Origin of the sequence: Microcoleus sp. LAD1_D5, from assembly GCF_036702115.1 — a bacterium.
Lineage (GTDB): Bacteria > Cyanobacteriota > Cyanobacteriia > Cyanobacteriales > Microcoleaceae > Microcoleus.
Genome location: NZ_JAUBSA010000046.1, coordinates 1 through 48,702, shown reverse-complemented (window position 1 = coordinate 48,702; position 48,702 = coordinate 1). Strand labels below are relative to the sequence as shown.

Annotated in this window: 47 protein-coding genes; 24 read left to right on the top strand and 23 right to left on the bottom strand. The window is 45.9% G+C overall.

The window, feature by feature from the left end:
- Positions 1 to 69: 69 nt before the first annotated feature.
- The 4 genes from QUA70_RS18815 to QUA70_RS18800 form a co-directional block, all read right to left on the bottom strand.
- Positions 70 to 693, bottom strand: a complete 624-nt coding sequence (locus QUA70_RS18815) for a hypothetical protein (RefSeq protein WP_333349203.1) — start codon at positions 691 to 693, stop codon at positions 70 to 72.
- Positions 694 to 707: 14 nt separating this feature from the next.
- Complete coding sequence (locus QUA70_RS18810; RefSeq protein ID WP_333332247.1) at positions 708 to 851, bottom strand: FAD/NAD(P)-binding protein; 144 nt, start codon at positions 849 to 851, stop codon at positions 708 to 710.
- 211 nt (positions 852 to 1,062) lie between these two features.
- Entirely contained in the window at positions 1,063 to 1,614 is a 552-nt protein-coding gene (locus QUA70_RS18805; RefSeq protein ID WP_333332250.1) for a DUF2854 domain-containing protein, read from the bottom strand.
- A 164-nt stretch (positions 1,615 to 1,778) separates the two neighbouring features.
- Positions 1,779 to 1,925, bottom strand: coding sequence for a hypothetical protein (locus tag QUA70_RS18800; protein ID WP_190657804.1), 147 nt, complete (start codon positions 1,923 to 1,925; stop codon positions 1,779 to 1,781).
- 9 nt (positions 1,926 to 1,934) lie between these two features.
- On the opposite strand from QUA70_RS18800, the gene QUA70_RS18795 reads away from it, so the two are divergent.
- Together QUA70_RS18795 and QUA70_RS18790 are read left to right on the top strand one after the other, a co-directional pair.
- Entirely contained in the window at positions 1,935 to 2,195 is a 261-nt protein-coding gene (locus QUA70_RS18795) for a hypothetical protein (RefSeq protein WP_006632500.1), read from the top strand.
- Positions 2,196 to 2,397: 202 nt separating this feature from the next.
- Entirely contained in the window at positions 2,398 to 2,568 is a 171-nt protein-coding gene (locus QUA70_RS18790; RefSeq protein WP_333332255.1) for a hypothetical protein, read from the top strand.
- 209 nt (positions 2,569 to 2,777) lie between these two features.
- On the opposite strand, the gene ppk1 is transcribed toward QUA70_RS18790, so the two are convergent.
- Entirely contained in the window at positions 2,778 to 4,961 is a 2,184-nt protein-coding gene (gene ppk1, locus QUA70_RS18785; RefSeq protein WP_333332258.1) for a polyphosphate kinase 1, read from the bottom strand.
- A gap of 125 nt (positions 4,962 to 5,086) precedes the next feature.
- Positions 5,087 to 5,305, bottom strand: a complete 219-nt coding sequence (locus tag QUA70_RS18780; protein WP_006632503.1) for a helix-turn-helix domain-containing protein — start codon at positions 5,303 to 5,305, stop codon at positions 5,087 to 5,089.
- A gap of 164 nt (positions 5,306 to 5,469) precedes the next feature.
- Between QUA70_RS18780 and QUA70_RS18775 the strand changes: the two genes are divergently transcribed.
- Positions 5,470 to 5,940 carry a hypothetical protein gene (locus QUA70_RS18775; protein ID WP_333349202.1) on the top strand — a complete coding sequence of 157 codons (471 nt, stop codon included), beginning with the start codon at positions 5,470 to 5,472 and terminating at the stop codon, positions 5,938 to 5,940.
- A gap of 105 nt (positions 5,941 to 6,045) precedes the next feature.
- Here QUA70_RS18775 and QUA70_RS18770 read toward each other — a convergent pair whose 3' ends face one another.
- The 4 genes from QUA70_RS18770 to QUA70_RS18755 all read right to left on the bottom strand — a co-directional run bounded on the left by QUA70_RS18770 (position 6,046) and on the right by QUA70_RS18755 (position 13,485).
- Positions 6,046 to 7,434, bottom strand: a complete 1,389-nt coding sequence (locus QUA70_RS18770; RefSeq protein WP_333349200.1) for a UDP-glucose/GDP-mannose dehydrogenase family protein — start codon at positions 7,432 to 7,434, stop codon at positions 6,046 to 6,048.
- A gap of 132 nt (positions 7,435 to 7,566) precedes the next feature.
- On the bottom strand, positions 7,567 to 8,505 hold the full coding sequence (locus QUA70_RS18765; protein ID WP_333349198.1) for a UDP-glucuronic acid decarboxylase family protein: 939 nt from the start codon (positions 8,503 to 8,505) through the stop codon (positions 7,567 to 7,569).
- Between the two features lie 885 nt (positions 8,506 to 9,390).
- A complete protein-coding gene (locus QUA70_RS18760) occupies positions 9,391 to 12,312 on the bottom strand; it encodes an ATP-binding protein (RefSeq protein WP_333349195.1) in 2,922 nt (973 codons plus the stop codon).
- A gap of 129 nt (positions 12,313 to 12,441) precedes the next feature.
- Positions 12,442 to 13,485, bottom strand: a complete 1,044-nt coding sequence (locus tag QUA70_RS18755; protein WP_333349193.1) for an ATP-binding protein — start codon at positions 13,483 to 13,485, stop codon at positions 12,442 to 12,444.
- Between the two features lie 159 nt (positions 13,486 to 13,644).
- Here QUA70_RS18755 and QUA70_RS18750 point away from each other — a divergent pair, with 159 nt between their 5' ends.
- The 3 genes from QUA70_RS18750 to QUA70_RS18745 all read left to right on the top strand — a co-directional run bounded on the left by QUA70_RS18750 (position 13,645) and on the right by QUA70_RS18745 (position 14,774).
- Entirely contained in the window at positions 13,645 to 13,917 is a 273-nt protein-coding gene (locus QUA70_RS18750; protein ID WP_333349191.1) for a hypothetical protein, read from the top strand.
- Positions 13,918 to 14,095: 178 nt separating this feature from the next.
- Positions 14,096 to 14,344, top strand: coding sequence for a hypothetical protein (locus QUA70_RS28620; protein ID WP_445251653.1), 249 nt, complete (start codon positions 14,096 to 14,098; stop codon positions 14,342 to 14,344).
- Complete coding sequence (locus QUA70_RS18745; protein WP_333349189.1) at positions 14,328 to 14,774, top strand: DUF5958 family protein; 447 nt, start codon at positions 14,328 to 14,330, stop codon at positions 14,772 to 14,774. Before QUA70_RS28620 ends, QUA70_RS18745 begins: the two co-directional genes overlap by 17 nt.
- A 100-nt stretch (positions 14,775 to 14,874) precedes the next feature.
- Here the strand turns inward: QUA70_RS18745 and QUA70_RS18740 are convergent, their stop codons facing one another.
- The 3 genes from QUA70_RS18740 to lepA all read right to left on the bottom strand — a co-directional run bounded on the left by QUA70_RS18740 (position 14,875) and on the right by lepA (position 17,597).
- The gene (locus QUA70_RS18740) at positions 14,875 to 15,279 is read right to left on the bottom strand and encodes a transcriptional regulator (RefSeq protein WP_333349185.1); all 405 of its coding nucleotides are present in this window, start codon (positions 15,277 to 15,279) and stop codon (positions 14,875 to 14,877) included.
- A complete protein-coding gene (locus QUA70_RS18735) occupies positions 15,263 to 15,562 on the bottom strand; it encodes a type II toxin-antitoxin system HigB family toxin (RefSeq protein ID WP_333349180.1) in 300 nt (99 codons plus the stop codon). Before QUA70_RS18735 ends, QUA70_RS18740 begins: the two co-directional genes overlap by 17 nt.
- Before the next feature lie 220 nt (positions 15,563 to 15,782).
- Positions 15,783 to 17,597 carry a translation elongation factor 4 gene (gene lepA, locus QUA70_RS18730; RefSeq protein WP_006632512.1) on the bottom strand — a complete coding sequence of 605 codons (1,815 nt, stop codon included), beginning with the start codon at positions 17,595 to 17,597 and terminating at the stop codon, positions 15,783 to 15,785.
- Positions 17,598 to 17,925: 328 nt separating this feature from the next.
- On the opposite strand from lepA, the gene QUA70_RS18725 reads away from it, so the two are divergent.
- The 3 genes from QUA70_RS18725 to QUA70_RS18715 all read left to right on the top strand — a co-directional run bounded on the left by QUA70_RS18725 (position 17,926) and on the right by QUA70_RS18715 (position 22,191).
- A complete protein-coding gene (locus QUA70_RS18725; protein WP_333332291.1) occupies positions 17,926 to 18,153 on the top strand; it encodes a hypothetical protein in 228 nt (75 codons plus the stop codon).
- A gap of 562 nt (positions 18,154 to 18,715) precedes the next feature.
- The gene (locus QUA70_RS18720) at positions 18,716 to 20,614 is read left to right on the top strand and encodes an ATP-binding protein (protein WP_333349178.1); all 1,899 of its coding nucleotides are present in this window, start codon (positions 18,716 to 18,718) and stop codon (positions 20,612 to 20,614) included.
- A 767-nt stretch (positions 20,615 to 21,381) separates the two neighbouring features.
- Positions 21,382 to 22,191, top strand: coding sequence for a GAF domain-containing protein (locus QUA70_RS18715; RefSeq protein WP_333332296.1), 810 nt, complete (start codon positions 21,382 to 21,384; stop codon positions 22,189 to 22,191).
- A gap of 307 nt (positions 22,192 to 22,498) precedes the next feature.
- Here QUA70_RS18715 and QUA70_RS18710 read toward each other — a convergent pair whose 3' ends face one another.
- The gene (locus QUA70_RS18710) at positions 22,499 to 24,037 is read right to left on the bottom strand and encodes a PAS domain S-box protein (protein ID WP_333349174.1); all 1,539 of its coding nucleotides are present in this window, start codon (positions 24,035 to 24,037) and stop codon (positions 22,499 to 22,501) included.
- A gap of 320 nt (positions 24,038 to 24,357) precedes the next feature.
- Between QUA70_RS18710 and QUA70_RS18705 the strand changes: the two genes are divergently transcribed.
- The 7 genes from QUA70_RS18705 (at position 24,358) to QUA70_RS18675 (ending at position 32,662) form a co-directional block, all read left to right on the top strand.
- The gene (locus QUA70_RS18705) at positions 24,358 to 25,008 is read left to right on the top strand and encodes a DUF3386 domain-containing protein (protein ID WP_333259261.1); all 651 of its coding nucleotides are present in this window, start codon (positions 24,358 to 24,360) and stop codon (positions 25,006 to 25,008) included.
- A gap of 280 nt (positions 25,009 to 25,288) precedes the next feature.
- The gene (locus QUA70_RS18700; protein ID WP_006632519.1) at positions 25,289 to 25,525 is read left to right on the top strand and encodes a NifU family protein; all 237 of its coding nucleotides are present in this window, start codon (positions 25,289 to 25,291) and stop codon (positions 25,523 to 25,525) included.
- A 178-nt stretch (positions 25,526 to 25,703) separates the two neighbouring features.
- Positions 25,704 to 27,950, top strand: coding sequence for a glycoside hydrolase (locus tag QUA70_RS18695; protein ID WP_333349172.1), 2,247 nt, complete (start codon positions 25,704 to 25,706; stop codon positions 27,948 to 27,950).
- A 363-nt stretch (positions 27,951 to 28,313) separates the two neighbouring features.
- Positions 28,314 to 30,878 (top strand): PAS domain S-box protein, encoded by a 2,565-nt coding sequence (locus QUA70_RS18690; RefSeq protein WP_333349170.1) that lies wholly within the window; start codon positions 28,314 to 28,316, stop codon positions 30,876 to 30,878.
- A 389-nt stretch (positions 30,879 to 31,267) separates the two neighbouring features.
- Positions 31,268 to 31,660 carry a response regulator gene (locus tag QUA70_RS18685; protein WP_333046072.1) on the top strand — a complete coding sequence of 131 codons (393 nt, stop codon included), beginning with the start codon at positions 31,268 to 31,270 and terminating at the stop codon, positions 31,658 to 31,660.
- A gap of 465 nt (positions 31,661 to 32,125) precedes the next feature.
- On the top strand, positions 32,126 to 32,344 hold the full coding sequence (locus QUA70_RS18680; protein ID WP_333332307.1) for a hypothetical protein: 219 nt from the start codon (positions 32,126 to 32,128) through the stop codon (positions 32,342 to 32,344).
- 105 nt (positions 32,345 to 32,449) lie between these two features.
- Positions 32,450 to 32,662 (top strand): hypothetical protein, encoded by a 213-nt coding sequence (locus tag QUA70_RS18675; RefSeq protein ID WP_333349168.1) that lies wholly within the window; start codon positions 32,450 to 32,452, stop codon positions 32,660 to 32,662.
- Positions 32,663 to 32,868: 206 nt separating this feature from the next.
- On the opposite strand, the gene QUA70_RS18670 is transcribed toward QUA70_RS18675, so the two are convergent.
- Complete coding sequence (locus tag QUA70_RS18670) at positions 32,869 to 33,012, bottom strand: chlorophyll a/b-binding protein (protein ID WP_015176459.1); 144 nt, start codon at positions 33,010 to 33,012, stop codon at positions 32,869 to 32,871.
- 695 nt (positions 33,013 to 33,707) lie between these two features.
- On the opposite strand from QUA70_RS18670, the gene QUA70_RS18665 reads away from it, so the two are divergent.
- The 3 genes from QUA70_RS18665 (at position 33,708) to QUA70_RS18655 (ending at position 35,968) form a co-directional block, all read left to right on the top strand.
- On the top strand, positions 33,708 to 34,211 hold the full coding sequence (locus QUA70_RS18665) for an NYN domain-containing protein (protein WP_333349166.1): 504 nt from the start codon (positions 33,708 to 33,710) through the stop codon (positions 34,209 to 34,211).
- 374 nt (positions 34,212 to 34,585) lie between these two features.
- Positions 34,586 to 35,299, top strand: a complete 714-nt coding sequence (gene rnc, locus QUA70_RS18660; RefSeq protein WP_190739146.1) for a ribonuclease III — start codon at positions 34,586 to 34,588, stop codon at positions 35,297 to 35,299.
- A gap of 240 nt (positions 35,300 to 35,539) precedes the next feature.
- Complete coding sequence (locus tag QUA70_RS18655) at positions 35,540 to 35,968, top strand: DUF1824 family protein (RefSeq protein WP_333349164.1); 429 nt, start codon at positions 35,540 to 35,542, stop codon at positions 35,966 to 35,968.
- Positions 35,969 to 36,102: 134 nt separating this feature from the next.
- Here the strand turns inward: QUA70_RS18655 and glgA are convergent, their stop codons facing one another.
- The 4 genes from glgA to QUA70_RS18635 all read right to left on the bottom strand — a co-directional run bounded on the left by glgA (position 36,103) and on the right by QUA70_RS18635 (position 40,376).
- Positions 36,103 to 37,530, bottom strand: a complete 1,428-nt coding sequence (glgA, locus tag QUA70_RS18650; protein ID WP_333349160.1) for a glycogen synthase GlgA — start codon at positions 37,528 to 37,530, stop codon at positions 36,103 to 36,105.
- A 452-nt stretch (positions 37,531 to 37,982) separates the two neighbouring features.
- On the bottom strand, positions 37,983 to 38,810 hold the full coding sequence (locus QUA70_RS18645; protein ID WP_333332326.1) for a S1C family serine protease: 828 nt from the start codon (positions 38,808 to 38,810) through the stop codon (positions 37,983 to 37,985).
- A gap of 361 nt (positions 38,811 to 39,171) precedes the next feature.
- A complete protein-coding gene (gene hemC, locus QUA70_RS18640) occupies positions 39,172 to 40,143 on the bottom strand; it encodes a hydroxymethylbilane synthase (RefSeq protein ID WP_333332329.1) in 972 nt (323 codons plus the stop codon).
- 71 nt (positions 40,144 to 40,214) lie between these two features.
- Positions 40,215 to 40,376: a hypothetical protein gene (locus QUA70_RS18635; RefSeq protein ID WP_333349158.1), complete on the bottom strand. Its 162-nt coding sequence runs from the start codon at positions 40,374 to 40,376 to the stop codon at positions 40,215 to 40,217.
- 205 nt (positions 40,377 to 40,581) lie between these two features.
- Here QUA70_RS18635 and QUA70_RS18630 point away from each other — a divergent pair, with 205 nt between their 5' ends.
- Together QUA70_RS18630 and QUA70_RS18625 are read left to right on the top strand one after the other, a co-directional pair.
- Positions 40,582 to 41,037 (top strand): type II toxin-antitoxin system antitoxin SocA domain-containing protein, encoded by a 456-nt coding sequence (locus tag QUA70_RS18630; RefSeq protein ID WP_333349156.1) that lies wholly within the window; start codon positions 40,582 to 40,584, stop codon positions 41,035 to 41,037.
- Positions 41,038 to 41,478 (top strand): MAG6450 family protein, encoded by a 441-nt coding sequence (locus QUA70_RS18625; protein WP_333332338.1) that lies wholly within the window; start codon positions 41,038 to 41,040, stop codon positions 41,476 to 41,478. It abuts the gene before it with no gap.
- A gap of 102 nt (positions 41,479 to 41,580) precedes the next feature.
- Here the strand turns inward: QUA70_RS18625 and QUA70_RS18620 are convergent, their stop codons facing one another.
- Both QUA70_RS18620 and QUA70_RS18615 read right to left on the bottom strand, forming a co-directional pair.
- Positions 41,581 to 42,609 carry a hypothetical protein gene (locus QUA70_RS18620; RefSeq protein WP_333332341.1) on the bottom strand — a complete coding sequence of 343 codons (1,029 nt, stop codon included), beginning with the start codon at positions 42,607 to 42,609 and terminating at the stop codon, positions 41,581 to 41,583.
- A 120-nt stretch (positions 42,610 to 42,729) separates the two neighbouring features.
- Positions 42,730 to 43,293 (bottom strand): hypothetical protein, encoded by a 564-nt coding sequence (locus QUA70_RS18615; protein WP_333332344.1) that lies wholly within the window; start codon positions 43,291 to 43,293, stop codon positions 42,730 to 42,732.
- Between the two features lie 191 nt (positions 43,294 to 43,484).
- On the opposite strand from QUA70_RS18615, the gene QUA70_RS18610 reads away from it, so the two are divergent.
- The 3 genes from QUA70_RS18610 to QUA70_RS18600 all read left to right on the top strand — a co-directional run bounded on the left by QUA70_RS18610 (position 43,485) and on the right by QUA70_RS18600 (position 46,226).
- On the top strand, positions 43,485 to 44,570 hold the full coding sequence (locus tag QUA70_RS18610) for a T4 RnlA family RNA ligase (protein WP_333332346.1): 1,086 nt from the start codon (positions 43,485 to 43,487) through the stop codon (positions 44,568 to 44,570).
- 131 nt (positions 44,571 to 44,701) lie between these two features.
- Entirely contained in the window at positions 44,702 to 45,550 is an 849-nt protein-coding gene (locus tag QUA70_RS18605; RefSeq protein ID WP_333332349.1) for a phosphatase domain-containing protein, read from the top strand.
- Positions 45,551 to 45,641: 91 nt separating this feature from the next.
- A complete protein-coding gene (locus QUA70_RS18600; protein WP_333332351.1) occupies positions 45,642 to 46,226 on the top strand; it encodes a Uma2 family endonuclease in 585 nt (194 codons plus the stop codon).
- A gap of 69 nt (positions 46,227 to 46,295) precedes the next feature.
- Here the strand turns inward: QUA70_RS18600 and QUA70_RS18595 are convergent, their stop codons facing one another.
- Both QUA70_RS18595 and QUA70_RS18590 read right to left on the bottom strand, forming a co-directional pair.
- Complete coding sequence (locus tag QUA70_RS18595; protein WP_333332354.1) at positions 46,296 to 47,831, bottom strand: mercuric reductase; 1,536 nt, start codon at positions 47,829 to 47,831, stop codon at positions 46,296 to 46,298.
- 16 nt (positions 47,832 to 47,847) lie between these two features.
- Positions 47,848 to 48,579: a TVP38/TMEM64 family protein gene (locus tag QUA70_RS18590; protein WP_333332357.1), complete on the bottom strand. Its 732-nt coding sequence runs from the start codon at positions 48,577 to 48,579 to the stop codon at positions 47,848 to 47,850.
- Positions 48,580 to 48,702 lie beyond the last annotated feature (123 nt).

Sequence of the window (48,702 nt, the reverse complement as noted above, 5' to 3'; positions counted from 1 at the left end):
CTATTGACAGGATGTTCCTTTATATCTTGCCCTTTTTGTCAAGTACAATTTATACCAAATTAGATGAGCTTACCCTGTCACATTTCGCGCATCCTCTGGGAGTTTTGCCAATTCTTGGGGAGGAATAATGATATTAGTTGGTTGTAGTGTGCCTACTTCAAAATCGGCCAGATCCTTTTCCAGAAAGAAACCCCAATGAGTACGATTTGCACCAAGATTAACGAAATTGGCATAAATTCCTCGTTCGCGTACATAAAGCAAATAGTTTCCTTCTGGACAGAAGTTATTATCTGTTACAATTGCTCGCCATACTTGATCACCTAAATAACACAATTCTACACCCGGAACCACAAATTGACGAACCTTAGAAATTATTCCATTGGCACCAATTAACAGATCTCCTTCCCAGTGACTGCCATCTTTAAAGTGGGCGATCGCGCTATGATCGGTTTGGGAGATCGACAATAATTCAGCATTAAAACGAATAGTGTCAGGGGGTAACTCCTCCAGGAGTGCTTCTAAAATAGCTTTGCGGTGTACTAGCATTCCTGGGAGTTCATTTTCCTCATACGTGACGGGTTCAGAATTGATGACATCGCCGAGGAGGTTGCGAAACTCGAATAATTTAACCGGAGCGCCTGAGTTAATAATTTTCTGGCTAATTTGAGGGTTGCCTTGATGAAGTGCTTGCATACCTGCTTGTACGATCAGGATACCCAGCCATCGGTGCGCGGATGGGGTGCTTTTTCAAACAAGTCAACTTGAAATCCTTGTTCAATCAGCAAAATTGCTAGATAAACTCCTGATGAGCCGGCGCCGATAATACCTATCCTGCTTTGGGACGAAACCATTTGTGCTTCTCCGGATTTAATATTGCCGATCGCTTTTCAAACACTATTGTAATAAAGGAAAATCCAATTGGGGCGATCGCTCAATTGCGGATTGAGCTTTTGTTGATAGCGACAGGTTTCACGCTGTCGCTAAAATCAGTATCTGAGCCGATGCACGATTAATTATTAATTGGCGAGTTCAAAATTTACGCACTCAAAACTTAAGACTACTTTAAGCTTGAGTATTTTTAATTAAAGCCAATTCAATTTTGTCACCAGCCTTTTGAGTCACTTGTGCGCGCAAACCAGGCCCAAAAAAAGTAGCTATTTTGTCTTGCTTTTCTTCCCATAAGTCGATCGGGATTAGTGGCGAATAAAACTCTAGAATTAACCCATAAGCACCATCAACATTAACTTCCCGCAACCCTTGGAGGAGGGGCCGTTCCTCGTCTGTTGGGGCCAGGCCCAAGCGCTCCAAAGCATCATCTAAGTGCGCGGGTTGGCCGTAGCGAAATCGGGTAATATCTTTGCGGACTTGGTTTTGAGTATCGGTGGCTTGACTTTCTCGCAGGAGAAGAACTTCGGGAGAAGTCGGTTCCGTGAACTCCACTGGTTCGAGTTCAGCCGCTTTCAGAGCCAAACCTCCGAGCAACAGCGGAATTCCATAAAAAAAACCGGCTAGGTTCAGGGTAGGTCTATCTGTGAAGTAAGCTCCGAACCCGACTGCTGCTATAATACCGCCCACAACTAAGGCTAGGTTTGCTAAAGAAATTTTACGTAACATATTAGTGAGGTAAGTAGTCGGACAGAAATAATATACTTTAATTATTATCTGTCAAAAAGTCTTGAATAAATTTAGTTTTTTTGCCAAAAGACCTGCAAAAACTGCTAGCATCTATGAGCGCGGGAGCGGTGTGCATCCACAGTCTTGTCTATAGCTTCAGAAGCTTATCCCGCCGGACTCGCCCGGGCGCGCCATCGGTAAATATCCGTGTTAATTGCGCGGCGTTGGTTCCAGAAGGCAATCGAGATCGGCAGTATCATCAAAGTATACAGAGTGGCGATCGCGATCGACACTCTTGCCCTTTCAACCATTTTTCGGACATGATTAAAGACGAAGACAAACAAACTGCTGGAGCAAACAAGGCGGTTCTGGAGCAGATTAACTCGCTCAAACGCGAAGATGAAAGGCTTTATAATATCTTAGCGATCGATGTCTGGGCCCTAGCCAAGACGATGGATGAATATCAACCGGGATTTTGGGCTGCTTTTATGAAAAACCGGGAGAAGGCCCTGAAGCGATTTTTAGCTGGAATGATGAAAAATAAACCCGCAGATACCAAACGTCCGCCTTTTTTGCGCTAACATTTGGTTGAAGTTTGGCTGAAGTTTTGATGTACAATCAAACTATAACACAGACCCAAAAACCCTGAGCAGGTTCATCACTTTCCCTATAAAAACAGTGAAGGATGTGCCCATAAAGGTAGGTCGGTGAATTAAGAATCTCCGTCTGTTCGCAGAGGGGAATGTCAAATATTTTTGTTAATAGTAGCAAAGGCAAAAAACCATGGATGCACAAACACTCAAAGAGCGCGTAGCAGAGATCGAAGTCAAGCGGGAATCCCTCGTGCGGCTGTTAGATCGATCGGACTTGGGAGCACTGAGAATAGATGTGAGTCAGGCGATCGAAGAAATTGACGATCTCTTAGAAGAATTCAAGCGTACTTTTAACAGTTAAGTAGTCATTAGTCAGTAGTCATTAGTCATTAGTTGTCAGTGGTCAGTAGTTGTCGCGCATTTAATTGGGATAGTTATGTTAGTAAAAATCTTGTGGGGTGGGCCCCAGAACCCGCCCAAAAAGTGAAAATTAAATGCAGTACAGCTTAATAGCTAACAAGAACGGACAACTGCTCACTGCAAATTTGACAACTGACAACTGACAACTGACTAATTCATCACCATATCCATCAAAATTTGCTGAGAGCTCACTTCCGGGCAATTAGCAGGCGGCCGCCGCTGAGAGTAGTGTCCGGACGGCTGCAAATCCCAAGCTTGGCGGTTGTCAGCCAGCATTACTCCCAAAATTTCTTGCAATTCCTTAGCAATTGTTGGGTCTTCCACCTGAACGATCGCCTCAACCCGTCTTGTGAGATTGCGCTGCATCCAGTCAGCAGAACCAATATACACCTCTTCGTCGCCACCGTTGAAAAAATAAAACATCCGAGAATGCTCTAAAAAGCGGCCGATAATACTGATAACTCTGATATTTTCGCTAACACCTTCAACGCCGGGACGCAAACAGCAAATCCCCCGAATAATCAAATCAATTTTGACTCCCGCTTGCGAAGCTTCGTACAAAGCAACAATGATTTGAGGGTCAACTAAAGCGTTCATTTTAGCGACAATGCGACCACAGCTACCGATTCCGCCTTCGGCCTGCAAGCGGCAGAATTCGGCCTCGCGGCGGATTAAAGCTAAAAATCGATCGCGCATATTGACCGGCGCTACCAATAATTTGCGATAAGATACCTGCCGCGAATAACCCGTCAAATAATTAAACAAATCCGTCAAATCTGATCCCAAATCCTCGCGACAACTCAACAAACCCACATCGGTATACAGTCCGGCTGTTTTGGGATTGTAATTGCCGGTGCCGATGTGGACGTAGCGCCGGATGTAATCGTCCTCCCGACGCACTACCATCACAATCTTTGTGTGGGTTTTGAGTCCCACCAAACCGTAAACGACGTGGACTCCCGCTTGTTCTAACTTGCGAGCCCAATTAATATTATTTTCTTCGTCAAACCTAGCTTTGAGCTCTACTAAAACGGCTACCTGCTTGCCGTTTTCTGCTGCTTCAATTAACGCGCTGACGATCGGCGAATCTCCCGAAGTGCGGTATAAAGTCATCTTAATCGCTAACACAGAGCGATCATGCGCCGCCTCAGTAATAAACCGCTGTACCGTCGCCGCAAACGAGTGATAAGGATGGTGCAGCATCAAATCCCCCTGCCGGATGGTCGTGAAAATATCCTCGCCATCTTCAGCATCCAACCTCGATTTGTCTAAAATCCTTGCTGGTTCCGAGTTCCGCAAGCGCGGTGGCACAACCGGAGTCCAAGGCGGGTCTTTCAGTTCCGGCACCGGTAGCCCCACAAAAGACATCAAATCCTTGAGGCCTAGCAGCCCCTCTACGACGTAAACATCTTGCTCACCGAGATCCAGCTCCTCCATGAGCATATCTCGCAGCGCAGGCGGCATAATCGCTTGAATTTCCATCCGCACCGCAGAACCTCCAAACCGGCGCTTGCGGAGCTCCTGTTCTATTGCCAGCAGCAAATCCTCTGCCTCATCTTCCTCCACCGTCAAATCGGAATTGCGAGTAATGCGGAACGGGTGATATTCCTCAACGTCCATCCCCGGAAACAAAGCTTCTAAATTGTGGGCAATTACCTGTTCTAGGGGCACGCCAGTCCAAACTGGAGATTTGCCCCTCTGCTGCCACTGCAAATCCCCCGGCAGCGGCAAAAACCTAGGCAGCACCTGCGGTACTTTGACGCGGGCAAATAATTCTTCGCGCGTGTCGGGGTCTCTGACTACTACTGCTAAATTGAGGCTGAGATTGGAAAGGTAGGGGAATGGATGGCTGGGGTCAACTGCTAGGGGAGTGAGTACGGGAAATACTTGTTCTTTGAAGTAGCGGTGCAAGTAATTGCGCTGTTCTTGATTGAGGTCAATGTAGTCGAGAATGTAGATTTCGCTTGCTGCTAGTTTCGGCCGCAGGGTTTGCTCAAAATAGGCGTGTTGCTGAGTAACCATCGGCAAAAGCCGCTTGTTGAGGGCATCTAGCTGTTGTTGGGGCGTGCGGCCGTCGGAGGTTGATTTGCTGACTTTTGCGTGTACTTGTTGTTTGAGGGCGCCCACGCGCACCATGAAATATTCGTCTAGGTTGGAGCTAAAAATAGCTAGAAATTTGAGTCTTTCTAGGAGGGGCGTGCGGGGGTCGAGGGCTTCGTGGAGCACGCGGTTGTTGAATTCTAGCCAGCTTTGTTCTCGGTTAAAGTAATATTGGGGATCGCTGAGGTTGATTTCGGTGTAGGTTTTGGGGGGGGTCTTTTTTGGCTTGGGCATGGTTTGAGGGAGTCTTGGGGAGGCTCGGTTGATCGCATCTGTGAATTAGTATCGCAGGTTAAACTCTTTGTTCGCATCTGCTTTTGGTCGATCGCTCAAACATTGAATTTAGGCAAAACGTGCAACTATTTTTCTAGGATTACCACGAAATCCTCAATCATCACATCAAAAGTACGAGCCAGCTTGTGTACTGCGGCAAAGTCAACCATTGCCATCCCCTGAGAACGGGCATAATTGCTAATCGTACTGTAGCCCACGCCTGATCGCTCCGCAACTTCCTTGAGCGTCCATCCCTTCTCGGCTGCCAACTCTCGAACCCGCAATCTGACTAAGCCTTTGCTCATATTCACTATTTACAAAATTTTGGATTTAGTATAATATATCAAAAAGCGATCGCCCTCGGTCGGCCAACTAAAGACGATCGCCAGTTAAAATTAATCCCGACAGATAATTTCTGTCGATCGCACCTAGCAGATAGATTTACCTACCACCACCAGATGCAACTACAATGGTATCAGAAAATCAGTTAAGATCGTCAGCGATCGGCGCATCAAAAATTATTCACAAATCGTCGATCGTCAATCCGCGATCGAGATTTGTCACCGAAGAAACAGTAGCACTCCTGTTCAACATCTCACCCCACCAAATTTACCGGATCGAATGCTGCCATAACGTGGTGTACGTTCATGCCAAAGGCCTGAGTCGATTTGTCAGCTACGCCGATTTTCCGCCAATCCTAGAAGTAAAACCGCCCTGTGCTCAAGATTTTGTCGCATGGTACAAACGCTGGAAACGAACACAAGCACCAGAATTTTGGACTAAATTCTATACGTACAACTTCAAAACGGCTGTTTCAGTTGACAGCTTACTTGAGTGGGGTAAATTAGTCGCTACAGTTAAATCGGTAATTTCGGCCTCAGCGCTGCAACAGCTACGAGATGTTTACGCTCAAGAAAAAGCCTTGATGGAGAATTTTTAAAGCAGGCGGGGCGGGTAAACCCGCGATTGTTGGCCACCAGCAAGATAAATGTAAGGTGCGCTTCGGCGCACCCTACGCGATAGAGGTTCTGATCAAAACTCTTCTTTACCTTCCAATTCCCACATATTGGAAACCAGACGCTTCTAAAGCCTTCTTGTCTAAGAAATTGCGGCCATCAATCATCACCGGATGATTCATCAACTTCGCCATTTTGTCGTAATCTAAATTGCGAAACTGTTCCCAGTCAGTCACCAACACCAAAGCATCGCAACCATCAGCCAGTCTTTCCGGATCGGTCTCTACCAAAACTCCCGACAAACCGTGACGCATCCCCGTTTGAGAAACAATCGGATCGTAAGCTTTAACTTTCGCTCCCAACCGATTCAAATTCTCGATTAAAATCAGCGCTGGAGCATCCCGCAAATCGTCAGTATCCGGCTTGAAAGTCAAACCCAAAAGTCCGACAGTTTTACCTTTGAGAATCTTCAAAACGTGCTGCAACTTTTCAATAGCAATGAACCGCTGGCGTTGGTTAACTTCCACTGCCGCTTTCAGCAAATGCGCCTCGTAGCCGTAATCGTCAGCAGTGTGAACTAAAGCCGAGACATCTTTGGGGAAACAAGAACCGCCCCAACCAATGCCAGCTTGAAGAAACTTGTTGCCAATCCGTGAATCTAAACCGATACCTCGGGCAACTTGACTAACATCTGCACCGACACGATCGCAAATATTAGCAACTTCATTAATAAAGCTAATCTTCGTAGCCAAAAAAGCATTAGCTGCGTACTTAATCATCTCCGCTGAACTGATATCAGTCATCACCACAGGAACCTCCGGCAAAGACTGATTTTCTGCAAACTTGCGATCGACAATCGGCCGGTATAACTGTAGCATCATATCCATAGCCCGCCGAGAGTTGCTGCCGAGAACAATGCGATCGGGATTAAAAGTATCGAAAACAGCACAGCCTTCCCGCAAAAACTCCGGGTTGCTAACCACATCAAATTGAACACCCGTTTTGGCTGCGACTTCCTCACCAGTAGCGCCATCACCGCTTTGAGGTTTTTGACGTTCTGCTAAACCGTCTAGTACAATTCTTCGCACCCAATCCCCCGAACCGATGGGCACCGTTGACTTGTTTACGATTACTTTGTAATCGCCGTCGAGGTGAGCTCCAATTCCGCGAGCAACCGCTTCCACGTAGCGAGTATCGCTTTCCCCAGTAGGCAAAGGAGGCGTCCCCACGGCAATGAATAAAATGTCCCCGTGAGCCACTCCGGCTGCTAAATCCGAAGTAAATTCTAAATTGCCAGATTCAGATGCAGAAGACATTAATTCAGACAGTCCGGGTTCAAAAATGGGCGAATGTCCAGACTTCATTAATTTAACTTTTTCTTCGTTGTTGTCTACGCAAATGACGTGGTGGCCGATGTGGGCCAAGCAAGTGCCGGTGACTAAGCCAACGTATCCTGTACCGATGACGCAAACGTGCATAGAAATCTCCTCAAAGCTAGTAAATAAATCAGATGAAAGAAAGAAGGAAAAACAGTTTGTAGGGGTACTGCCCCTGTGCCTACCCTTAGTGAGGCCAACTACGGGGAGTTTGCCCCTACAACTCGGCAGTCTCTACTGTTTGTTTCCCTCAATGCGATCGCGAAAATCCTTTATAGTCAACTCTAAACCTTGATCCAGCGGCACAGTCGGCTCCCAGCCCAACCAATTTTTAGCACGAGTAATATCCGGCTGTCGCTGTTTCGGGTCATCTTCTGGCAGCGGTTTAAAGATAATTTCTGCCCCTGGATTAATTGTGTTTTGAATTTTTTGTGCCAGTTCCAATATAGTGTATTCGCCTGGATTCCCCAAATTCATCGGCCCAATTTGGTCGCTATTCATCAAGCGAATAAATCCTTCCACCAAATCAGAAACGTAGCAGAAACTCCGGGTTTGGGAACCGTCGCCGTATACTGTCAGCGGTTGATTCCGCAAAGCTTGAGCAATAAAATTGCTCACTACTCTGCCGTCATTTTCCAACATCCGGGGGCCGTAGGTATTGAAGATTCGTACAACTCGAATGTCTACCCCATTTTGACGGTGGTAATCAAAAGATAAGGTTTCAGCTACTCGTTTGCCTTCGTCATAACAACTGCGAATTCCTATACAATTAACGTTGCCGCGATAATCTTCTGTTTGCGGATGGACATCAGGATCTCCGTACACTTCGGAAGTGGAGGCAAGAAAGAATCTGGCTTTTACCCGTTTTGCCAATCCCAACATATTCATCGTGCCGATGACATTTGTTTTAATGGTCTTGACAGGGTTGTACTGATAGTGTATGGGGGAAGCGGGACAGGCCAGATGGTAAATCTGATCTATCTCTAACCGAATCGGTTCCGTGATGTCGTGGCGGATCAGCTCAAAAAACGGGTTGTCCAGCCATTTGAGGATATTGCGTTTAGTCCCCGTATAAAAATTATCCAGGCAGACTACCTCATGTCCTTGGGCCATTAAGCGATCGATTAGGTGGGAACCGAGGAAACCCGCACCGCCTGTGACTAAAATTCTCATTGTGGAAACTGCCGTTCTGTTTAGGGGTAGGACTGGAGTACAAAAATTCAGTCGCTCGGATGAAACTTACTAATAGAATAACAAAATTGCGATCGACAATGTAAAGACTTATGCCTCACTTTTATAGAATCTTTAATTAACTTAGCACTTTGTTCAAAGTATTTGAACAAAGTGCTAAAATTCGCAAATGTCGGTAGCAATTTTTATTTAAGCTTTAATATTTCCGAAAAAACACTGTTGACATCAGTTCTGTTATTTGTTAGTGATTATTGGTTATTTGATGACTTCGGTTGGAGGTTGGGCGATGCCCTAGGGGATAGCTGCGCTTCACAGGCTTATTTGAAAAAACGAGGGTCGATTTATCTCAAAAGCAATATGAGAGAAGTTATGTCGATTTCGCGAATAGAATGTCCGCCACTTTCAACTCAGGGTTGCACCCGTTCAATTGGGATTTCTGGAGATTGCAGCCAGAAATAAATCAGGTTGATTGTGTAGCCTTTAGTTTTACAGTTTCTCAAGAATCGAGCAAAGTTACGAGGCGCTAAAGTTGTCTCGAAGGCGAAATCAGTACCAGAGTCTGATCAAGTTCGCAGTCTTTGTATCATTAAGCGTCCTGCGAGGATATGCAACTGACTCAGCAGTGAATTAGGACATTCCGGCGGCGATCACATCTGCATTGACATATTCAAAACGTTCTCAACAGAAAATTAGGGTAATAATCTCAGGAAAACTTTTGTTTTACCTGAACCATTAGAACCGCCAGTAATGTAAATATTTGGCATAAGAGTAATATTAATTTTATAGCTTTTCTCTTAGTCCCCCTCTGCTCGGACTTCGTTTGTGTAGGATTGGTTTCAACCGCCGAATACTCACAGGGATAACTAACTATGCCTTCCCTCCCAATGACATCTGAACCCAGCGGCGGAATAGTTCGACAGTAATACAGTAGCAACCATCACTTTCTCTAACCACATCGTGGCGTTCGAGAGTTTTTAGTGGTTCCTGTAAACTTGTCTCATCCATCCCTGTTTCTTGACTCAGCGTGTCGAGATTCATTCCTTCTAAGTGAGGTGCTAAGGCTTTTAAAATCTCCTGTTGTCCCGATGCGCCTTGGGCTGCTTGACCCCAAACTCCTGTAAAATAGTAGCGACCTCGGCTGAAGAATTCCGGGTCATTGATGACTGTTGCTACGTCTTCTAGTGTAAACATTGGATCGCGGGGGCGTCCGATTTCAAATACTTGGTCGTTGTAGAGGCGGACTAACAGAAATCCTACCAATTGCGTGAGGTAGGGTTGACCATGAGTTAGTTCATAAATGCGATCGAGTGCTTCTGGTTTGTAGTCGAGGAGAAAATCATCATCGGGATTGGCTAAAACTTCGCGAGTTGCACCTAGACTCAGGAAACCTACTCGGATGGGGATAATGCTAGCAAAAAAAGGATTGAAATAATCCTGGGTCATTTCATCCAAGGTGTGCAATCCGGCAAAAGCAAAGGCTACTTTAGAACTCATTTGCACCATCCCTCGCAAAAAACCGATAAAATCTTGATTGATGTTCCCAGCGTCAATCAATTCTTCAATTTTTTCAAACTCGTCTAAAGCAATGATTAATCCACTTTCTACATTTGCTATTACTTGTTCGATGTAGCGTCCAAAAGTGAGATAGGGTAAATCGAGTAAATCGCGATCGGCAGGAGGTGCAATCTTGACTGTTTTGGCAATGGCATCGGTGATGAATATTAGCAATTCCCCGGCTCCTTGAGAGCAATTTCCTACCCGCAGCAAATTGACATAAGCCACCTGTACTTTTGAGCCTAAGCAGTTGCTAGCATTCAATAAAATCGAAGTTTTTCCCATCCGCCGATGACCGTAGAGAGCCACAGATTGAAGCGGATTGCCTTTTACCCACAACTCCTCTAGCTGTCTGATGATGTCTTCGCGGCCGACAAATAGATTGCCTTGGACTGGATCGCCAATTATATAGGGGATACTGACAGGTTGAGTAATCGAAATATCTCCGATTTTCCCGGTGACTTGCAGTAATATTTGTTGCCATTTTTTGGCAGTTTTAATAATTAAAATTCGTTCACATTGTGGGATAATATCTGGACGATCGAGGATAGTTTCAAGCTCACCTAATGCTCGGTTGAGGGCAAGGGAACGGGCAGAACGAGATAGGCTATTCTGGACGACTTGAACATCGGCAGTTACCCGCCGTAGAGAAGCAATTGCTTCCCAAGTAGTCTCACGCAGCAGAGGTGGATTTGGGGAAGCAGGCAGCTTCAGGGAAGCAATCTCGGCTAGTTCTGCTGCTGTTTGGTGAAAATCTGTGAGAATCTGCGCTAAGGTAAACATCTCGTCTCCATAAAGCAGATCTCGCACTACAGCGAAAGCTTCTGTGGCTTTGTCTGGTTTTTGCTCGTGGAGATACCAGAAACCAGCGGCAGAGGCACTGGCATGAGTATTTAAACGAATTTCTGTTTGAAAACGAGCTTGAATTTGTTGTCGCCAAGGTAGGATTAACAAACCTTCTACTGCTTTTGACTTCATTACTTCACTTAGAGAAGCTGAGGCAAAACGCACCAACTTCCAATCATAAATATCTTCTGATAATTGAGCGACGCGATAGATAAGTTGTTCTTTTGGTGTCTCTGCCAGTACACGATTTACAGCTTTAACAACAGGGATAAACTGAAGGGTAAATCCTAGTAATTGGTTAATGTTGTGCAATCCTGTTTCCCAATCCCGGCTCAGCCAATTAGCTATTTGAGAAGATAGGTAGGGAAGGGGAAGTGGGGTAATGTGAGGAAATTGTCTATTTTGCTGTTGACGCTGGAGTAGGGTGAACGGTAAAGCGAAAAGCCAATTTTCAGGACGTGCGATCGCCACGCCGAACGCCACGCCGAACGCCACGCCGAACGCCACGCCGAACGCCACGCCCAACCCCACGCCCAACCCCACGCCGAACCCCACGCCGAACCCCACGCCGAACCCCACGCCCAACCCCACGCCGAACGCCACCTCGAACCCCACGCCCAACGCCACGCCGGACGCCACGCCGGAGTCCACGCCGGACGCCACGCCCCACGCCACGCCCAAGGCCACGCCGGACGCCACGCCGGACGCCACGCCCAACCCCACGCCGAACCCCACGCCGGACGCCACACCCAACCCCATGCCCAACCCCACGCCCGACGCCAGGCCCGACGCCACGCCCGACGCCACGCCCGACGCCACGCCCGACGCCACGCCCGACGCCACGCCCGACGCCACCGCCAGGCTCAACACCACGCCGAACACCACGCCGAACACCACGCTCAACGCCACGCCCAACGCCACGCCCAACGCCACGCCCCACGCCACGCCCCACGCCACGCCGGACGCCACGCCCAACGCCACGCCGGACGCCACGCCCCGCGCCACGCCCCGCGCCACGCCCAAGGTCACGCCCAAGGTCACGCCCAACGCCACGCCCGACGCCACGCCGGACCAATCGATAGAAATGCCTATTTCCTCGAAAAATCTACTCAAGCCTACGGGGATAACAATGATTAACATCAAGGCTTGTAGAATTAACTGACGCTGGACGGAATTTTGACGCAACCACTCCCGCTTTTCTCGCCAGGTTTTCGCGTCTTTTAAATTAGATTCCCCCCCAAAAGTAGACTCATACCACCCCACAGCTTGAGGAAAGAAAAACACCCAATAAAACAATCGCAGGTAATCTAAAGGATTCCACAAAGAAAGAGGACGCTTCAGTTTGGGAGCTAAATCTAACCGAGGAACAGGGCGATCTTTTTGACTCATAAATAGGTGGGGATGAATAAACAGGACTTACGCACGGGTGGTGAGAAACCGGGTTTTTTACCGAATCTGCGGTGCTCTAACGAAATATTTTCCTAAAAAACCCGGTTTCTGGGCCCCGATGTGTAAGTCTTAGTTGATATAACCAGCATAAGTTTGATAGCACAACTGCATCAATTTCTGAGGATAGCCGCCACTTTCAGCAATTAACTCGGCCATTTCTTCCTCAGTAAAATTCACGGGCTGAGCAACAGGTGTTAACCAGGAAGCCTGGAGGCGACTAGCAATAAATTCACGGCTGATTTCTTCATCCCATTGCTTCAGAGTTTCCTCAATACAAATCCCTTTAAAAGGAGATGTCATATTTTTGTCTTGACTGTCAGGAAACAGCGTATCGAGAGAGGTGCAGGCGGCGACAACTAGACGCAAAGGTGCGTTATTTCCCTCCGCCAAACCCCGCAATTGACCGCGTACTTGGTTAGTAAATCCATGCCAGGTCATTTTCTCGACTTCATCTAAAAGCAATAGCAATCGGTGCGATTCTAAAGCCCGTTCTAGTAAATATCCCTTCACTGTCTCGATACCCGCTTTGTGGCATAAAGCACCGTAAAAGTCATCTTCATCGCAAACATTTTTTAAATCGAGGTAAATGGGTTGGCGCGGATGATGGAGTTGATGTGGTGCTTCTCGGTAAATGGCTTGTAGCAGAGAACTTTTGCCGATCGCTCTTTCGCCAATGATTGCTACGCTACTGCCACTATTGAGCGTCTCGAATACCCGCCGAATTTCCCTTTCTCTGCCAAAGAAAAATCGCGGATCGTCTATCTTGCCATGCTGGGGAATAAAAGGATTATTGTGGTTGATATTTAGCTGTTCTAATTCTGCTATTGGATTGTCATTTGGTAAGGATGTTTGGGGCGATGTGGTTGTATTAAGCTTTTTAATTTCTTGCCAATCCAATCCTAAAGCCTTGCAAATTCCAACAAAATACTGGCGTTTGACTCTGTTGCCGGTGAAAAAATTATTAACTGTTTGAGGACTGATGCTTTTCTGGAGAGTTTTGCCTTCCACCACGACGTAATCGGCTAAGTCTTCGCGACTCCAGCTTTTGCCTGTGAGAGCAATTGTTGCTTTTGCGATTCCCGCCTTAGATGCTGTGAGCGTTGGTTGTGGCATACCTAAATTACAGACCTTTTAAGTATTATAGCGAGCGATCGCCAACCAAACGCATCCTAAACGCATATCAAACTCATAGTATTTGAAACCCATACACACCTTGGCTTTCAAGGTTTTGCCCTTTATGATTAAAACATCACCAATCAAAAGGTAGCAATTATGAAAGCTCAACCAAATATGACATCTGCTAAACCCAAATCTACTAAATTGACTCGTACTCCCTCTCGTTTCGAGAAAGTCGTCTTCACCACTGTTACTTGTCTTACCTTACTTTCTGGAGGAGTATCTTTATCGCTTAGTATGCAAGAATCTATATCTCCTGAGCAAGCTAGCATTATTAACACTTGTAATGATACTTATAAAATAGGTGTGGTTGCAATTTGTGGACTTTTAGGCGGTAAGGTAGTTCTAGATCGTAAGAATAATCAGTAATCTCTGATGGTTTATTTGCAAAAGTGCGATCGCCCTTAATGTCCAAAAGTGCGATCGCCCCTAGCGTCATTCTGCTAATATTTATTAAATGAGAGGTGTAAAAACATGGCAAGAAGCAGGCATATCTCCAGAAGATGCCAGGAGAATTTAGAATGCAGCCGATCGGACAAAACAAACCATCATAGTTGTTGGCAGTCGAGCAAACGGGACAAGTACGCCAACTTCTGACTGGGACTATATAATGTTAGGTAACTCTCGCCAGCGACATTCCGCTCGCAGTTCTGTTCCTCGCGGTACAAGTGGGGGCGAAATTAATAGTTCAGGTCGAGAAACTGGAATCGATATTTTTACTGGCTCCCTCATCTCAGGAGAACCTCACGTTATATTTGAGCCAGACTTAGGAGAGGCAAATGAATCTAGCCGATGAAATTACAATCAATCAAATTCAACAAGAATTAATTAGCCAAGAAGATGCAAAAAACTGGTTTTTAAGCTTCCAAACCGAAGACCAGGAGGAAATATTGCAGCGGCTATCCTACATGACCCTCCAAGCAGGGGCGCGAGAAGAAGATGTTTCCCTAGCTATTGCCAAATCAAAACTTCGCCCAACTTACACCCCTTGTGTGTTGCTGAGTAGAGGGCGATTAAAAGAACAAATGGCAAAGCTTTTGAAACTGCCGCCCTCTGAATTTATCAAAACCTTTTTCCTGTTAATGAGTTTATTGGCAATTGCCGATGGGCGCAGGTACTGCAAATATTGTCAAGATGGCTGTAGCCACTGGTGGCATCGCGATTTGAGCGATCGCAAAGTTGTAGATGAAATTCGGCGCGAGTTTCAAAAAAGCATTTTTGTTTAAGTTGTAGTAAGCTGTGATGCGAGCGGGCGATCGCCACTGACGCTGCAGCCATAATTTCACTTATTTCAACTTCTTATTTTTCTCTTATACTCTACTTCCATTAATTACAAAACAAACTCGGCTCTACATGAAAAAAACTTCCCAGAACCAATGCCAGCTCTTTGCCAATATCTCCCTCACCATTAACCACTTCATACACTCTTTTTTCAGACCCCATAACTCCCACCAAATCCGCAGGTTGTAACTCTCTTTGTTCCATCAAAAACAGCAATATTGAATTAGGGGTAGCTGTGGCTCCCGGTGCATAGCATTCTTGCTCAAATTTTTCAATTAATGCAATCAGCAATTCATATAACTCGTCTTCTTCTGGAGTGCGATCGCCCCGGTGCATCAACTCTTCCACCATAGCCAGAGCCTTCTCATTATCCGCTTCATTTCTAATTATTTTAGGCTGATACAGAGACAATAACTCTTTGTATTTATCTGGATTAAAAGTAAGGGTCATTTTTCCATTTCTCCTTATCATACTCAGCATGGGTAAGAATATATTTGATATAAATTAATTGGGTTTTATAATCAATACTAACTATTAATCGATAATTATTACCTTTGACATTAAAAACTGTAAACCCCCCAACTGCTTCGGCTTGAGGAAAAACAGATTGTACCTCAATTAAGTTAGACCATTTAGCCTTGCTAGCAATTTTAAACCAGTTATCCAAAGCTTCCCCGCAATCAGCATGAGTTTCGCTGTATTCACGCACCCGTTTGTAGCTGATTATGTGCATCTACTATAAGAAATTTAAACTAAGTTTTAGTTTAGCTCAACCAATTTCTTTGGTCAAGAGCGATCGCCCTTAATCTGCAAAAGGTAGAACAGGCCGGAAAGCCTGTTCCTAGAACCCCATTTGTGGAACAGACCGGAAAGCCTGTTCCTAGAACCGACAAGAATACTGACTGTTTGTGACACAGGCCCGAAAGCCTGTTCCTGACAAAAAGCCACACAGATTACGAATCTCGATCGAGCTTCAGCACAGCCATAAAAGCCTCCTGCGGCACATCCACAGTACCCACAGACTTCATCCGCTTCTTACCCTTCGCCTGCTTTTGCAGCAACTTTTTCTTCCGCGAAATATCACCGCCGTAACACTTCGCCAACACATCTTTCCGCAAAGCCGGAATGTGTTCCGAAGCAATCACCTTTGCGCCAATTGTCGCTTGAATTGGCACCTTAAACTGGTGGCGAGGAATCAACTCCTTGAGTTTTTCCGTCAATCCGCGGCCCACATTGTAAGCCTTATCGCGGTGTACGATCATTGCCAAAGCATCAACCGGATCGCCATTAATTAAAATGTCCATTTTCACTAACGGATTTTCGCGATAACCGATGAGGTGATACTCCATGCTCGCATAACCGCGCGATCGCGATTTCATCTGATCGAAAAAGTCCGTCACCACCTCCGCCAAAGGCAACTCGTAAACCAGCGTAGTTCGGCCTTGACTCAGATACTTCATATCCATAAAAATGCCCCGCCGACTTTGAGACAGTTCCATCAGCGCGCCCACATAAGTTTCTGGCGACAGCATTTCTACCCGCACATAAGGTTCCTCTATTTTCTCGCGATACTGAGGATCTGGCAAGTGGCTGGGATTGTCAATTGTTAACACTTCCCCTTTAATTGTTGTGATTTGATAAACCACAGAAGGAGCCGTAACAATCAAATCCAAATTGTATTCTCTCTCCAGTCTTTCTTGCACAATTTCCATGTGCAGCAAACCCAAGAAACCGCAGCGGAAACCAAATCCCATCGCACTCGAAGTTTCCGGTTCGTAAGAAAGCGCTGCATCGTTGAGTTCGAGTTTTTCTAAAGCTTCCCGCAAATCGGGAAATTGGTCAGCATCGATCGGGAACAAGCCGCAAAAAACCATCGGTTTTGCTTCTGTATAACCCGGCCAAGGCTCCGGTGCCGGCTTTTTGACCAAAGTAATCGTATCGCCGACGCGAGCATCAGCTACGGCTTTAATTGCCGCGCCCAGATAACCAACTTCCCCCGCGTGCAGTTCGTCTACTTGAACTTGAGTCGGTGAAAGGATGCCCAATTCATCGATGACATATTCCTTACCCGAAACCATCAACAAAACTCGATCGCCCTTTTTGACACTTCCGTCCATCACCCGGAAATACACAATTACCCCGCGATAAGGGTCGTAATAACTGTCAAAAATTAGCGCCCTGAGCGGTTTATCAACAGTATCCTGCGGCGGCGGCACCAATTCGACGATCGACTCCAAAATTTCATCTATACCAATTCCTTCCTTAGCCGAAGCCTCAATCGCCCCGCTACAGTCCAGACCGATAATTTCTTCAATTTCCCCTTTTACCCGTTCCGGTTCTGCCCCCGGCAGGTCAATTTTATTTAAAACTGGAATAATTTCCAAATTATTTCCCAAGGCAAGGTAGACATTTGCCAAGGTTTGTGCTTCCACGCCTTGAGATGCGTCTACCACCAGCAGCGCCCCTTCGCAAGCAGCGAGCGATCGCGACACCTCGTAAGAAAAGTCCACGTGTCCGGGAGTGTCGATCAGGTTGAGCACGTACTCCTGACCGTCCTTGGCAGTGTAATTCATCCGAGCCGCTTGCAGCTTGATCGTAATGCCGCGTTCGCGTTCGAGATCCATATTGTCTAAAAACTGCTCCTTCATCTCCCGTGCCTGCACAGTCCCAGTCGCCTGCAACAGGCGATCGGCCAAGGTGGATTTTCCGTGGTCGATGTGAGCAATAATCGAAAAATTACGAATGCGAGATACAGGAACGTTAGTCATGTTTTTTATCGAAGAGCTAATCGGCAAAGGATACTTTTTGTTGTATGATCACACAAGCAAGAGTAGAGTGCTTACTTCAACCTCTTACTGGGGATTGAGATGAAACCACAACTGAGGCAAACCTCAAGAGTATCAGTTATTACCCTTTCAAGTGTCCGACCGAGCCCGGACACGCAAAAGGAAAAAACTTTTCTCTCTCTCATTGTACAGAAAGCGGTTAAGCGGTTGAGGAAAGGTTGGGTGCAAATCAGGGACTTCAAATATCTAGTCCAGTCGGTTGTCATCAAAAGAATTGAAACTTAAGAATTAAAACTAGGATTTTTTAACTATGAGCGACTCAAGAATACCATCCCACAGTTCGTCAGAAAAAGTCGAACTGTCCATCCATATCGATCCTGAACTGCTAGACCAAATTAAGCACTTGACGAATGACCCCAGCAAAGTCATTGAAACAGCAATCAAGCAGTGGCTCAGAGGCGAGCGCCGCGAAGACGAGCTGGCTCTGGGTTTGCGCCGCAACCCCCCAGTCCCGCCACGCGGTGAGTGGAACGACTGAGGTGCTCTGGGCCCAGACGGCGCGCAAATCTGCGGGCTGTGAAATTTAGTTCGCGCCGGCGATCTCCTGCAGATTTCGTGGCTAAAGCTACAGGTGGTGGGCGAGTGAACTCGGCTAAATCACAACCTCGGAACTATTTCAGGTGAGGCAAAAAATGCGTGAGCCATTCCCTGACTAGAGTTGTTCGCAGCCTCATATTTTGGCGTAATTTTCACACTTGATAGTTAATCGGTGCAGATTCCTAATTTCTCAATCTTAATTTTTATCTTTAAATTACCCAAAACGGCTGAACACGAATAGTTGTGAGTTTTGAGTTGAGTTCAGAATTAAAAATTTAATATTTGATGAGTTCATTAATCACTCAAAAGTCAATAGTAGAAGCCTAAAATTTTTGCAAATGGTGAGTTTTGAGCGAGCAATGTTTTAATTAAAAAGCCAACCACTTTTTAATTAATTAATAACTCACAAATTAACAGTATAAGCGCTAAACAATGGGGAGTATTGAGTTGTTTATTAAAAACTCAAACCTCCAAAATCCGAACTACTTTCATCCCCTACTCTGATGGACTCTAACACAGATTTCCGGCGATCGAGCTTCGCCTCTACAGCCTTTTTTCAAGAGTTAGGAGCAGAATTAGTATTTACCCAAGACGCCTCTGGTCGATATCTATCTTTTTATTGGCAGAAAGCCGAACAGTACAACCTTACAGCAGAACAAATTGTCGATCGCCCCCTCAGCGAAACCCTGCAACCCATCGCCCCTGCGCCTTATCTCGATATCCTGCGACGAGCGCTCGAAACCCTCGTGCCGCAACGATTCAGCTATCCATTTTGCCACGCCGGACAATATTTGCTCTTCGATTTGACACTCACTCCGGCGATCGACTCAAACGGCAAAGCTGCAAAAGTCTTAGTTATGGGAAGGCTGCTGTCTGACAAACCCACAGACAGACGGCCAGATTCCCCAGAATTCATGCTCTATCGAGCTTTGCCATCCCCCTTGGACGCCCGCCAACAAATGTCGCTTCCAGCGAGCCGTATTCCCGGTCGATCGCTCCCTCCCTACTCGGAAATCGATCGTAAAATCATCTCCCAAATCGCTCAAAACCTGCACAAAACCCTCGATTTAGCAACCATTTGGCAGCAAACTGTTAACAGTTTGGGTCAAGTTTTAAACGCTAGTCGCTGCATCATCTGTTCCTACAAAAAAGACAGCGAAAATCTCGAAATATCCCCCTTCCTTACCTCAGAAAATCAGCGAAATTTAACCGCCACAGCAGCCGAATTACAACAGTCAATAGCTCGCGATCCCTCGCTCCGGATTTCCCCCACTCAAATCGAAAATCTCCAATCAAAAACTTTTAAAGTAGTAGCTGAATACCGCCAAGAAGCTTACTCTTCTATGCTGGGATTAGAACTGCGCGCAGCTGAACAGCCAGGGTGGATTCAAACTTTAGCCACCTTAAAACCAGTAGCAGTCGATTACGCCTCCCCCGCCACCGATCCCTTCCACCGCCATTCCGTGCTAGTAGCAGCTACCTCCTATGAAGACCAACCCAATGCACTGATATGTTTGCACCGCTGTGGCAGTTCCCCGAAATGGAGTCCACTCGAACTCGAATTCGCCCGCGAGTTAGTCGCTCAAGTCGGCAGTGCGATCGCCCACGCTACACTTTACCAAGAATTAGAACAGGCTCGCGCCGAAGCCGTAGCTCTTTCCCAACTTAAAAGTCAATTTCTTGCCAATACTTCTCACGAACTCCGCACCCCCCTCAACGGCATCCTCGGCTTCCTAAAACTGCTTATGGACGGCATGGCAGATGACCCCGAAGAAGCGCACCAATTTATCGAAGAAGCTTACCGATCAGCAGTACATTTGTTCAATGTGATTAACGATATTTTGGATGTCGCTAAAATCGAAGCTGGCAAAATGGAGTTAGACCTCGCTCCCGTCAAACTCGGTGAACTGTTGCAACAAGTTGAGAACTTTACACGGGTTCAAGTCGAGCAAAAGCGATTGCAATTTCAAATCCAAAAACCCGCTGTGGAGGACGAGATTATTTTGTATGGCAACTACCAACGCCTGCTTCAAGTAATCTTGAACCTCACGGGCAATGCAATTAAATTTACCGGGGAAGGGGGAATTCGTATCAGTGCCGAGGTTATTAAGAAAAAGGTGACTGTTCACAACCAGCAGTTCCCCGGAATGGTAAAAATCCGAGTCGCTGATACTGGCATTGGCGTTTCTCTCGACAAGCAGGATAAATTATTTGAGTCGTTTTTTCAGGTGGATGGCGATCGTACCAGGCAATACGGCGGCACCGGTTTGGGGTTGGCTATTTCTCAAAAACTGGTAGAAGCAATGGGGGGTACAGTAAATTTTTACAGTATGGGAGAAGGACTCGGCTCGACGGTTACTTTTACTGTGCCGCTTTATCAAGAACCACTATTTAAAAATTAATCATCGGTAATTAATCATCAGTAATTGGTCATCGGGACGTTGAAGGAATCAGCAATCAGCAATCAGCAAAAATTAAGAAGCAAGAGGGAATCAGGAAGCCGAAAAAAAACTGCGAGAGCGGTTCTCAACTTTCGTGAGGTACTCCCTAGCTTTCTTACCAATTACCAATTACCAAACTTTACCGGACTCACTTACAAATTGCTATATTTCTGTATTCGTAAGTTCCGTTGCGTGAATAAAAGTCATCAATAATTGGTAATTATCCTATAAACACAGTTCGATCGCCCACCAGCGTATCAATTTTGACTTTTATCCGTCGCCCAGCTCCCTCCTTGGGAGTTTTGGACTCATATTGATCACCCACGCCACTTCCGATCCCCACCCAGAATTGGCATAAATCAAATCCGGGGGATACGGATAACAGCTCATCTTTAATCTGTCGGCTGGTAGCCCACACCTCCTAGTAAACCGCCACAAACCGCCAACTTGACAAGAACTTAATGCCTACTTTTAGCACTGATTCAGCTTTCCAATCCCCTACTGTAAAGGATTTTTAAGAAAACAGGACGCTCTCCCTTCTATTTGAAAATCATAAATATCTTGTAAAGACAGCGCAAATAGTTAGTAATGTTTGACGGTCTGTGGCAATATTTAAGTAGAATTACGTAATCCATAAGTCGGACAGTGGCAGGCTGGCAAATTCAGTAACTCCCAGCTCTGTTGCCGGAGTGGTAAACTTTTGCCAGTCTAGTAGAAAAAGGGTTGCTATGAATCAGCAAATATCAGCTCAATCGCAAAAGCTTTTACTCCAAATTGGCAGAAATATTCGTCGAACCTTGGACCTCAATACCATCTGGCAGCAAACAGTTAACAGTCTGGGAGAAACACTAGGCGTCAGCCGCTGTATCCTTTGTCCCTATGAAAGTTCTAGCCTGCAAGTCAAAGTAGCTGCTGAATACTGCCAAGAACCATTTTTACCGATGCTGGGAATGGAAATCTCGCTCACAGCAGCACCTCATTTCCTTCAAGCTCTAGCCACCCTCGAACCGGTGGTAGTAGAGTCCTTTGCAGCCAATGACCCTTTTGGGCCGCAGTCGCTGCTAGTGGTGGCTACCGCTTATCAAGAGCAACCTAACGGCATAATTAGCTTGCATCGGTGCGAGGGCCGATCGTCTGGGCAGGGTAATGGCGATCGACCTTGGACTCAATGCCAGATCGAATTCGCACAAGAACTGGCCGAGCAAGTAGGAAGTGCGATCGCCCTCGCTACCCTCTACCAAGAGCGCAGCAAGCGAGTACAAGGACTATCTCAGCTCAAAAAGCAATTTTTGTTGAAGGCGTCCCACGAGCTCCGCACTCCCCTAAATCACATCATCGGCTATCTACAACTAACCATAGACGACCAAGCTGACGACCCGATCGAGGAGAGAGATTTTATCCAAGAAGCTCACCGTTCCGCTATCCACCTTTCTCAGGTAATTTCCAATATCTTAGATTACATTGAGTTAAGTGAAGCTTGCCAGACTCACACAGAGTTAGCCACTTTCAGAACCCAGGAGAAATCTGGGCATCAGTAAACCTTCTAGTAGCGTATTTAACAAGTCTAATATTTACTCTGCCAACAAGTTTTCCGCCTGAAAAAGCTGACACTTTATCTATAAATTCCCTCAATCAATTCGGTAGCTGGTTAATCAATTCTTTTTAGGGAATTATCGTTTTACACAGTACAGCATAGCAACTACTACACCGAGCAGCCGGGTGTATTTATCATATTATGTCCGCTCAAACGACTCCCATGAAATAGGTTATTTTACCGAAAATGATATTGCAAGCATAAGATTGCAGTTTCACACTTTTTATGCTCTTAACTTGTGCTTGCTCAGATTACCCATCGCCCTTTTTTTTCGGAGTTTTTGGAGGGCTGACATAGCGCGCCCAAAAAGGCTCCTCCATATCTTTCATCGCTGCTAGCTTTTGGCGCTCTTCCTCTATGCGCTTGCGTTCTGAAAGATCAGAAAATATGTTAATACTGCCGACAGTCTGGCCGCCCGCATCTCGCACCCGGGCGGCCCAAAGCCAAACATCGATCGAACTACCGTCTTTTTTCAACAAAGATATTTCCAAACCGTTTTGCGGTTTGCCATTAGACGCAGACTTTAGCAGCGCGTAAAAATCTTGCTTTTGGCCTTCAGGAATATTCGGTAAAGGTTTCCCTAAAACCTCAGCCGCACTCCAGCCAAAAAGTTGTTCGGCGGCGCGGTTCCAAACAACGGTATTGCCGTCATTGCTGGTACAGTTAATCGCCAACGGCGCCGATGCTATCTGGGCTTGCAAAACTTGGTTAACGAGTTGCAGTTTCAATTCTACTTGCTTGCGATCGGTAATTTCCTGACAAGCCCCCCACAAACGGACAATCCGTTCAGCAGTTTTGTCCCACACCACTTGCCAATAGTCCCGTACCCAGCGCACCTCGCCTTTTTGATTAATAATGCGATACTCATTAGCTCCAGTGCGGCTGAAAGTACAGCCTTCTAACTGTTTAATTAACATTTCCCTGTCGTCGGGATGAACGAGTTCGGAGTTCCACCAACCAAACGATTCTAATTCTTCAGTAACGATCCCGATGCAGCGCTCAAAAGCTTCTGTTACCCACTCGCAGGAGAACTTACCGTCTGGCAGTCCCTTAAAAGAATAGGCAAAATCCGAAGTAATTTGCGACATAACTCTGTAGTGGACTTCCGACTCTCTGACTGCGATTTCGGCTTGCTTTCGTTCTCCTATTTCCCGCGAATTAATTATAATTCCCTGCACGCTAGAATCGTAAACCAAACTGTTACCTATCGACTCCATGTAGACCCAATAACCGTCAGCGTGGCGTTTCCGATATTCGATCGCCCCCCCAATTCCGGGAGCTTCTAACAACTTACCAAAATACCCCTGCCAAGCCAGCAAATCGTCTGGATGAATTAACTCGCCGTGAAATTTGCCAATTCTTTCTTCTGGGTTGTAACCCAAAAGCCGTTGTAGGGCTCCGCTGTGGTATCGAACTCGCCCGTCGGAGCCGACAATGCTAATTAGATCGGGAGAATTACGCAGCATAGCTTGCAGTTTGGCTTCACTTTTAGTTAATGCTTGAGTGTCCCTGCGATGCTGGCTGATTTGTTTTTCCAACTCCTCCCGTAGTTGTCTAATTTGCCCTACTTGCTGGGCTACAGTGCGTTCCAAGAGGCGATTATTTTTTTCTATTTCAACCAGCTTTGCTGCGTTATTTGTCGCGCTTTCAAACATACGGCTGGCTGCCATTTCCTGTAAAGAATTTGATAAATATTCCAAAGTTTTTGTGAAAATTGCCTGTTGGGGGTGTGGCAATTTTCTAGCTTGTTCCTGCAATGTCTCTAAGTGTTTGTAGACAGTTTCTAGCATTTTATTAAGGGGGGAATCTAATAGTTGCCTGCGGGTGCAACCCCTAAAAAGCGGACACAAGTTTTTTCAACATAACCCATAACTAAGACTGGTGTCTGGCGATCGACCCATAGCGCTCTCAATAACCAGGCATTTTGTGACTTTATTTTCAAATCATAGCAACCGTTAGAGAAAGTAAATTCTTGTTGCGCCCTAATTGCCAGCCCAGCAGCACCCCCAAGAAGTGCTCGCCAGGAGTGCGGGTAACTCCCCTACCCAGTGAATGTGGGGCTTCTCGCGGTTAAGCTAAACTAGATGGGTGTCAAGAGAAAGAGGGATTTATGACAGAGCAAGCCAACGCTCGCGATTTGTTTCGCGCTGCTTACGAACACCGCTATACCTGGGATGCCAATTTTCCCGGTTACAGTGCCGATATTGAACTCAAACAGGGCGACGAAGTATATACGGGTCATGTTTCCATCAAACCCGACATGAGCGTGGAAGTCAGCGGCATTGAAGATGAGGAAGTGCAGCAAAGCGTTTACACCCAAATGCGCGATATTGTCACCCACCGCAAGCGCTCGACATTTGAAAAATCTCACGGCAAAAATAGCTTCACCCTGGGCGAGAAGGACAGCACCGACGCTGTGGACATCTTGGTGCAAGGCGACTCAATGGGATCGAATTATAAAATCCGAGGTCTCTCAATTTGTCAAGTCAGCCGGGTGATGGGCCGCATGGCTTTCGTAATTGACACGCACAAAAGCTTAGAGACACCCGAAGGTTCTTTGGCCAGCCACTACGATGCCGTTTTCCGCAACCCTCAAACAGACGAAATCATCAAAGAACTCGAATTTGAAGATACCTTTGAGAAGATAGGCGACTATTATGTCATGACCAAGCAAGTAGTTCGAGCCAAAGAAAAAGGTCAACTGACAACAACCGAGTTCAACTACTCCAACGTCAAACTGCTAGAACCAGCAGTAGTGTAGCGCGATCAAAAACCCGATTTCTTAAATAAAACGGGTTTTTTTGGTTAACGTATCAGAATCAACTTGATTTGGCGGCAAGTAACGCTACGATCGAACGAGAGAGCTAATTGGGATCGAGCATCAGCGTGACAGAAACCGGGTTTCCTGCCGCGGGCTCACCTGAGTGCCTAAGTATTTTATCAAAAAACCCGGTTTCTTAAATCCCGCGCGGGTTGAGAATGCTGTCCTTGAGTCAAATCGAACTTTCATCAACTGCAATAAATCATCACAGAGGCGAAATATGACACTAGCACTAACCAGAGATAACGTCGAAACAGTTCTCGATGAAATGCGCCCCTACCTGATATCCGATGGCGGCAACGTCGAACTCGTAGAAATTGACGGCCCAGTGGTACACCTGAGACTGCAAGGAGCTTGTGGCTCTTGCCCGAGTTCCACAATGACTCTGAGAATGGGCATTGAACGTCGCCTGCGCGAGGCTATCCCAGAAATTGCCGAAGTCGAACAGGTAATGTAATTAGTCAGTTGGCAATTGGCAGTTGGCAGTTGACAGTTGACTGTTGACTGTTGACTGTTACCAATTACCAGTTGACAGTTGACAGTTGACTGTTACCAATTACCAAATTTAATTGCCAATTACCAATTACCAAGTTTAATTACCAATTACCAAATTTAATTACCAATTACTAAATTCAATGTCTCATCCCCTTTACGTAGCCTTCATTTGGCACCAACACCAACCCCTCTACAAATCCCGAGTATCAGCTAGCACAGGAGCATCCGAGTACCGACTGCCCTGGGTGCGCTTGCACGGAGTCAAAGACTACTTGGATTTAGTCCTACTTCTGGCAAAATATCCCAAGCTGCATCAAACTGTAAACCTGGTTCCTTCCTTGATTTTGCAGATAGAAGACTGCATTGCAGACAAAGCATTAGACCCTTACTTGGCGGTGACATTAAAGCCAACAGAAACTTTAAACATCCACGAACAAGAGTTTATTTTAGAACACTTCTTTGACGCCAATTACCACACCCTGATTCAGCCCCACCCTCGCTACGCTCAACTCTACACTCAGCGGCAGGAAAAAGGCATTCAGTGGTGTTTGGCAAACTGGAAGTTGCAGGATTTTAGCGACTTGCTGGCGTGGCATAATTTAGCTTGGATTGACCCGCTGTTTTGGGACGACCCCCAGATTGCAGGGTGGCTGAAACAAGGACAAAATTTTAGTTTGGTAGACAGAAAAAACATCTACTCCAAACAAAAAGAAATCCTTGCCAGAATCATTCCCCAGCACCGTAAAATGCAAGTTGAGGGACAGTTGGAAGTCTCTACCACCCCCTACACGCACCCGATTTTACCGCTGCTTGCTGACACTAATGGCGGCCGCATAGCTATTCCCAACATGACGCTGCCACAACACAGGTTTCAGTGGGAAGAAGATATTCCGCGACACTTGAGAAAATCCTGGGAAATGTATCAAGACCGGTTTGATTGCCAACCGCGCGGTTTGTGGCCGTCGGAACAAGCCGTCAGCCCGGAAATTTTGCCCTATATTGCTAAACAAGGCTTTAAATGGATAGTCTCGGATGAAGCAGTATTGGGATCGACAATTAAACACTTTTTCAACCGCGACGCGGCGGGGAATGTCTACGAACCAGAATTGTTATATCGCCCTTACCGTTTAGAAACTCCTGACGGCGATTTGGCCATAGTATTTAGAGACCACAGATTGTCCGACTTGATCGGGTTTACCTACGGTTCGATGGAACCGGAAAAAGCAGCATCAGATTTAGTGGGACACTTAGAAGCGATCGGCAGAACTCTCAAACACCGACAGTCCGACGGCCCAACAGCTTTAGAAAATCCCTGGTTAGTTACGATCGCCCTAGACGGCGAAAATTGCTGGGAATTCTATCCCCAAGACGGTCAACCGTTCTTAGAATCCCTCTATCAAACTCTCAGCGACAATCCAGATATCAAATTAGTCACAGTCTCGGAATTTCTCGACCAATTCCCAGCAACCGAAACAATACCCGCCGCCCAACTGCACACCGGTTCCTGGGTAGACGGTTCCCTCACAACTTGGATCGGCGATCCCGCGAAAAATCGTGCTTGGGACATATTAGGGCCCGCGAGACAAATGCTGGCCAACCATCCAGAAGCCACAGAAGAAACCAATCCAGAAGCTTGGGAAGCGCTTTATGCGGCCGAAGGTTCCGACTGGTTCTGGTGGTTTGGCGAAGGCCACACGTCGAACCAAGATGCCATGTTCGACCAGCTATTCCGCGAACACGTAGCGGCAATTTACGAAGCTCTCGGCGAGCCCGTACCCCCGGAAGTGCGGCGGCAAGTAGAGGCGCACGAGGTTCAAGGCGACCACCTGCCGATGAGCTTTATTCACCCGGTGATTGACGGTATCGGCAACGAACAGGATTGGGACAAAGCCGGTCGGATTGAAGTTGGGGGAGCAAGGGGTACGATGCACCGGAGTTCGGCAATTCAGCGGCTTTGGTACGGGGTTGACCACTTGAATTTTTACATTCGCGCCGACTTTAAGGCAGGGGTGCGGCCGGGAATTGATTGCCCTCCAGAGTTAAATCTGTTCTGGTTTTATCCCGATCGCACGATGAACAACAGTCTGATTCCGCTGTCTGGTTTACCTGACGAAGCACCGCTAAACTACCGATTCCACCATCAGTTAGAAATTAATTTGCTGACGAAATCGATTTGGTTTCAGGAAGCAGGAGAGGGCGATGAGTGGCATCCCCGCATCAGCCGGGCCCAAGTGGGACTGGATAAATGTTTGGAGGTAGCAGTGCCCTGGGCTGATTTGCAGATTATGCCCGACTGGTCGCTGCGACTGATTGCGGTTTTATCGGAAGGGGAGCGTTACTCTACCTGTATGCCGGAAGATGCTTTGATTCCGATAGGGATGCCGTAAAAAGTCATTAGTCATTAGTCATTAGTCATTAGTCTGTAGGGGCGGGTTTAACAAACAAAATAGAACAGCCAACCCAAATACATATAAACCCGCCCCCAACTGAATTAGTCAACAGTAATTAGTCATTTTTTGAACGAACAAACAATTAAACAATTATCACTTTTTATTGAATTGGGTCTTCAACTCTGGCTGTCTAATGCCTTGATACTTTCGATCGAGTCCGGTCGATATAGGGCTATAAAATTTGTTGGTAGTGAGGAATTCAGTCCTCATAAACAAGAGGACTGAATTCCTCACTACCAGCCGTAGAATGGTTAATTTACCGGACATCATATCATTAGTCATGGGGAAATTAACAAACTAATGAGCCGTCTTTTATTATTGGTCGATCGCCACCAACAACTTAATTTGCCGATCGCACACCTCAACACCGAGCATGAGGTGATCGCACTCGATCGCGCTTTAGATCCCAATTCCGAATTTCCCATTCCCCAAATCGCTTTTGACTTGTGCATTCTCGATGAGGCAAATTTCGAGCGCATCGGGTCGCTGGTAGCAACATTAAAAGCAGCCGCCGAGCCGATATTTTTACCATTCTTGCTACTTAGCAAATCCCAAACACCTGTTCTTTCTGAGCACTTTTCGCTGCCTGCCAAACAACTCGATCGCAGAATTGACGATTTGATAGCAACCCCCCTCGATGCCGCCCAACTGCACTTGCGGGTAGAAAATTTGTTGGCCCGCAGGCGGCTGTCGCTAGAACTCCACAGACTTCAGGAAGTAATTAAAGAAAGAACTTTTACAGAAAGTTTGTTAAAGGACTCGCTGCAAACGGCAAACGAAAACCTGCAACGGGAAATCGCCAAGCGGGCCGAGGTAGAAACTGCACTGCGAGAAAACTCCTATCTTGACTCGCTGATCAATGCCATGCCAGATATTGTCTGCTTCAAAGATGGCGAGGGCAGGTGGCAGGAGGCAAATCGAGCGATATTGGAAGTGTTCGAGCTAGAAAAGATAGACTACCGCGGCCTCAAAGATTCTCAGCTAGGAGAACTCAGCAGTTTTTACCGCGAGGCGCTAGAGGGGTGCGAGGTCAGCGATCAAGAAGCGTGGGAAAAAGGTGAGCTTTCTAGGGGAGAAGAAGTGATTCCCCGCTCAAACGGTACTGTGAAAATCTACGATGTGATTAAAGTACCTGTATTTCACCCCGACGGCAGACGCAAAAGTATAGTGATTTTGGGCCGCGACATTACTCAACACAAGCAAGCACAAGATGAACTCGTGCGCTTGGCGTCGATTGTCGAGTCTTCCGACGACGGCATCGTCGGCAAAACCCTCACCGGGACAATTCTGAGCTGGAACGGAGGAGCCGAGAAGATTTACGGCTACTGTGCGGCAGAAATCAAGGGGCAGTCGATCGAGATTTTAGCCATACCCGAACGCCCCAAGGAAATGCCCCAAATTCTGGAAAATATTAGGGCTGGAGCCAGCATCGACCATTACGAAACCGTGCACTTGCGGAAAGACGGCCAACAGATAGATGTGTCCCTGACTATTTCTCCGATTAAAGACGCCACAGGAGCGTTAACGGGCGTTTCCACAATCGCTCGCGACATCAGCGACAGCAAGCGAGTCGAAAAAGCCTTTGAACAACTCCGCCACCAAACAGAAATGATTTTGTTCTCCGCAGGAGAAGGAATTTGCGGGTTAAACAAAGAGGGAAAAGTAACTTTTGTCAATCCTGCGGCGGTGAGAATGGCTGGGTGCGAATCGAAGCAATTGATTGATCGACCGCTCTATGAAAGCTTACACCGTTCACAGGAAGCATGCTCAAAGGCGATCGAGCAACTGTCATCTGCAACACACATCAATTCAGGCTCTGAACTTGTCCAACACTGCGCCCCACCGCAGGCGGGCAAACTGCTGCCGTCTCGGGTAAGTTCTCAAATTTTAGCCACCTTGGAAGACGGAGAGGCGCGGCGCGTCACCGATGAGATTTTTTGGCGGCGAGACGGGAGCAGTTTTCCGGTTGAGTACGTTGTCGCTCCTATGCGAGAAGAAGGCGAAATTATGGGAGCTGTGGTGACTTTTAAGGATATCACCGATCGGCTTGCCGTCGAGCGCATGAAAGATGAATTCATCTCTGTTGTCAGCCACGAACTGCGGACGCCCATGACCTCGATTCACGGCGCCCTCGGCCTCCTCAACAGCGGTCTGCTTGACGCTTACCCCGTGAAAGCCAAGCGGATGCTGGAGATTGCTGTCACTAATACTGACCGCTTGGTGCGGTTGGTCAACGACATCCTGGATTTAGAGCGGATGGAGTCGAGTTACAACACTGCCATCAAACAAACTTGCAATGTGGCTGAGCTGATGTTGCAGGCGGCTGACGAGATGCAGGGAATGGCTCAGCAGGCGGGGGTTACTCTGTCGGTGAGACCTGTGGGGGCGCAATTGCAAGCCGTTCCCGATCGGCTAATTCAAGCCTTGACAAATTTGCTCAGCAATGCTATTAAATTTTCTCCCTCCGGGGCTACGGTTTGGCTGAGCGGGGAGTTGACCCACAATCGGGATTTGACAGAAAAAGCTGGGTTGAAGTCGGTGTCGTCTCCGTCTTTGTTGTCTCCTGAGCCTGCCGCCGCCCATCCGCACTTGCCAGGGACGAGCTCGTCGTACATCGTGATTGCTGTGAAAGACCAAGGACGGGGTATTCCGGCCGACAAGCTGGAGATGGTCTTTGAACGCTTTCAACAGGTTGATGCTTCTGATTCTCGCCAGAAGGGAGGTACTGGTTTGGGGCTGGCTATTTGTCGCAGTATCGTGCAGCAGCACGGGGGCCGGATGTGGGTGGAGAGCGTTTTGGGGGAGGGCAGCACTTTTTTCTTAAGTCTGCCACTTCTAAGGGAGGGGCTTGCAACTGAAAGTTAATTTCTCCCCTGGTGTACCCAAAGTTACTGATTTTGTGCAGATTGTTCGTGAGAGTCATGGACAAACAATCTCAGCCTTTTGGACCAATCGGGGAGTGCGAGCAAAAATCGCGATTTGAGGTCGAAAAGCGGCTTTTTTTGGGGGGGGAGATTTTACAGCAACCGCGCCCGACGGTTAGGATATTCTTAATTGTTGAAACCCAGGCGGTCGATGGCAACGGAGGTCTTCTTTCTTCCTTCTTTTTACCTGCTCAGGTTCGCCGAAGGGTCTTCAACATCTACTATACAGTTTGGAAAATTTACTGTAAAGTCCGATCAGGTAAGATAATTTGCTTTACAAAATATTCACATTTCGCCTCTAGTCTGTGATCAGTTCTCATTCATAAAAAAATGTTAATTTTGACTGCCAAGCGCATCTTGGTTATTGACGATGCGGAAGATATTCGGGAAGTGGCTCAAGTCAGTCTTGAGGTGGTGGGGGGCTGGGAAGTCCTGACAGCGAGTTCGGGCCGCGAGGGTGTTGCTAAGGCTCTTGCCGAACAGCCTGATGCTATTCTGTTGGACGTGATGATGCCTGACCAAGACGGGCCTACTACTTTTCTACAGTTACAAGCTAATAATGCTACGCAGCACATTCCGGTAATTTTATTGACAGCTAAGGCTCTGGCTGGGGACAGGCGGATGTTCGCGGATTTGGGGGTGGTGAGCGTGATTGCTAAGCCTTTTGAACCGATGTTTTTGGCGGCTCAGGTCGCTGAGGCTTTGGGCTGGGAGCAAGAATAGATCGATCGCCCGCATTGAATTGTGCAGCTTTTCAAGCAGTAGTTTTGCAGGCAAAGAGAGTTAAAAAAACTTGGTTTCTTTGGTATTGTGCCTCAGCTAGAATCCGGTCGATCGCTCGGCATATCTGTGGGGACTTAGGGGCTGTGCCTTTTGTCCTGTCAGCTTAAGACTAAAAACCGCAGTCGGGCAGAGGCGTTTCAACCCTGCCGCTCTTTGAGGTGAAATTGACACAAATAGGTGATGCCTAAGTCCCTATTTCTAGTGCGTTCATTTAACCGGATTCGGCCTCAGCCATGATCTCAGTATTCCTACTGATTTATCGGGAAAATATAAGCTGGCAGGATTATTTTACTTTTTGTAACAACTCACTCGTCTTCATAAGTTCTTCAGGTTTTAGTTTTAAGTTTAAGCACATGGTCAGGGATCGTTCCTGACTGTTGGCAGACACATTGGGAGAAGACGACTATGCCCTCAGCTTACATTTTGCTACTAATAGTTTCTCTGGCAGCAGTCTGGATTTACTGGCAAACCTCTCAAGATATTTTTGTTCTTGTGGCTTGGGCGGGACTGGGTTGTTTTATTTGGGGTTTCTCTTGGGCTCCTTGGATCGTTCAGCTTCTGATTGTGGTGTTGCTGTTGGGCCTCCAAAAGTGCTACTTGCGAGACGCTCAAAGTTGTGAGTGAAAGAGATTTTTTATTGTTGTGTCTGGAGTGGAGATGCACCGGCACTCGTCAATCTTTGTAATGATTCGGTTATCGCTGCATTATCTTAAAAAGGTTTAAAATATCATGAATAGTTGCCCTTGTTGCTCCTCTAAATTGCTCCGCCACGCTCGCCACAATCGCGTTTATTGGTTCTGCTCGCACTGCTGGCAGGAAATGCCGGATCTGTCGGAGATGATTTTAGGTAACAGTGCGGGAACTCACAAACGAGACGGTTTGGTAAAGCTTCCTGCTTTGACTCCTAAATTGAGAATGTTGGATGCGGTAGGAAGGGCTTAGTTTGCTGGAGTTAGTCTCGTTAGTCTCGCGATAAATATGGAGACGGAAAAGATTTTTGATTGGGCCATCTGTTGGATTTTTTGATAGAAAATGCAAAAGCCCCCTTCCGTGTGAAGTGAAGGGGACTTATTAGCGGGGGGGCTTTTGCACTTGTGAAGGGGTCGATCGCCCGACAGAATTTCAGCTATTGTATGCAGTTAAGCTGATTACATCAAACCGATTTGAGAGAGAATGCCTTGACCGGTGAGGAATTCGGTAGCTAGGCCGATAACGAAGCCCAACATTGCCAAACGACCGTTCCAGGTTTCAGCAAACTCAGTGAAGCCAACTTTTGCGTCTTTGTTTTCCATGACCAGAAACCTCGTTTAATTTCAACCTTATGTAACTAAACTTAACACAGCAGTACAAAGTTTGCAACATATTTTTACATTTACTGTTCAAATGCCGGAGATAAGCGGGATGGGCCTGCAGGGAGAGGGGCTCGCAGGGAGATCAGGAGAGGGTTTTTATTGGGGGACGGGCGATCGGGTAAAGTGTATCAGGGCGATCGGTGTCAAATTGGCGAAAACCTTGGTGAGATGTCTAAGGATGTAAGGAAATTATTTTGAGTGAATACTTGACATCCCATAATTAGAACGCTAGCCTAAAAGCACAGCTAAAACTAAATAGCGCATTCAAAATCAAGGAATGTTGATTGAGTCGTCTTAGCTACACGGTGTATAAAACTGGGGCAAGTTTCTAGCACCCCGTTGAGCGGAAAGTAAGTCTAATGTCGTTTTAACAAGTTGATAGAAGCTTGAGAAAATCGAAACATTATTGAGTTCCATTTCCCTTCAACGGGCTGCTACTAAACTCGTTCCAGTTCTGTAAACCCTGTAGCTAAGACGCTAATCAAATCCCTACAAAGTTACAGTGTTTTAGTGGTAACAGATTGTCTGGTTGGGGGAAGTTCGTTTATGAGCAAACCCACAGACAACACTCCATTAATGCTAGATGCGTGATATGTCGAGGCTGTCCAGCCCACCTAATTTTAGGAAATAATACAATGGCGGACAATCATCGAAGCACAGGAAAACAAAAAAGCCAGTTTCAGCGAGTTGCTATACTTTGGGATGGTCAGAACGTTCACTTAAAGCAAAATGAAGCTGCATTATTGGTCGATTTTGCCAAATCAAAAGGGCGTTTGGATTGCCCAAAATTTTACTATAACTCGCAGAAGGAAAATCAACTTGATGACAAAAATAGGCTAGAAAATCTGGGCTTTAAAGGCATTGATGTTCCCTCTTTAGACCCAGATAGTGCAGATAAACAATTGGTCTTTGACTGTATTAAACGAGTTGCAATTAAGCCTTCTTCTGAGATAATCATCCTAGTCTCAGGAGATAGGGACTTTGCAGGTTTAATCACTGTTTTGATGGCTTTGGGTAAAACAGTCATAGTTTTTGCACGGCGCCAAAGTGCCAACGAAAAATTGATTAACCTTGTTGGTGAGGATAACTTTCATGATGTAGACGAATTGTCTAGTTTGTGTGCAGGATTGAAACCGTAACTTGAAAATTAAAAAAAGTTATCAATAGAAGCAGATAAATTATCTGCTTGAAGCAACACAGCCCGCCAGGAAATGAATTCCCTGGCTAATAGCTAAAGTCGGTTAAAACCGACTGACAGTTAAAAAAAACACAATCTTCAGTCCTCTTCAGAGGACTTTAGCTATGAGCCAGGGGTTTTAACCCATGGCGGACTGACGGACTAACGGACTAATAGTATAACCGCCAAATATCTCTTAAAATTCACCTCACCGCCGATAGCAAAAATCCAGTTTATTTGATAAACTAGATTCTCCAAACTAACCGCTATTTGCGGCTATTTTATGTCCACCTAACACCACCAAAGTCCACAAACAATAACCCTTACACAATTCCTATGCCATTAACTAATCCAACACAAGAGATAGAAATAACCCTTCCCGAATTCCACCATGAAAAACTGCTGCGCCAAGCGCTCACCCACCGTTCCTACGTCAACGAAAACCCCACATTCCGCGAAGAAGACAACGAACGCTTAGAATTTCTCGGCGATGCTTTGCTGACTTTTCTCAGCGGCGAATATCTCTATCAGCGTCACCCAGAAATGGGAGAAGACCAACTGACTCGCCGGCGTTCTGCCTTAGTAGATGAAAAACAATTAGCCAGATTTGCTACTGAAATCGGTTTAGACTTAAAAATGCGGCTCGGAAAAGGAGCTTATCGAGAAGGTGGGATTACTAATCCAAATTTGCTCAGCAGCACTTTTGAAGCATTTATTGGCGCTTACTATCTGGACACGCAAGACATGGACAAAGTTCGCAACTTTGTTCAACAAATGTTTGATTCTGTTCCCGAAAATGTTGTGGAAACTCGATCGACTGTAGACTCGAAAAATCGCTTTCAAGAATGGGTACAAGCCAATGGTGACACGACTCCCCCCAAATATGTGACAGTTCAAGCAGGAGGCACACCCCACAAGCCGGAATTTCTCGCTAAAGTTTATGTTGCAGAGAAACTCTATGGAGAAGGTAAAGGCAAAAGCAAAAAAGATGCTGAGAAAAATGCGGCTGAAGATGCGCTAGCAAAGCTGAAAAAACGCGGACTGATCTAAACTTGAAAACATTGGTAAAAACTACTAGCTTTTTTGTGGGATTCCGGCGTTGGCGTTAGCGAAGCGATCCGAAGGAAAGCCCTCGAAGACGATCGCCCGAATTGATGGCAAGAGCGCACAATGGGCTATAATCAGGGATTGCGCTAGTGTTACCGCCGTCGATTAAGGGTTGTAATGGCAGAAATTCGTTGACGAGTAGCCGAGTGTTGATCGTAATTTTGGGAAATATCAGAGCAATTCATGTCTACTCAAAACCCGACTACCCTAACTGTTGAAGAATCACAGCAAATCCTCAAAGATTTTACTTGTCTGGATATGCAATGTGTAGCATCGCCGCTGGAAAAACAGGCGCTGCGTCAAGCGATTTTGCTGGTAGCAAGTTTGTCGGATTATCAAATGTTGGGAGTGTGTGCTTCTTCGATGGATGAGGGGTTTTTAGCTTTAGAAGCTTATTTGAAAGCTTTGGGATATCAAGCTGTTTTAGATCCCAATGCTGTCTCGACCTTTGCTGGTTCGGTTTATATTAAGTTCAATACTTTGAAGGGCTCGTATTATGTTGACGGCTATCCCGGAACTTACCGGGGCGTTTTGATTTCGTGTCAATCTTCCTCCGAAGGTGGAGTTAGTGGCACTTACGGTCATTTACCTCTCGATTTATTTGTTGATTAATTTGTCAGTAGTCAGTAGTCAGTCGATCGATTAAATTGAATCAAAAACCGACTGGGGACTAAGCTTTAGGGTGCGTCAGCCGATCGCCCTTCGATTTATTTGAATTAAACACCGACTGACGCACCTTACTAAAATTAACCCTTGCCAACGATCAATTCTGCCTCTGGTTCCGGTGCGATTCCTTCGGGTGGCAGTCCCAAAATATCGCTGTACAAGTTGACGTATTTCCGGGCCGAAATATCCCAGCTAAAATCTTCTCTCATGCCGCGCTGTTGCAGTTCTCTCCACTTATCTTTGTAGCGGAAACCTTCCCAAGTTCTGATCATGCAGGTGAACAAGTCCAGGGGTTCGTAGCGATCGAAACAGTAACCGGTACCGGTATTGTCGATCGGGTTGTTGTGGGAAACGGTATCGACTAAACCGCCGGTGCGGCGAACCATTGGCACGCACCCGTAGCGGAGGGCGAGCATTTGGCTAATGCCGCAGGGCTCGAAACGGCTGGGCATGAGGAAGCTGTCGCAGCCTGCGTAAACGCGCCGGGAGAGGGCTTCGTTGTAAAGTAGTTGGGTGGACATCCGACCGGGATAGCGGGCTGTCATTTGCCAGAGTTGGGTTTCGTAGTAGCGATCGCCCGTTCCGAGTACAATAAATTGAGCGTCGGTATAGGCCATGAACAGATCGAGCATTTGAATTATCAAATCTAATCCCTTCTGTTCTACCAGCCGCGTCACCATGCCGATCAAAAAGGCATTTTTATTCACTTCCAAGCCGACTTCTTCTTGCAGCGCAATTTTATTAGCGGGGCGCTTTTCAATAGTATCAACACTAAATTGTTGATGGAGGTACTTGTCTGTGGCGGGGTTGTAAGATTCTGTATCAATTCCGTTCAAAATGCCCGATACTTTGCCACCGATGTAAGACAGCAAACCTTCCAAAGTTTCCCCATAAGCTGGGGTTTTGATTTGCTCGGCGTAAGTCGGTGAAACTGTATTTACTCGATCGGCAAACTGTACTGCGGCAGCCATTGTATTGTGACCTTGCATATACCAAGGACACCAAGTCATTTGCTCCAAACGCCAGCGCCACGGCCCTTGATAAGCTAAATTGTGAATAGTAAAAACTGTGCTGATATCCGGGTCTTGGCTCATCCAAACAGGTATCATCCCCGTATGCCAGTCGTGACAGTGGATAATTTGGGGCTTCCAATGATTCCAGGCAAATTCAGCCGCAGCATTGGCAAAGAAAGTGAACCTCCAATCTTCATCTAAACCGCCGTAAACGCGGCGCGGTAAGAAAGATGGATGTTGCATTAAGTATAAAGGTACATCGGTTCCCGGCAAAACAGTTTCAAACACCGAGAAGCTTTGGAACATGGCAGCCCCATCCCAAACAGGTTTTTTGGGAACGTCCATTTTGTCCGGGATAAAACCGTAGTAGGGCATGAAGATGCGGACATCGTGTCCCATGCGTCGCAGAAATTTAGGCAAAGCGCCGACGACATCGCCCATACCGCCGACTTTGGCGAGAGGTGCTGCTTCGGCGGATACAAATAAAATACGCATTATTTTTTTGTGTTCCTTGAGATGGTTAGTCTAGATTAAGTTTAAAGGGCGAGCGACACAATATTAACGCGCCGTCCAAAAACAAGTATAAATCTGAGTTGCTGTAGCGATCGCAGTTTACTCAAGAATGCGATCGCCCTTTTTCCATCCGCGTCGCTGTGCGGTGAAAAAAAGAGCGATCCTCTTCTGCAAGCTTCGCCAACGCCCGGACTACCCTCCCGCGACAATTTTCACGCTCTAATCAAATTTAGCAGTCACTTTCTGAGTGACGGTAAACATCAAAAATTGCATGAAGTTTGCTCATCTTTACGCATTAGTAAAACTGCCCGCCAAGCTATCAGTATGTAATTAAGGAAATAGCGATCGCCTTTTTTATCCCCTCTCATAAAAAGAGCGATCCTCTTCTGCAAGCTTCCCCAACGCCCGAATCACATATTACGGACAACTCCTGACTAATTCTGAGAATCCTCCTCAAAAGTCTCCTCAAATCCCGCTAGAAAATCATCCAAAGCTTCAGAGGCGATCGCCAAATTAATATTATCAGCATCTTCCCATCCCCACGTATTCACCCCAACCACTTGACCGGCCATATTAATCAGTGGTCCGCCGGAATTGCCCGGATTAATAGCCGCATCAGTTTGCAACACCTTTACCTCACCCACATCATCTTCGTCGTCATCGCCTTCTTCATATTCCTCGGGTTCGCGAATTGCACTCACAATACCTTGAGTTACAGTTGAAGCAAACTGCCCCAAAGGATTGCCCACAGCAATAACTCTATCTCCCACTTTCACATCAAAAGACAACTCTAGGGGAGGATATTCTTGGGGAGAGTCCACTTGTTCCCCTGTGTTCGGGTCGAAGGTAAAATCGCTAATTAAGAGTAATGCTAAATCTTCTTCGGCATTACCAGTAAACACCACCTCTGCCAATCTCAATTTTCCGTCGTTAGTTTCGACTAAAACCTGTTCGATTTCATCTTCTTCATAGAAGTAATCTTGATCGGCAATATCTTCTACAACGTGATAGTTCGTGACAATTATATCTGGCGATACAAAGAACCCGCTCCCAGAAGAAATCTCTTCTTCTGTATCCCAATCCATGACGTAAATTGAAACTACGGACGGCAAGACTTGCTCGACTACATCCGAAAAATTTCCTGCTTGAGTTTTAAACTCTTTCAATTGCTTTTGCAAAGCTTGTTGGTCTGCTTGCATTTTGCTATAGAGTTGCTGAACCTTTTTCAATTCCAGCTTTAATTGAGTTTCTCTAGCGCTCATATTTGGCATTTACCTGAAATAAATTGCTGATTAATTTTGGATGTTTGATTGTAGATTTTGGATGGGGGTTAAGAATTATAGGACTTACGAAAAAAACCGGTTTTTACCATAAATCTTGGGCTATACAGCGAGACTTACATCAGAAACCGGGTTGCTCAACACTCGTGCGGAGCGTCCTAAATTAGTCCGATATTTTTGAAATCTATCGAGCCAGTCCTATCTAAAATTTCCATCAAAAATCTACAATCAGAATGCTACTCTACCTGTGAAAGCAAAAGCGAACCGCCAGTTATTTTTATTTTACAAAAGGCGATATCTCTAGATTAGTCTAAAAGCCGTGACAAATAGATGCCGATCGCTTTTAGGAACCGCGCTGAACTTGGACAAATATTTCCTCCAAAATTTCACTAGCTCCCTGTTGGCGCAAGCGGTGAGCGAGGTCAATTCCGATCATTTCTGCAGTCTCGGCGGCACCGGAAACAGTATCTTTAACGAACCGCTTGCCGTCGAGACTCGATACCATTCCAGTTAAGGTTAATTGACCGTTTTCTATTTTGGTATTGACGCCGATCGGCACTTGACAGCCACCTTCTAATTCCCGCAGAAATGCGCGTTCAGCATAACATCTTTGGGCGGTTTCCGAGTGTTCGAGAGCTTTAATCACTGCCATAATTTCTGTGTCTCCGGCGCGGCATTCGATGCCCAAAGCACCTTGTCCGACGGCGTGAAGGGAGATTTCAGCAGGGATAATTTGGTGGATGCGATCGCCCATTCCCAATCTTTCCAATCCCGCAACTGCTAAAATAATCGCGTCGTAACCGCCCTCATCTAATTTAGCGAGTCGAGTATTGAGATTGCCGCGAATATCTTTAAATTCAAAATGAGGGAAATGATGCCGCAGTTGAGCTAGCCGGCGCAGGGAAGAAGTGCCGATTACTGCACCTTCTGGGAGGGTGTCAAGTTGCTTGTCTTTGTGCTTGGAGTGAACTACCAGAGCGTCAGCGGGATTTTCCCGTTCGGTGACGCATCCTAAAATTAAACCTTCGGGCAAATTGGTAGGCAAATCTTTGAGGGAATGAACGGCAAAGTCCGTTTCATTGTTAATCATCCCCGTTTCTAATTCTTTGGTGAAAAGTCCTTTATCGCCAATTTTAGCGAGGGCGACATCAAGAATTATGTCCCCTTGGGTGGACATGGTGTGGACTTCAAAAGTGTGTTCCGGGAAGTGTTTCTGTAGCTGTTCTTGCACCCAGTGGGTTTGCACGAGAGCAAGTTGGCTTTTGCGGGAACCGATGCGAACGGTTCGGGAAGGGGCAGATGTGGTTGGAGACATAAGATCGATCGGAGGATAGCTTGAAATCAGCCAATATATTCACCTGATCTAGCGTACCGCAGGTGGGGACTTTAATTGCTGGTTGGGATAATTCGGGCGATAAAATAGAAATACCAGGTTTTGAGCGCCAGTAGCACTGAGTCTTGATGATGTTTCCCATCCAGCGTTGGGCGTCGCTTGCAGTCCAGGCGATCGACTTCCGAAGCAAAGGCTGCTGGCGATGTACGATTCACCTAGCTGAGAGCCGGATGAACCTGGTTGACATGAGGACTTAACTTAGCTGCAGCGAGAAAGAATTAGCTCAAAAGTTGCGAGATTTGGATAGAAAAATGTAGTGGCGAGGGGAAAAGGGCGATCGTAATTGCGATTGTCCTTCTAAAGCCACCAAATAGCTTAGCATCAAAAGTGAATTTGTCAAATTACTAAAATCCTAAAACTATGAAAAGTGCTCTTGACGTAGCTCGTTACTTTTTATGTCGTGTCGATCGAGAAGCAGGCGATACCATTTCTCCTCTGAAACTGCAAAAGCTCGTGTATTATGCACAAGCTTGGAGTTTAGTCTTTAGAAGCCTGCCGCTATTTGATCAAGAGATTGAAGCTTGGGTTTCCGGCCCAGTTGTCCGCGATGTTTGGAATGAATACAAAGATTACAAATACAAGGATATTCCCGCTCCCCATTATTTTGAAAAAGAATTTGAGGAAGATGAACTCGAAGTCCTCGAAGAAGTTTGGAATGCTTATGGAGAATTAAGTGCTAAACATTTGGTCGAGTTAACGCACTCAGAGATGCCTTGGTTAAACGCCCGCAAGGGATTAGAACCTGCTGAAAAATCAACTAAAATCATCTCCCACGAGGATATGAAATCCTGCTATGCACCTTTTGTGGAGGCGTAAGTGGGGAAAAAAAGTCAAATACCAAAGCCATCTCAAAAAAAGCAACAAGGTAGAATTCCAGAGCAAGCAACTCAGTTAAATCGACCAAGCAATACAGATGATGAGCATCCTAGCTTCAGATTTACCTATGCAGATAAAAATCGTTGGGTTTTATCTAACTGGACATCCTCAGAAATCAATGACCTAATTGAAGGACTAAAGAAAATTGAGAAATATACTTGGGCCCAAATCCGATGTCACGGCTCAAAAAAACCAGGTGAATCAGTGGGAACGGGTTATAAGTTGATTGACAAGCATCCGCCTTTGCCTGACAATATTCCTGAAGATGCGAGGTTATCCGAAATGCGAATTGATGAGAAAAAACGGATCTTTGGGTTCCGCGTTCAGTCTGTTTACTACATCATTTGGTTTGACCGCGACCATTCAGTTTGTCCAGAATAAAGTTTATGAGGAGTGAAAAAGGGCGATTCCCTACCCTGCCCGAAGGCACGCGCGTTCGGGATAGCTTCGCTCGCGCGTAGCTTTTCCATTTCTCACCCAAATTTAACGTTGCCCTGCTTGAAGTGCAGAATTTGCTATCTGGACAACTTCTTGCTGCCGTGCGTTTCTCCTTGTGACTCGGTACAGCACCCCCAGCCTTTGCCACTCAACAAAAGCAGTGCAATAAGCACCGCAATTATTGAAATAAATCCCCCTGAATCCGCCCGCCAATTCAACGCTTCTGTAAGTATCCTGCGGCAGTTGCGAAGGAGGCGAAAACGGTTCATTTCTTTTAGCTTCGATGGTGCCGAAATAACAGGCTCCCGCGCGGCATCCTTTGCCTAAATACATTCCCACAATGTAACCGTCTGCCCCCGCTTGCACATCAAAATCAAGTTGTTGAATGTCAGATAAAGGAAGTCTACTCGGAAGAAAAACAGGCACTCGCGTTTTGCCTTTAATTTGCCGAAAGATGTTACTCGCCGGAAAACTACTGTTAGCTTGGTTTGCACTTGAGTTATCGGGGATAGGGGGAAACTTTTGCACAAAATTCCTCCACTGCCCAACTCTATTTTTAGCAATATTCAAAGTGGCAATAGAGTATTTTTCGAGCGCAAAAGAAGGGCGACCATTTTTCAGGTTGAAGTTGCGGCGAATCACTGTAATTTCGGGTTTGCCTAAGCCGTAAGCTGTGGCTATGGAACGGGCGAGATTGCAGCTAATTTTGAAGCGTCCCATTTCAATATTGCCATTTTCCGCTTGATAAGACCAATTGTAACCTTCAGAAGGGCGATCGCGATCGCACAGAAAATGAGAAATCTCAAACATCTTGGCAATATGAACATCGTACAACCGCAACTTGCGGCTGCCGGCCGATTTTGCAGTGTTGCGATCGGGTACAATAAATTGTATGGGTTGCCAGCTATCTTCAGGGGAATAATTAAACCAACGGATTTCTGTAATCGGGAGTTCAGTCCTTGCTAACGCTGAGTTGGGTGTCAAAAGTGCGTGAAGCGAAGCTATCCCGAAGGGAATCGTAAAAGCAGTCACCACACAAGCAAAAATCGCCGCAAATAGCCATCTTCCCCTCATCCTGATTTCCCCCGAAGTAGGTAAGCGCACAAAAATATAGCATTTTGTAAGGGGCGAGTGCGAGTTAAGATATATCATACAATAGCCGTAAGGTGCGTTGTGCCTCCCAGACTGCCAAACTTAACGCTTCCCAGCTTTAATAGCAGAATTTCCTATTAAAATTAAATCCGATTCTCGTCCGTTCTTAATGGCGACGGTATACATAAAACCCTGAGTTTTCCACTGAAGAGTTGCTGTGCAGTAAGCCCCGCAACCGTTATGATAAACTCCTTTCACTCCGCCCGCAAGTTGCACATTTTTGAACGTCTTAGTTACCCCTTCTAGTTTTGTAATAAACTCCCCGCCTTTTTGACCTTGAATTGACCCAAAAGTGCAAACTGTCGTACCGCCGCAATCTGGTTTATACTCGATTGAAATAGTATAGCTGTTTGCTTTTGCTGTAGTTGGATAGTACATTTTTTGCGGAACCGGAATCCTGCTGGGAATAAAAATAGGGACTTGCGTTTTGCCTTTTAACTTTGGCAAAATTTCATTTACCGGAAACGCAGTGCCTCCTTGAGCAAGTTGTGTTGTCCCCGATTGTCGCTGCGACAATTGCGAAGATCCAAAAACAACGGAAAGAGGTACTAAAGCAGTCAATACACCAGCAGAAGTAGCCAAAAGTAATAATAATTTCTTCTTCACGGTCTTTTCCCTTAATATTCCAATAGTTTAGTTGGGGGGCGAACCGCATTCACCTATGTACAACCATAATTCAAGATACCAAATTAACACTCGCTTTTCCGGGAAAAATGTTTTTTGACTATTCTTGACAAGGTTGCTAGAATATGAAGTCATATATAATATAGAGAAGGTGAGCAATTTAGGAGTCGATCGTGGAACTGCAAGAGTATTTGCGCCAGCACGGATTGGAAACCTTGTCCGAAACTTATCATATCAAAGTTACCCGCCACCGCCAATATCCCGATTTAGTCTGTCTGAAATACTCGCAGATAGAATCTCCCCTGGGCGAAAAGATAGTCCAGCAGTGCCGAGGCATTATTTTAGATTCATCTCAAAATTGGCAGATAGTTTCTTATCCCTACAACAAATTTTTTAATTACGGAGAAATTCACGCCGCTGCAATTGATTGGAGAAATGCCAAAGTTTACGAAAAACTAGACGGTTCTCTGACTGTACTGTATTTTTACAAGGGAGAATGGAGAGTGCAATCTAGCGGCACTCCCGACGCCGCCGGCGAAGTTAACGGTTTTGGATTCACTTTTGCCGAACTGTTTTGGAAAGTCTGGCAAGAATTGGGATATCAATTGCCGTCCGAAACCGACCAGTGTTTTATTTTTGAGTTGATGACGCCTTACAATAGAATAGTTGTTCAGCAAACAAACAATCAAATCGTGCTTCACGGCGTCCGCAACACTCAAACGCTGCTAGAAACCGACCCGAGTATTTGGGCCAATAAATACGGATGGGAATTGGTCGCATCTTACCCTTTAACTAGCTGGAAAGAAACGATCGAAGCGGCTCAGCATTTAGACCCGATGAATTCGGAAGGGTATATTATCTGTGATGCTGATTTCAACCGAGTTAAAGTTAAGTCGCCTCAATATGTGGCGATTTCCCATCTGCGGGAAGGGTTTTCTACCCGCAGGATGATCGAGATTGTCTTAACTAACGAAGGAGAAGAGTTTTTAGCTTATTTTTCTGAGTGGAGTGAGTTGTATAAAAAAGTTAAGGACAAATATCAATCTTTGGTTGAAGAAATCGAGGAAGCTTACCGACAGCACGAACATATCGAAGTTCAGAAAGATTTTGCATTAGTTGTGAAGCATTTGCCGTATTCCGGGATTTTGTTTTCTTTGCGGGCCCGAAGAGTTGCGGGAGTGAAAGAAGCTCTCCGTGATGTTACGATCCATAAAATAGAGGAGTTGTTGGGTTTAGATTACATCCATCTAGGTTTGTAGAAGAAGAAGGAAGTTCGGCAACGAATTCGCAAGGGCGGATTTAACGGATGTCAGGAATCAGGAAGAGGGAAGAAGGAATATGAATGCCCTATGCCCTATGCCCTCTGCCCAATTACCAATTACCAATTACCATGAAAAGAGTTATTGTACTTGTTGGTTTACCCGCTTCGGGAAAGTCTCAATTTGCTAGGGATTTGCTGCTGTCTGAACCTGCCAAGTGGGTGCGTAGCAATAAAGATTTGCTAAGAGAAATGGCTCACGCTTCTCATTGGTCGCAGGCGAATGAAAAGTTTATTGTGCAGTTGAGAGATACGATTATTTTGATGGCTTTGGAAAGCGGCAAGCACGTCATTGTTGATGATACTAATTTTGGCCCGCACATCGAGCATATCAAGGAGTTGGTTAAAGGTAAAGCCCTTGTCGAAGTTAATGATTCTTTCCTGCAAGTTCCGGTTGAGGAATGTATTAAACGGGATTTGAAAAGGCTTAATTCGGTGGGCAAAGATGTGATTATGAAGATGTACAATAAGTACGTGCGGGTTCCCGTTGCGCCGCCGGAATATAACCCGGATTTGCCGGATGCAATTATTGTTGATATGGACGGTACGCTGGCACTTCTCAACGGCAGAAATCCTTTCGATGCTTCGAGGTGCGATCGCGATTTGCCCAATCAGCCCGTTTTAGATACCGTTCGCAAGTGGCAGTCCAGCGCCCATATTATTGTAGTGTCGGGTCGAACGGATGACTGTCAGCCTCAAACTAAAAAATGGTTGCAGCAGTACGAGGTTAATTATGCCAGTCTTTATATGCGGAAAACCGGAGATATGAGGAAGGATTCGATTATTAAAGAGGAGTTCTATCGGCGGCACATTGCAGGAAAATATAATGTTAAGTTTGTGTTGGACGATCGCCAGCAAGTTGTTGATATGTGGCGGTCGTTGGGATTGACGGTATTCCAAGTAGATGAAGGGGATTTTTAAGGCAGGGTTTGTTTGCGCGGGCGATCGCAACTTCCAAGCCTTGTCCCACCCCTAATGCTACAATCAAAGTAACATTGCAAAAAATTTTGTTATGATATCCATTCCCCAAGCACCCCAAAAAATGACCGTTGAGGAATATCTCAAATGGGAAGCTCAACAAGAGATTCGCCACGAATATGTCAACGGCGAAGTTTTTGCCATGACAGGCTGTACAATTCCTCATAACGATCTTGCACTCAACTTTTACACTGCATTGCGCCCACATCTGCGTTCCAGAGGCTGTCGGATGAACGTGTCAGATGTGAAATTGCAAGTCAGTTTTCAAAGCCGTTACTACTACCCTGATGTGATAGTCAGTTGCGACCCTCAAGACATGAATTCCCGCACATTCATTCAGAATCCTAAAATCATTGTGGAAGTTCTTTCTCCCAGTACAAGTGCTAAAGATCGGGATGAAAAATTCACTTGTTACCTAAAAATTCCGACTTTGCAAGAGTATATCTTGATTGATTCACAAAAGATTTTTGTTGAGCGTTACTGTCGGGGAGAGGGGAGAATGTGGCTGTACTATTCTTACACTGCTGGAGAGATTGTAACTTTATCAAGTATTGGGTTTGATTTGCCGATAGAACTTTTGTATGAAGGTGTTGCATTTGAAACAGGAATAGAAGCATAAAAATACATTTTTTGTTGCACTTCTATCAGGAACAGGCAGTCAATTTGTTTGTGGGGTAATATTATCCCTCTACCGCGTCCAAGCCAGCCAGCGGTTAAACAAATTTTTCACAAACGGCGTCAAACGAGTGCGATTATAAGCATCTCCTGCTTTCCGAATTGCCTCAGCTTGTGTTGGATACGGGTGAATTGTGCTAGCAATCTTTCCCAAACCAATATTGTTAACCATTGCCAAAGTAATCTCGCCGATCATATCCCCAGCGTGTCGCGCTACAATAGTTGCACCTAATATTTTATCGCTGCCTTTTTTGACGTGAATTTTCACAAATCCTTCCTCTTCGCCGTCAATAACTGCCCGATCGACTTGACTGAAAGGAATTAAAAATGTATCGATATCAATGCCTTTTTCCTTAGCCTCATGTTCCCCAATTCCGACGCGCGCAATTTCTGGGTCTGTGTAAGTACACCAAGGTATTGTCAAAGCGCTGAGCTTTTTGCGTCCGAAAAATAGAGTGTTTTGAATTACCATTCTCGCGGCAAAATCAGCAGCGTGAGTAAATTTATGTTTCATGCAAATATCCCCAGCGGCATAAATGTGGGGATTAGTAGTTTGCAAGTTGTCGTTGACAAAGACGCCAGTTTGTGTATCGTATCCGACACCGACAGCCTCCAGATTCAATCCTTCGACGTTGGGCGATCGCCCTGTACTCACAATAATTTCATCTACTGTTACCGATGCTTCCTTACCTTGAGATTTATAATAAATTACTTTTCCTGCATTTGTTTTCTCAACGCGCTCTATTTGGGATTCTAGTATTAGTTGAATTTCTTCGCGTACAAAAGCCTGCTGCACAATGTTAGCAGCCTCCGCATCTTCCTTATCTAAAATCTGAGCATTTTTGTGCAGCAATACCACTTCCGAACCCAGCCGCCGAAAGGCTTGAGCCAATTCGCAGCCGATCGGCCCTGCGCCAATTACGGCCAAACGTTGAGGTCTTTCTGTCAGGTTAAAAACAGTTTCATTTGTCAAATATCCAGCTTCTTGTAAGCCGGGAATTTGTGGTTGTAGCGCCCTTGCACCTGTGGCAATTACTGCTTTTTTAAAGCGCAGAGTTTGACCTGCAACTTCTACTGTATTATTGCTACTAAAACGACCAGAACCTAAAAAAACATCAACTCCTAATTTGTACTGGTAGCGTTTAACAGAATCAACATCGCTGATTCCCGCCCTGATGCGGCGCAGCCGTTCCATCACAGCGGCAAAATCCACTTCTACGTTGTCAGAAACATTAACACCAAATTTACTTGCTTCCCAGATATCGCCAACAGTGCGAGACGATCGAATTAAAGCTTTTGACGGCACACAACCGACATTCAAACAGTCGCCGCCCATCAAATGTTTTTCAATCAAAGCAACTTTCGCGCCCAAACCTGCGGCACCGGCAGCAACAATTAATCCAGCGGGTCCCGCGCCAATTACTACTAAATTATAAGAACTAGCCGGCTGCGGATTTACCCAATCGGGCGGATGCAAATAGGAGACTAATTTCTGGTTGTGTTCGTCCATCGGGGGGACAGTTACGCGATCGACTTTTGACTGGGGCATTCGCAAATCCTCCTAATTAAATACTTTCTTCCAAAGCTTTGCTGGCTATCCTAGTGAGAAAAACAGTTACAGCAACAGTAGCTAGAAAACCGAGGATATTGAGCGACCATTTTGCTGCTTCTGTTTGAGGATTGGTTGACTGACATATCGCGCCTATCGTCGCAATATTCCCCACCAAAGAACCGGAGTAAACGTACATGATTGTACCCGGTATCATGCCCAAGGAACCCAGCACGTAATCTTTCAAAGAAACCTGAGTAATTCCCAAAGCGTAATTCAACAAATTGAAAGGAAGTAAAGGACAAAGGCGAGTCAAAAAAACGATTTTTAATCCTTCTTGAGAAACAGCGCGATCGAGAGCTTTAAACTTGGGGTGAGATTCCATATATTTTACCACGCGATCGCGGCACAAGTAGCGCCCGATCGCAAAAGCACATACGGCACCTAAAATGGAGGCCGCAAATACGTAAACTGAACCCCACCACAAACCAAAAATCGCCCCCCCTCCCAGCGTCAGTACCGAACCCGGTACAAACAGCACAGTAGCCAAGTTGTAAGTAGCTACAAAAGCCACTGGCCCCCACCACCCTAAATCCTCGATCCGCATTAACAGAGTTCTCAAGACATCTTGAACGTAGGAAGATCTAGTTGCTACAATTAAGAGAGCGAGCAAAAGGGCGAGCGAAAAAAACAACACTAGGCGTTTAAATTTTACCCTAGCATAATCTTGGATTTGTTCTTTTGCCATGATTCACCCGCAAATATTTATCAGCATTATACTCCAAACTTAAATTATTAGACCTCTTGCAAAAAAAATCTATGCTATAATAGAAGGTTTTCAATTTAATCCCCCTAGAGCTAACTCATAATT

Coding starts and splice junctions, on each gene's coding strand:
- QUA70_RS18815 (WP_333349203.1), bottom strand. CDS start 693: ATGCAAGCACTTCATCAAGGCAACCCTCAAATTAGCCAGAAAATTATT.
- QUA70_RS18810 (WP_333332247.1), bottom strand. CDS start 851: ATGGTTTCGTCCCAAAGCAGGATAGGTATTATCGGCGCCGGCTCATCA.
- QUA70_RS18805 (WP_333332250.1), bottom strand. CDS start 1,614: ATGTTACGTAAAATTTCTTTAGCAAACCTAGCCTTAGTTGTGGGCGGT.
- QUA70_RS18800 (WP_190657804.1), bottom strand. CDS start 1,925: ATGGTTGAAAGGGCAAGAGTGTCGATCGCGATCGCCACTCTGTATACT.
- QUA70_RS18795 (WP_006632500.1), top strand. CDS start 1,935: ATGATTAAAGACGAAGACAAACAAACTGCTGGAGCAAACAAGGCGGTT.
- QUA70_RS18790 (WP_333332255.1), top strand. CDS start 2,398: ATGGATGCACAAACACTCAAAGAGCGCGTAGCAGAGATCGAAGTCAAG.
- ppk1 (WP_333332258.1), bottom strand. CDS start 4,961: ATGCCCAAGCCAAAAAAGACCCCCCCCAAAACCTACACCGAAATCAAC.
- QUA70_RS18780 (WP_006632503.1), bottom strand. CDS start 5,305: ATGAGCAAAGGCTTAGTCAGATTGCGGGTTCGAGAGTTGGCAGCCGAG.
- QUA70_RS18775 (WP_333349202.1), top strand. CDS start 5,470: ATGGTATCAGAAAATCAGTTAAGATCGTCAGCGATCGGCGCATCAAAA.
- QUA70_RS18770 (WP_333349200.1), bottom strand. CDS start 7,434: ATGCACGTTTGCGTCATCGGTACAGGATACGTTGGCTTAGTCACCGGC.
- QUA70_RS18765 (WP_333349198.1), bottom strand. CDS start 8,505: ATGAGAATTTTAGTCACAGGCGGTGCGGGTTTCCTCGGTTCCCACCTA.
- QUA70_RS18760 (WP_333349195.1), bottom strand. CDS start 12,312: ATGAGTCAAAAAGATCGCCCTGTTCCTCGGTTAGATTTAGCTCCCAAA.
- QUA70_RS18755 (WP_333349193.1), bottom strand. CDS start 13,485: ATGCCACAACCAACGCTCACAGCATCTAAGGCGGGAATCGCAAAAGCA.
- QUA70_RS18750 (WP_333349191.1), top strand. CDS start 13,645: ATGAAAGCTCAACCAAATATGACATCTGCTAAACCCAAATCTACTAAA.
- QUA70_RS18745 (WP_333349189.1), top strand. CDS start 14,328: ATGAATCTAGCCGATGAAATTACAATCAATCAAATTCAACAAGAATTA.
- QUA70_RS18740 (WP_333349185.1), bottom strand. CDS start 15,279: ATGACCCTTACTTTTAATCCAGATAAATACAAAGAGTTATTGTCTCTG.
- QUA70_RS18735 (WP_333349180.1), bottom strand. CDS start 15,562: ATGCACATAATCAGCTACAAACGGGTGCGTGAATACAGCGAAACTCAT.
- lepA (WP_006632512.1), bottom strand. CDS start 17,597: ATGACTAACGTTCCTGTATCTCGCATTCGTAATTTTTCGATTATTGCT.
- QUA70_RS18725 (WP_333332291.1), top strand. CDS start 17,926: ATGAGCGACTCAAGAATACCATCCCACAGTTCGTCAGAAAAAGTCGAA.
- QUA70_RS18720 (WP_333349178.1), top strand. CDS start 18,716: ATGGACTCTAACACAGATTTCCGGCGATCGAGCTTCGCCTCTACAGCC.
- QUA70_RS18715 (WP_333332296.1), top strand. CDS start 21,382: ATGAATCAGCAAATATCAGCTCAATCGCAAAAGCTTTTACTCCAAATT.
- QUA70_RS18710 (WP_333349174.1), bottom strand. CDS start 24,037: ATGCTAGAAACTGTCTACAAACACTTAGAGACATTGCAGGAACAAGCT.
- QUA70_RS18705 (WP_333259261.1), top strand. CDS start 24,358: ATGACAGAGCAAGCCAACGCTCGCGATTTGTTTCGCGCTGCTTACGAA.
- QUA70_RS18700 (WP_006632519.1), top strand. CDS start 25,289: ATGACACTAGCACTAACCAGAGATAACGTCGAAACAGTTCTCGATGAA.
- QUA70_RS18695 (WP_333349172.1), top strand. CDS start 25,704: ATGTCTCATCCCCTTTACGTAGCCTTCATTTGGCACCAACACCAACCC.
- QUA70_RS18690 (WP_333349170.1), top strand. CDS start 28,314: ATGAGCCGTCTTTTATTATTGGTCGATCGCCACCAACAACTTAATTTG.
- QUA70_RS18685 (WP_333046072.1), top strand. CDS start 31,268: ATGTTAATTTTGACTGCCAAGCGCATCTTGGTTATTGACGATGCGGAA.
- QUA70_RS18680 (WP_333332307.1), top strand. CDS start 32,126: ATGCCCTCAGCTTACATTTTGCTACTAATAGTTTCTCTGGCAGCAGTC.
- QUA70_RS18675 (WP_333349168.1), top strand. CDS start 32,450: ATGAATAGTTGCCCTTGTTGCTCCTCTAAATTGCTCCGCCACGCTCGC.
- QUA70_RS18670 (WP_015176459.1), bottom strand. CDS start 33,012: ATGGAAAACAAAGACGCAAAAGTTGGCTTCACTGAGTTTGCTGAAACC.
- QUA70_RS18665 (WP_333349166.1), top strand. CDS start 33,708: ATGGCGGACAATCATCGAAGCACAGGAAAACAAAAAAGCCAGTTTCAG.
- rnc (WP_190739146.1), top strand. CDS start 34,586: ATGCCATTAACTAATCCAACACAAGAGATAGAAATAACCCTTCCCGAA.
- QUA70_RS18655 (WP_333349164.1), top strand. CDS start 35,540: ATGTCTACTCAAAACCCGACTACCCTAACTGTTGAAGAATCACAGCAA.
- glgA (WP_333349160.1), bottom strand. CDS start 37,530: ATGCGTATTTTATTTGTATCCGCCGAAGCAGCACCTCTCGCCAAAGTC.
- QUA70_RS18645 (WP_333332326.1), bottom strand. CDS start 38,810: ATGAGCGCTAGAGAAACTCAATTAAAGCTGGAATTGAAAAAGGTTCAG.
- hemC (WP_333332329.1), bottom strand. CDS start 40,143: ATGTCTCCAACCACATCTGCCCCTTCCCGAACCGTTCGCATCGGTTCC.
- QUA70_RS18630 (WP_333349156.1), top strand. CDS start 40,582: ATGAAAAGTGCTCTTGACGTAGCTCGTTACTTTTTATGTCGTGTCGAT.
- QUA70_RS18620 (WP_333332341.1), bottom strand. CDS start 42,609: ATGAGGGGAAGATGGCTATTTGCGGCGATTTTTGCTTGTGTGGTGACT.
- QUA70_RS18605 (WP_333332349.1), top strand. CDS start 44,702: ATGAAAAGAGTTATTGTACTTGTTGGTTTACCCGCTTCGGGAAAGTCT.
- QUA70_RS18600 (WP_333332351.1), top strand. CDS start 45,642: ATGATATCCATTCCCCAAGCACCCCAAAAAATGACCGTTGAGGAATAT.
- QUA70_RS18595 (WP_333332354.1), bottom strand. CDS start 47,831: ATGCCCCAGTCAAAAGTCGATCGCGTAACTGTCCCCCCGATGGACGAA.
- QUA70_RS18590 (WP_333332357.1), bottom strand. CDS start 48,579: ATGGCAAAAGAACAAATCCAAGATTATGCTAGGGTAAAATTTAAACGC.